General features: G+C 70.3%; 58 protein-coding genes (2 of these 58 only partly in view). 25 read left to right on the top strand and 33 right to left on the bottom strand.

Annotated elements, in window-relative coordinates; genetic code table 11:
* Nucleotides 1-277 carry the 5' end (the start) of a mycofactocin-coupled SDR family oxidoreductase gene (locus GEV27_RS14875; RefSeq protein WP_153909469.1) on the bottom strand. The gene continues 536 nt to the left of window position 1, outside the view, so the window shows 277 of its 813 coding nt (coding positions 1-277); its start codon is at nt 275-277; its stop codon lies off the left edge, out of view.
* A 171-nt stretch (nt 278-448) separates the two neighbouring features.
* Here GEV27_RS14875 and GEV27_RS14870 point away from each other — a divergent pair, with 171 nt between their 5' ends.
* Entirely contained in the window at nt 449-1,042 is a 594-nt protein-coding gene (locus tag GEV27_RS14870; protein WP_153909470.1) for a TetR/AcrR family transcriptional regulator, read from the top strand.
* A 27-nt stretch (nt 1,043-1,069) separates the two neighbouring features.
* On the opposite strand, the gene rlmB is transcribed toward GEV27_RS14870, so the two are convergent.
* Complete coding sequence (gene rlmB / locus GEV27_RS14865; RefSeq protein ID WP_153934949.1) at nt 1,070-2,014, bottom strand: 23S rRNA (guanosine(2251)-2'-O)-methyltransferase RlmB; 945 nt, start codon at nt 2,012-2,014, stop codon at nt 1,070-1,072.
* A 3-nt stretch (nt 2,015-2,017) separates the two neighbouring features.
* A complete protein-coding gene (gene cysS / locus GEV27_RS14860; protein ID WP_375335593.1) occupies nt 2,018-3,427 on the bottom strand; it encodes a cysteine--tRNA ligase in 1,410 nt (469 codons plus the stop codon).
* A 102-nt stretch (nt 3,428-3,529) separates the two neighbouring features.
* On the opposite strand from cysS, the gene GEV27_RS14855 reads away from it, so the two are divergent.
* Nucleotides 3,530-4,771 (top strand): peptidase C39 family protein, encoded by a 1,242-nt coding sequence (locus tag GEV27_RS14855; RefSeq protein WP_153934948.1) that lies wholly within the window; start codon nt 3,530-3,532, stop codon nt 4,769-4,771.
* Between the two features lie 7 nt (nt 4,772-4,778).
* Here the strand turns inward: GEV27_RS14855 and GEV27_RS14850 are convergent, their stop codons facing one another.
* Entirely contained in the window at nt 4,779-6,293 is a 1,515-nt protein-coding gene (locus GEV27_RS14850) for a molybdopterin-dependent oxidoreductase (RefSeq protein ID WP_194944237.1), read from the bottom strand.
* A gap of 57 nt (nt 6,294-6,350) precedes the next feature.
* Here GEV27_RS14850 and ispF point away from each other — a divergent pair, with 57 nt between their 5' ends.
* Nucleotides 6,351-6,827, top strand: coding sequence for a 2-C-methyl-D-erythritol 2,4-cyclodiphosphate synthase (gene ispF, locus GEV27_RS17870; protein ID WP_208431017.1), 477 nt, complete (start codon nt 6,351-6,353; stop codon nt 6,825-6,827).
* An 80-nt stretch (nt 6,828-6,907) separates the two neighbouring features.
* Here ispF and GEV27_RS14840 read toward each other — a convergent pair whose 3' ends face one another.
* On the bottom strand, nt 6,908-7,393 hold the full coding sequence (locus GEV27_RS14840) for a CarD family transcriptional regulator (protein WP_056612020.1): 486 nt from the start codon (nt 7,391-7,393) through the stop codon (nt 6,908-6,910).
* Between the two features lie 186 nt (nt 7,394-7,579).
* On the opposite strand from GEV27_RS14840, the gene GEV27_RS14835 reads away from it, so the two are divergent.
* The gene (locus GEV27_RS14835; protein ID WP_153651665.1) at nt 7,580-8,146 is read left to right on the top strand and encodes a hypothetical protein; all 567 of its coding nucleotides are present in this window, start codon (nt 7,580-7,582) and stop codon (nt 8,144-8,146) included.
* A gap of 58 nt (nt 8,147-8,204) precedes the next feature.
* Here GEV27_RS14835 and phoU read toward each other — a convergent pair whose 3' ends face one another.
* The gene (phoU, locus tag GEV27_RS14830) at nt 8,205-8,846 is read right to left on the bottom strand and encodes a phosphate signaling complex protein PhoU (RefSeq protein WP_153651664.1); all 642 of its coding nucleotides are present in this window, start codon (nt 8,844-8,846) and stop codon (nt 8,205-8,207) included.
* Nucleotides 8,847-8,978: 132 nt separating this feature from the next.
* On the opposite strand from phoU, the gene GEV27_RS14825 reads away from it, so the two are divergent.
* The 3 genes from GEV27_RS14825 (at nt 8,979) to GEV27_RS14815 (ending at nt 11,495) form a co-directional block, all read left to right on the top strand.
* Nucleotides 8,979-10,136, top strand: a complete 1,158-nt coding sequence (locus GEV27_RS14825; RefSeq protein WP_309222285.1) for an ATP-binding protein — start codon at nt 8,979-8,981, stop codon at nt 10,134-10,136.
* Nucleotides 10,133-10,813 carry a response regulator transcription factor gene (locus GEV27_RS14820; protein ID WP_309222284.1) on the top strand — a complete coding sequence of 227 codons (681 nt, stop codon included), beginning with the start codon at nt 10,133-10,135 and terminating at the stop codon, nt 10,811-10,813. Before GEV27_RS14825 ends, GEV27_RS14820 begins: the two co-directional genes overlap by 4 nt.
* Before the next feature lie 97 nt (nt 10,814-10,910).
* Nucleotides 10,911-11,495 (top strand): hypothetical protein, encoded by a 585-nt coding sequence (locus tag GEV27_RS14815; protein WP_153934946.1) that lies wholly within the window; start codon nt 10,911-10,913, stop codon nt 11,493-11,495.
* On the opposite strand, the gene GEV27_RS14810 is transcribed toward GEV27_RS14815, so the two are convergent.
* The 4 genes from GEV27_RS14810 to mshA are packed head-to-tail and all read right to left on the bottom strand — an operon-like array spanning nt 11,492 to nt 14,698.
* Nucleotides 11,492-12,235, bottom strand: coding sequence for a phosphoglyceromutase (locus tag GEV27_RS14810; RefSeq protein ID WP_153651660.1), 744 nt, complete (start codon nt 12,233-12,235; stop codon nt 11,492-11,494). The genes GEV27_RS14815 and GEV27_RS14810 overlap by 4 nt on opposite strands.
* Nucleotides 12,236-12,260: 25 nt before the next feature.
* Nucleotides 12,261-12,926 carry a DsbA family protein gene (locus tag GEV27_RS14805; protein ID WP_153909475.1) on the bottom strand — a complete coding sequence of 222 codons (666 nt, stop codon included), beginning with the start codon at nt 12,924-12,926 and terminating at the stop codon, nt 12,261-12,263.
* Between the two features lie 36 nt (nt 12,927-12,962).
* Complete coding sequence (locus GEV27_RS14800; RefSeq protein ID WP_153651658.1) at nt 12,963-13,448, bottom strand: YbjN domain-containing protein; 486 nt, start codon at nt 13,446-13,448, stop codon at nt 12,963-12,965.
* Entirely contained in the window at nt 13,445-14,698 is a 1,254-nt protein-coding gene (mshA, locus tag GEV27_RS14795; protein ID WP_153934945.1) for a D-inositol-3-phosphate glycosyltransferase, read from the bottom strand. Before mshA ends, GEV27_RS14800 begins: the two co-directional genes overlap by 4 nt.
* Before the next feature lie 90 nt (nt 14,699-14,788).
* Here mshA and GEV27_RS14790 point away from each other — a divergent pair, with 90 nt between their 5' ends.
* Nucleotides 14,789-15,526 (top strand): SDR family NAD(P)-dependent oxidoreductase, encoded by a 738-nt coding sequence (locus tag GEV27_RS14790; RefSeq protein ID WP_153651656.1) that lies wholly within the window; start codon nt 14,789-14,791, stop codon nt 15,524-15,526.
* Nucleotides 15,527-15,602: 76 nt separating this feature from the next.
* On the opposite strand, the gene GEV27_RS14785 is transcribed toward GEV27_RS14790, so the two are convergent.
* On the bottom strand, nt 15,603-17,219 hold the full coding sequence (locus tag GEV27_RS14785) for a DHA2 family efflux MFS transporter permease subunit (RefSeq protein WP_153651655.1): 1,617 nt from the start codon (nt 17,217-17,219) through the stop codon (nt 15,603-15,605).
* Nucleotides 17,216-17,683 (bottom strand): MarR family winged helix-turn-helix transcriptional regulator, encoded by a 468-nt coding sequence (locus tag GEV27_RS14780; RefSeq protein WP_208430691.1) that lies wholly within the window; start codon nt 17,681-17,683, stop codon nt 17,216-17,218. Before GEV27_RS14780 ends, GEV27_RS14785 begins: the two co-directional genes overlap by 4 nt.
* 172 nt (nt 17,684-17,855) lie before the next feature.
* On the opposite strand from GEV27_RS14780, the gene typA reads away from it, so the two are divergent.
* Complete coding sequence (gene typA / locus GEV27_RS14775) at nt 17,856-19,721, top strand: translational GTPase TypA (RefSeq protein WP_153651654.1); 1,866 nt, start codon at nt 17,856-17,858, stop codon at nt 19,719-19,721.
* A 3-nt stretch (nt 19,722-19,724) separates the two neighbouring features.
* Here typA and GEV27_RS14770 read toward each other — a convergent pair whose 3' ends face one another.
* Together GEV27_RS14770 and GEV27_RS14765 are read right to left on the bottom strand one after the other, a co-directional pair.
* Nucleotides 19,725-20,729 (bottom strand): hypothetical protein, encoded by a 1,005-nt coding sequence (locus GEV27_RS14770; RefSeq protein ID WP_153934944.1) that lies wholly within the window; start codon nt 20,727-20,729, stop codon nt 19,725-19,727.
* A gap of 158 nt (nt 20,730-20,887) precedes the next feature.
* The gene (locus tag GEV27_RS14765) at nt 20,888-21,511 is read right to left on the bottom strand and encodes an alpha-ketoglutarate-dependent dioxygenase AlkB (protein ID WP_153651652.1); all 624 of its coding nucleotides are present in this window, start codon (nt 21,509-21,511) and stop codon (nt 20,888-20,890) included.
* A 61-nt stretch (nt 21,512-21,572) separates the two neighbouring features.
* Here GEV27_RS14765 and GEV27_RS14760 point away from each other — a divergent pair, with 61 nt between their 5' ends.
* Both GEV27_RS14760 and GEV27_RS14755 read left to right on the top strand, forming a co-directional pair.
* Entirely contained in the window at nt 21,573-21,866 is a 294-nt protein-coding gene (locus GEV27_RS14760; protein WP_153934943.1) for a hypothetical protein, read from the top strand.
* Between the two features lie 76 nt (nt 21,867-21,942).
* Nucleotides 21,943-22,635: a hypothetical protein gene (locus tag GEV27_RS14755; protein WP_153934942.1), complete on the top strand. Its 693-nt coding sequence runs from the start codon at nt 21,943-21,945 to the stop codon at nt 22,633-22,635.
* Here GEV27_RS14755 and GEV27_RS14750 read toward each other — a convergent pair.
* The 5 genes from GEV27_RS14750 to GEV27_RS14730 form a co-directional block, all read right to left on the bottom strand.
* Nucleotides 22,562-24,217, bottom strand: coding sequence for a BCCT family transporter (locus tag GEV27_RS14750; RefSeq protein WP_153651649.1), 1,656 nt, complete (start codon nt 24,215-24,217; stop codon nt 22,562-22,564). The genes GEV27_RS14755 and GEV27_RS14750 overlap by 74 nt on opposite strands.
* Before the next feature lie 88 nt (nt 24,218-24,305).
* A complete protein-coding gene (locus tag GEV27_RS14745) occupies nt 24,306-24,569 on the bottom strand; it encodes a DUF2516 family protein (protein WP_153651648.1) in 264 nt (87 codons plus the stop codon).
* A 78-nt stretch (nt 24,570-24,647) separates the two neighbouring features.
* Nucleotides 24,648-25,415, bottom strand: a complete 768-nt coding sequence (locus GEV27_RS14740) for a hypothetical protein (protein WP_153934941.1) — start codon at nt 25,413-25,415, stop codon at nt 24,648-24,650.
* Nucleotides 25,412-25,822, bottom strand: coding sequence for a helix-turn-helix domain-containing protein (locus GEV27_RS14735; protein WP_153651647.1), 411 nt, complete (start codon nt 25,820-25,822; stop codon nt 25,412-25,414). The genes GEV27_RS14740 and GEV27_RS14735 overlap by 4 nt, the downstream gene beginning before the upstream one ends.
* Nucleotides 25,823-25,901: 79 nt before the next feature.
* Nucleotides 25,902-26,831, bottom strand: coding sequence for an asparaginase (locus GEV27_RS14730; protein WP_309222283.1), 930 nt, complete (start codon nt 26,829-26,831; stop codon nt 25,902-25,904).
* A 118-nt stretch (nt 26,832-26,949) separates the two neighbouring features.
* Here GEV27_RS14730 and GEV27_RS14725 point away from each other — a divergent pair, with 118 nt between their 5' ends.
* From GEV27_RS14725 to GEV27_RS14710, 4 genes are all read left to right on the top strand, one after another.
* Nucleotides 26,950-28,671: a fibronectin type III domain-containing protein gene (locus GEV27_RS14725; protein WP_153934939.1), complete on the top strand. Its 1,722-nt coding sequence runs from the start codon at nt 26,950-26,952 to the stop codon at nt 28,669-28,671.
* 56 nt (nt 28,672-28,727) lie between these two features.
* Nucleotides 28,728-29,981 (top strand): endonuclease/exonuclease/phosphatase family protein, encoded by a 1,254-nt coding sequence (locus GEV27_RS14720; RefSeq protein WP_153934938.1) that lies wholly within the window; start codon nt 28,728-28,730, stop codon nt 29,979-29,981.
* 134 nt (nt 29,982-30,115) lie between these two features.
* Nucleotides 30,116-31,621: a fibronectin type III domain-containing protein gene (locus GEV27_RS14715; RefSeq protein ID WP_153934937.1), complete on the top strand. Its 1,506-nt coding sequence runs from the start codon at nt 30,116-30,118 to the stop codon at nt 31,619-31,621.
* Nucleotides 31,622-31,649: 28 nt separating this feature from the next.
* On the top strand, nt 31,650-32,732 hold the full coding sequence (locus GEV27_RS14710; protein WP_153934936.1) for a mannose-1-phosphate guanylyltransferase: 1,083 nt from the start codon (nt 31,650-31,652) through the stop codon (nt 32,730-32,732).
* 2 nt (nt 32,733-32,734) lie between these two features.
* On the opposite strand, the gene manA is transcribed toward GEV27_RS14710, so the two are convergent.
* The 5 genes from manA to GEV27_RS14685 form a co-directional block, all read right to left on the bottom strand.
* The gene (gene manA, locus GEV27_RS14705) at nt 32,735-34,000 is read right to left on the bottom strand and encodes a mannose-6-phosphate isomerase, class I (protein ID WP_153934935.1); all 1,266 of its coding nucleotides are present in this window, start codon (nt 33,998-34,000) and stop codon (nt 32,735-32,737) included.
* 57 nt (nt 34,001-34,057) lie between these two features.
* Entirely contained in the window at nt 34,058-35,872 is a 1,815-nt protein-coding gene (locus tag GEV27_RS14700; RefSeq protein ID WP_153934934.1) for a DEAD/DEAH box helicase, read from the bottom strand.
* A 166-nt stretch (nt 35,873-36,038) separates the two neighbouring features.
* The gene (locus GEV27_RS14695) at nt 36,039-36,587 is read right to left on the bottom strand and encodes a low molecular weight phosphatase family protein (RefSeq protein WP_153651639.1); all 549 of its coding nucleotides are present in this window, start codon (nt 36,585-36,587) and stop codon (nt 36,039-36,041) included.
* Nucleotides 36,584-37,522, bottom strand: coding sequence for a glycine cleavage T C-terminal barrel domain-containing protein (locus GEV27_RS14690; protein ID WP_309222282.1), 939 nt, complete (start codon nt 37,520-37,522; stop codon nt 36,584-36,586). The genes GEV27_RS14695 and GEV27_RS14690 overlap by 4 nt, the downstream gene beginning before the upstream one ends.
* A complete protein-coding gene (locus GEV27_RS14685; RefSeq protein WP_153651637.1) occupies nt 37,515-38,009 on the bottom strand; it encodes an FABP family protein in 495 nt (164 codons plus the stop codon). The genes GEV27_RS14690 and GEV27_RS14685 overlap by 8 nt, the downstream gene beginning before the upstream one ends.
* A gap of 36 nt (nt 38,010-38,045) precedes the next feature.
* On the opposite strand from GEV27_RS14685, the gene dtd reads away from it, so the two are divergent.
* Nucleotides 38,046-38,468: a D-aminoacyl-tRNA deacylase gene (gene dtd, locus GEV27_RS14680; RefSeq protein WP_153934932.1), complete on the top strand. Its 423-nt coding sequence runs from the start codon at nt 38,046-38,048 to the stop codon at nt 38,466-38,468.
* Nucleotides 38,469-38,530: 62 nt separating this feature from the next.
* Here the strand turns inward: dtd and GEV27_RS14675 are convergent, their stop codons facing one another.
* The 6 genes from GEV27_RS14675 to GEV27_RS14650 form a co-directional block, all read right to left on the bottom strand.
* Entirely contained in the window at nt 38,531-38,827 is a 297-nt protein-coding gene (locus GEV27_RS14675; RefSeq protein ID WP_153651635.1) for a DUF1416 domain-containing protein, read from the bottom strand.
* Nucleotides 38,827-39,675, bottom strand: coding sequence for a sulfurtransferase (locus GEV27_RS14670; RefSeq protein WP_153909481.1), 849 nt, complete (start codon nt 39,673-39,675; stop codon nt 38,827-38,829). The genes GEV27_RS14675 and GEV27_RS14670 overlap by 1 nt, the downstream gene beginning before the upstream one ends.
* Nucleotides 39,676-39,738: 63 nt before the next feature.
* The gene (locus tag GEV27_RS14665) at nt 39,739-40,179 is read right to left on the bottom strand and encodes a DUF4395 domain-containing protein (RefSeq protein ID WP_153934931.1); all 441 of its coding nucleotides are present in this window, start codon (nt 40,177-40,179) and stop codon (nt 39,739-39,741) included.
* 236 nt (nt 40,180-40,415) lie between these two features.
* Nucleotides 40,416-40,835, bottom strand: a complete 420-nt coding sequence (locus tag GEV27_RS14660) for a thioredoxin family protein (RefSeq protein WP_309222281.1) — start codon at nt 40,833-40,835, stop codon at nt 40,416-40,418.
* A gap of 27 nt (nt 40,836-40,862) precedes the next feature.
* A complete protein-coding gene (locus GEV27_RS14655; protein ID WP_153934930.1) occupies nt 40,863-41,669 on the bottom strand; it encodes a hypothetical protein in 807 nt (268 codons plus the stop codon).
* Between the two features lie 24 nt (nt 41,670-41,693).
* Nucleotides 41,694-41,987: a MoaD/ThiS family protein gene (locus tag GEV27_RS14650; protein ID WP_243838867.1), complete on the bottom strand. Its 294-nt coding sequence runs from the start codon at nt 41,985-41,987 to the stop codon at nt 41,694-41,696.
* 116 nt (nt 41,988-42,103) lie between these two features.
* Between GEV27_RS14650 and GEV27_RS14645 the strand changes: the two genes are divergently transcribed.
* From GEV27_RS14645 to mshD, 3 genes are read left to right on the top strand one after another with little or no spacing between them, the layout of a single operon-like run.
* Nucleotides 42,104-42,817, top strand: a complete 714-nt coding sequence (locus GEV27_RS14645) for a response regulator transcription factor (RefSeq protein WP_153654931.1) — start codon at nt 42,104-42,106, stop codon at nt 42,815-42,817.
* 12 nt (nt 42,818-42,829) lie between these two features.
* On the top strand, nt 42,830-44,254 hold the full coding sequence (locus GEV27_RS14640) for a carboxyl transferase domain-containing protein (RefSeq protein ID WP_153651630.1): 1,425 nt from the start codon (nt 42,830-42,832) through the stop codon (nt 44,252-44,254).
* A complete protein-coding gene (gene mshD, locus GEV27_RS14635; RefSeq protein ID WP_153909484.1) occupies nt 44,251-45,066 on the top strand; it encodes a mycothiol synthase in 816 nt (271 codons plus the stop codon). The genes GEV27_RS14640 and mshD overlap by 4 nt, the downstream gene beginning before the upstream one ends.
* Nucleotides 45,067-45,250: 184 nt before the next feature.
* Here mshD and GEV27_RS14630 read toward each other — a convergent pair whose 3' ends face one another.
* Entirely contained in the window at nt 45,251-46,291 is a 1,041-nt protein-coding gene (locus GEV27_RS14630) for an alpha/beta hydrolase (protein WP_153934929.1), read from the bottom strand.
* Between the two features lie 108 nt (nt 46,292-46,399).
* Here GEV27_RS14630 and GEV27_RS14625 point away from each other — a divergent pair, with 108 nt between their 5' ends.
* Nucleotides 46,400-48,511 carry an RNA degradosome polyphosphate kinase gene (locus GEV27_RS14625; protein ID WP_228765324.1) on the top strand — a complete coding sequence of 704 codons (2,112 nt, stop codon included), beginning with the start codon at nt 46,400-46,402 and terminating at the stop codon, nt 48,509-48,511.
* Here the strand turns inward: GEV27_RS14625 and GEV27_RS14620 are convergent.
* On the bottom strand, nt 48,508-49,590 hold the full coding sequence (locus GEV27_RS14620) for a hypothetical protein (RefSeq protein WP_153934928.1): 1,083 nt from the start codon (nt 49,588-49,590) through the stop codon (nt 48,508-48,510). The two genes, GEV27_RS14625 and GEV27_RS14620, sit on opposite strands and share 4 nt — an antisense overlap.
* Nucleotides 49,591-49,644: 54 nt before the next feature.
* On the opposite strand from GEV27_RS14620, the gene GEV27_RS14615 reads away from it, so the two are divergent.
* The 5 genes from GEV27_RS14615 (at nt 49,645) to pstB (ending at nt 54,639) form a co-directional block, all read left to right on the top strand.
* Entirely contained in the window at nt 49,645-50,532 is an 888-nt protein-coding gene (locus tag GEV27_RS14615) for an NUDIX domain-containing protein (RefSeq protein ID WP_153934927.1), read from the top strand.
* A 122-nt stretch (nt 50,533-50,654) separates the two neighbouring features.
* Nucleotides 50,655-51,752, top strand: coding sequence for a phosphate ABC transporter substrate-binding protein PstS (pstS, locus tag GEV27_RS14610; RefSeq protein WP_309222280.1), 1,098 nt, complete (start codon nt 50,655-50,657; stop codon nt 51,750-51,752).
* A gap of 78 nt (nt 51,753-51,830) precedes the next feature.
* Nucleotides 51,831-52,778, top strand: a complete 948-nt coding sequence (pstC, locus tag GEV27_RS14605; protein WP_309222279.1) for a phosphate ABC transporter permease subunit PstC — start codon at nt 51,831-51,833, stop codon at nt 52,776-52,778.
* Entirely contained in the window at nt 52,778-53,842 is a 1,065-nt protein-coding gene (gene pstA / locus GEV27_RS14600) for a phosphate ABC transporter permease PstA (RefSeq protein ID WP_153934926.1), read from the top strand. The genes pstC and pstA overlap by 1 nt, the downstream gene beginning before the upstream one ends.
* 17 nt (nt 53,843-53,859) lie before the next feature.
* Nucleotides 53,860-54,639 (top strand): phosphate ABC transporter ATP-binding protein PstB, encoded by a 780-nt coding sequence (pstB, locus tag GEV27_RS14595; protein ID WP_153651622.1) that lies wholly within the window; start codon nt 53,860-53,862, stop codon nt 54,637-54,639.
* A gap of 133 nt (nt 54,640-54,772) precedes the next feature.
* Here pstB and GEV27_RS14590 read toward each other — a convergent pair whose 3' ends face one another.
* A protein-coding gene (locus tag GEV27_RS14590) for an inorganic phosphate transporter (protein ID WP_153651621.1) crosses the window boundary here: on the bottom strand, nt 54,773-55,554 show its 3' portion. Its footprint extends 241 nt past the window's final position; 782 of the gene's 1,023 nt are visible here — the last part of the coding sequence; the start codon falls outside the window, past its right edge — the gene reads right to left on this strand; it ends in the stop codon at nt 54,773-54,775.

Genomic DNA, 55,554 nt, shown 5'->3' with positions numbered 1-55,554 from the left:
GATCGGCCACGGCCCCGTCCAGGAAGGCGCGCATGCCGTCCAGATCGCGCACGTCACCGACGAACGGCACGATGCGCCGGCCCTCCGCCTCCACGAGACGAACCGTCTCGTCGAGATCTGCCCGCGTGGCGGACTCGTAGGGCACTCCCGGCAGGGGGCCGGCCAGGTCGAGGGCGATGATGTCGGCACCCTCCGAGGCGAGGCGGACCGCGTGGGAACGCCCCTGCCCCCGTGCCGCGCCTGTGATGAATGCGATCTTGCCGCTGAGCCGAGCCATGGTGACCTCCGAGATGGGTGGGTGCTGAGCACCCCATAGTGGCGCCCTGGGCCACAATGCACCCGTCGGCACGTGATCAGCACGCCGCCTCCGGGGACAACTGGACTCGGAGGTCCCGTTATCCTCGAGGTGGACCGATCCGTCCGCAGATCTCGCACCACGAGGACGCCGATGAGCAATCCCGACGGCCCGCCCTCCCCCGCGGCTGGCCCCGCCGCACGGGCCGGCCTCCGCGCTGATGCACGGCGCAACCAGCAGGCGGTCTTCGCCGCCGCGTGCGAGGTGTTCGCGGCCCAGGGCATGGAGGCCACCATCCCGGTGATCGCCGAGCGGGCGGGTGTCGGGAAGGCCACGGTCTACCGCAGCTACCCCACCAAGGGCGACCTGGTCGAGGCAGTGGCCCGAGAGCAGATCCGCTGGCTCGACGCCCTCGCGGCCGAGGCGGAGCAGCACGAGGACGCCTTCCAGGCCTTGGCCGACCTGCTCGGGGAAATCGCGGCACGTCTGGCCGAGGACCGACTGTTCGGCCAGGTGCTGGGCCGTGCCGACCAGTGGCGGGGCGACCACGAACGGGCCGGGGTCCTCGACCGTATCGTCGCCGCTGCCCAGCGCCAGGGCACCCTCCGACCGGACGCCACCACGACCGACCTGCAGGTCCTCGTCAGCGGCTTCTCGACGGTCCTGCTCGACCGTGACGACCGGGATCCGGCGACGTGGCGGCACTACGTCGCCCTGGTCCTGGACGCCCTCCGCCCGCCCCGCTGACCCTGACGGCCAGCGGGCGGGGAGGGATCAGCGGCGCTTCTGGCTGATCGCGTAGAGCGCGATGCCCGCTGCGACGCCCGCGTTGAGGCTCTCGAGGCCCGTCGACATGGGGATCGACACGATCTCGTCGCAGGTCTCGCCCACGAGGCGGGACAGGCCCTTGCCCTCGCTGCCGATCACGACGACCAGCGGGCCGTCGACCAGCTCGGACTCGGCCACGTCGACCGTGCCGTCAGCGGCCAGGCCGACGACCATGCAGCCGTCCTCCTGGAACTGCTTGAGGGTGCGGGTGATGTTGGTGACGCGGGCGACCGGCACCCGTGCCGCCGCGCCCGCGGACGTCTTCCACGCGGCAGCGGTGATCTGCGCGGCGCGGCGCTCGGGGATGACCACGCCGTGCGCGCCGAAGCCCGAGGCGGAGCGGATGATCGCGCCGAGGTTGCGCGGATCGGTGATGCCGTCGAGCACGAGGATCAGGGCCGGCTCGTCCCGCTCGGCAGCGAAGTCCAGCAGGTCCTGCGGGGCGGCGTACTCGTACGCGTTGAGCTTCGCGGCGATGCCCTGGTGGACCGCTCCCCCCGTGAGCTTGTCGAGCTCGATGCGGCCGATCTCGAGCAGGCTGACGTGCTGCTCGGCGGCGAGCTTGAAGATCTCGCGCACCTTCTCGTCGCGGTCGGTGCCCTCGGCGACGTACAGCGCGTGCACCGGCACGGTCGCCTTCAGCAGCTCCAGCACCGAGTTGCGCCCCGCGACCCACTCGGCGGCGTCACCCTGCTTGCGCTTGGGACGAGCGGCCTCGCGCTTGGCCGAGGCGTTCTTCATCTTGTAGAGCTTGTGGTTGGGACGGTCCTCCGCGCGCGGCGTCGGGCCCTTGCCCTCGAGCCCCTGACGGCGGCGTCCACCGGAACCGGCAGTGGGGTTGCCCTTGCCGGTCTTCTTGATGGCGCCCTTGCGCTTGCTGTTGCCCGGCATGTCTTAGCTACCCTTCACGGACCAGCGCGCACCTTGCGGCGTGTCCTCGATCTCGATGCCTGCCGCCGTGAGCTGGTCGCGCACCCGGTCGGCAGTGGCGAAGTCCTTGGCCGCGCGTGCCTGCTGGCGCTGCTCGAGAAGCCCCTCGACGAGGGAGTCGATCACCTGCGCATAGGCCGCATCGTCACCCCCACGATCCCACGTCGGGGACAGAGGATCCAAACCGAGCACGTCGAGCATGCTGCGTACGTCCGCCAGCGCGGCGGTCAGCTCGGCCGACGCGCCCGCTGCAAGCAGCTGGTTGCCCTCGGAGAGCCGCCCCTGCAGCACGGCCAGCGCAGCCGGCACCGAGAGGTCGTCGTCCATCGCGGCGGCGAAGGCGGCCGGCACCTCACCGAGCTCCCCTGGGCCCACGAGACCCGCCGCACGACGCACGAATCCCTCGATGCGGTCGAAGGCGGTCGCGGCCTCGGCCAGCGACTCCTCGGAGAACTCCACGATCGAGCGGTAGTGCGAGGCGGCGAGGTAGTAGCGAAGCGCGATCGGCCGCACGCGCTTGACGACCTCGCTGACCATGAGCGTGTTGCCGACCGACTTGGACATCTTGGCGCCGGCCAGGTTCAGCATCGCGTTGTGCATCCAGAAGCGCGCGAACGGCTGACCCGCGGCGCGGGACTGCGCGAGCTCGTTCTCGTGGTGCGGGAACCGCAGGTCCAGGCCCCCGCCGTGGATGTCGAACTCCTCGCCGAGATATTTGGCAGCCATCGCCGAGCACTCCAGGTGCCAGCCGGGCCGTCCACGTCCCCACGGGGTCGGCCACGAGGCGGAGTCGGGATCGCCCGCCTTGTGCCCCTTCCAGAGGGCGAAGTCGCGCCCGTCACGCTTGCCCTCGGCGGGGGCGTCCTCGGCGGGCAGCATGTCGTCGACCTTCTGGCGCGACAGCTCGCCGTACGCGGGCCACGACCGCACGTCGAAGTACACGTCGCCCGAGCCGTCCTCGGCGGCGTACGCGTGCCCGCGCTCGATCAGCGTCTGCATGAGCTCGATCATCTCCGGCACGACACCGGTCGCGCGCGGCTCGTACGTCGGCGGGATGCAGCCCAGCACCTCGTACGCCGCGTGGAGCGCCCGCTCGTTCTCATAGGCCACCGCGAACCACGGTCGCCCCTGCTCGACGCCCTTGGCCAGGATCTTGTCGTCGATGTCCGTCACGTTGGCGACGATCGCGACCTCGACGCCCGAGCGCTCGAGCCAGCGGCGCAGGACGTCGAAGACGACCTCCTTGCGAATGTGGCCGATGTGCGGCGGGCCCTGCACCGTCAGCCCGCAGTGATAGATCGACACCCGCCCGGGGACGACCGGGACGAGCTCGCGAATCTGCCGGGATGCGGTGTCGTACAGGTGAAATGCCACGGGGCAAGCCTATCGGCTCCCGCGACGCGCGACTGCCGCCCGCACATCGGCTCGGTGTCCTCATCAGCCCCACGAGTCACATTTGTCACCTAGCATGGGCAGATGCGTCGTCATCTTCCCCTCCTCGTCGCCGCGGTGCTCGGTCTCACCCTGCTGCCCGGCGTCCCCGCGAACGCCTCGTCGGACAAGGCCGGGTTCGCCCGGTGGACGTCCACGCGCGACTTCACCAAGGGCACCTCCTACGGGCTCGCCGCCGGCACGGGCAAGATGACTCTGGGCAAGGGGACCAAGACCCTGCGCTACGACGACCCCAAGGTCTCAGGCGGGGCGAAGTCGTACGACCGGGGCTACTGGAAGGGCCCGTGGCACAAGACCGGCTTCGCCGCCAAGAGCCTCCTCCCGTCATGGAGCGTCACGACGCCCGGCGGCACGTGGGCGCGCATCGACGTGCGGGTCCGCAAGGGCTCGACCGTCGGCAGCTGGGACACGGTCGCTCGCTGGGCCGACAACACCTCCAGCATCAAGCGGTCCTCCTACTCCTCGCAGTCCGACGACCTCGCGAAGGTGTCGACCGACACGGTGCTGGCCAATCCCGGCAAGTCGTTCGACCAGTGGCAGGTGCGCGTGCTGCTGCTCAAGCCGAAGGGCGCCAAGACCAGCCCCACGCTGCACGCGGTCAACGGCGTCGCCGCGACCTACACCGCACGCCACCTCAAGAGCGCGAGCAGCACGACCATGACCGCGACCAAGGACCTCGCGGTCCCCATGTCGTCACAGATGATCCACCAGGGCGAGTTCCCGCAGTACGGCGGCGGTGGCGAGGCGTGGTGCTCGCCGACGTCCACCTCGATGGTCATGCGCTTCTTCGGCAAGGGCCCGGTCAAGGCCGACTACTCCTGGTCCCGGTACGCCGACTCGTTCGTCGACCACGCAGCGCGCTACACGTTCGACCACGCATACGACGGCACCGGCAACTGGTCCTTCAACACCGCGTACGCCGCGCGCTACTCGCTCGACACGTTCGTCACGCGGCTGCACACCCTGCGGGACGCCGAGGCGTTCATCAAGGCCGGCATCCCGCTGGTGGCGTCGGTCGCGTTCGGGCGGGGCGAGCTGTCCGGCGCGCCGATCTCCTCGACCCCGGGGCACCTCCTGGTGATCCGGGGGTTCACCTCCACCGGCCAGGTCATCGTCAACGACCCGGCGGCCCGCACCAACTCGACCGTCCGTCGCACGTACTCGCGGGCCCAGTTCGAGAAGGCGTGGCTGCGCGGCAGCGGCGGCGTCGTGTACGTCATCCGGCCGACCAGCAAGGCCCTGCCCAAGGACACGCCCCGCTGGTGACGCCGGATCAGCCGACGACGACGTCGACCTGGTCGTAGCCGGTCGCGCCGTCGGGCAGGACGCCCGCGCGCCGTGCGGTCTGGGGCACGCCGTCCTTGCCCGTCGCCCGGACCTCGAGCGAGTGACGACCCTCGTCCGCGTCCCAGTCGAGCCTCCACTGCACCCACGTGTCGTCATTCGGAGCAGCGCCGAGGGTCGCCCTCCGCCACGGCCCGCCGTCGACCCGGACCTCGACCGCGGCGATGCCGACGTGCTGCGCCCACGCGACGCCCGCGACGGTCAGCGGGCCGGCGTCGATCGTGTCACCGGATCCCGGCACGTCGATGCGTGACTGGATCTTGACGGGTCCGCGCTCGCCCCACCCGCGCCTCGTCCAGAACGCCTTGAAGTCCGCGAAGCGGGTGACCTCCCAGTCGGTGACCCACTTGGTCGCCGAGACGTAGCCGTAGAGGCCCGGCACGACCTGGCGCACCGGGAAGCCGTGCGGCACGGGCAGGGCCTCGCCGTTCATCGTGAGCGCCAGCAGCGCCGCCCGCCCGTCGGTCAGCGCCTCGAGCGGGGTCCCGCACGTCCAGCCGTCCTCGGACGTCGACAGCAGGGCGTCCGCGCCGTCCTGGACGCCGGCCTCCTCGAGCAGGCCCTTGATCGGCACGCCGCCCCACGAGGTGTTGCCGATCAGGTCGCCGCCGACCTCGTTGGACACGCACGCGATCGTGATCCACGCATCGGTGAGGCCGCGGTCGAGCAGGTCCTGGTAGGTCAGGGTCATCTCCCGGTCGACCATCCCGTGGATCCGCAGGCTCCAGTCGGCGGGGTCGATCAGCGGCGGGCTGAGTGCCGTGTCGATGCGATAGAAGTCGCGATTCGCGGTCAGCCACGGGCCCTGGCCCCGGACGCCGAGATCGGTCCCCGCGGGAGCCGAGGCGGGCCGCGTCGGCAGCGCGAGCCCCGCACGCACCTCCTCGATCTCCCGACGACGACGGTGACGGGCGCCCAGGACCTGACCGGCTCCGCCCACCACGACCGTGGCGATCGCCACGAGACCCACGCGCACCAGGAACGTCCTGCGCGACGGGTCGCCGTCCCCCGGGGGCTCGGCCCGGCCGCGCTGCGGGAGCAGCAGCTCGAGCACCGCCATGACCGTCACGCCGCCCGCGACACACGCGAAGACGGCTGCCGGTGACGCCGCGGGACGTGTCAGGACGGAGGCGACTCCCGCGGCCACCAGACCGGCGACCAGGAGGCATGCGGCCGCGCGGCGGCTCGTCCACCACCGACCGACCAGCGCGCCGAGCAGGACGATGCCCAGGACCACGCTCGCGACCGCCAGGGGCTTGTCCCGGGTGCCCACGGCGTCGATGATCGCGTGCGCCACCGGTCCGGGCGTCACGTCGATGACGGACTGGCCGACCGACAGCACCGGCGACTCGCGCAGGTCGAGCACCGCGGCCAGCCCCTCGCCCACCGCCAGCCCCGCCAGGGCGGCCAGGGCGCCGGCGGCCGACGTCGTACGAGATCTCACCGGACCATCGTCGCCCGACCACATCGGCCCTGCCCGGCGAAATGGCATGATCAGCGGGTGACTTCTGCGCGCATCGGCATCGGCACCGACGTCCACCGCCTCGTGGCGGGACGCCCCCTGTGGCTCGCGGGCCTGGAGTGGCCGGACGAGGCGCACGGCCTCGAGGGCCACTCCGACGGTGACTGCGTCTCCCACGCGATCGTCGACGCGGTGCTGGGCGCCGCCGGGATCGGTGACATCGGCAGCCACTTCGGCACCGGGGACCCGCGATGGGCCGGGGCTGCGGGGGTGGACTTCCTGGTCGAGACGGCGCGACGGCTGCGCGACCACGGCTGGGCCGTCGGCAACGTGTCCGTGCAGGTCATCGGCAACCGGCCCAAGATCGGCACCCGCCGCGAGCAGGCCCAGCGCGTGCTCGGCGACGCGATCGGAGCGCCCGTCGGCCTCTCGGCGACGACGACCGATGGTCTGGGCCTGACCGGGCGCGGCGAGGGCATCGCGGCGATCGCGACCGCCCTCGTCCACCCCCTCTGAGCAGACTGCCGGCCCCGCGCCGCCCTGAACGACGAAGCCCCCGGCTCCAGAGGAACCGGGGGCTTCGTGGACAGATCAGCTCAGGAGGCGAGGACCTCGTCGAGACGGGTCTCGGCCTTGTCCTCGTTGGTCTTCTCGGCGAGCGCGAGCTCGGAGACGAGGATCTGACGGGCCTTGGCCAGCATGCGCTTCTCGCCGGCGGACAGGCCACGCTCGTGGTCGCGGCGCCACAGGTCGCGGACGACCTCGGCCACCTTCAGGACGTCACCGGAGTGCAGCTTCTCGAGGTTGGCCTTGTAGCGGCGCGACCAGTTGGTCGGCTCCTCGACGTGCTCAGCACGCAGGACCCCGAAAACCCTCTCGAGCCCCGCCTCGTCGACGACGTCGCGAACTCCGACAAGATCGAGGTTGCACGCGGGGACGCGGACGACCAGGTCGTTCTGCGACACGATGCGCAGCACGAGGTAATCACGCTCCTCGCCCTTGATCGTCCGGGTCTCGATGTCCTCGATGACTGCCGCACCGTGATTGGGATAGACAACGGTTTCGCCGACAGTAAAAGTCATAGAGAAAACACCCTTCGTAGACCTCAAGAATACCACGAAGCGCCGACAAAGACCCCTGCCGTTTCAGGGCATGGGTGCCATAGCAGACGCTGTGTCCACAGGTCAAAGGCAATTCCACCAGCCATCTCCGATACCATCGTGGGGGACTCTGCGCCCCTCGCACCGACCGACCGAAAGAGTGATCTGGTGAGCTCAGCACGACGTCGCCCCCTGGCTGTCGCCTCCGTTGCCGTGGTGACGGCCCTCGTCCTTGGCGGGTGTGGAACGAGCTTCAGCGCCCAGACCAACCAGCAGTACCAGCCGGGCGTCGGCGCCAACGCGCGCGGCGACATCGACGCGATGAACACCCTGCTGGTCGCCAACCCCGACGGATCGGCGACGCTCTCGACGGCACTGCAGAACAACCTGAAGAAGGACCAGACGCTGTCCTCCGTCACGGTCACGACGCTCGACGACCAGGAGCTCGAGGTCACGGCTCCCGACGAGCAGCTGCCGCTCAAGCCCGGCTACCTGACGCAGGTGGGAACCTCTGATCCGGCCGGCATCTTCATCGTCGACAAGGACGCCCCCGCGGGCCTCTACGTCAAGGTCACCCTGACCTTCTCGGACTCCTCGCCGATCACCGTCGAGGCCCCCGTCGTCGACCGCACCAGCGAGTACGCCGACGTGGTCCAGTCCCCCTCCGAGGCCGCGACCTCCGACGAGGACGCCGCCTCCAGGACCGAGGACACCACGACCGGCGACGGCCAGTAGGACCGCGAAAGCCCCCGCTGCGGCAGGCAGCAGGGGCTTCGGAGCGGGTCGGCCGGTCTCAGGTCAGCTGACCCGTGACCAGGTACACGACCCGGCGCGCCATCGACACCGCGTGGTCACCGATGCGCTCGTAGTAGCGGCCCAGCAGGGCGACGTCGACCGCCGGCTCCACACCGTGGTCCCAGGAGTCGCCCAGCAGTGACCGGAACAGGTCCTTGCGCAGCAGGTCCATCTCGTCGTCCTCCGCCTCCAGCTGCGCGGCCTTGGCCACGTCACGGTTCGCGACGATGCGCGACGCGGAGTCGATCATCGAGTCCGCGACCGACGCCATCGACACGATGGTCGGGTGCAGGTGCTCCGGCACGGCCGACTCGGGCATGCGGCGGCGCGCGATCTTCGCGACGTGCACCGAGAGGTCGCCCATCCGCTGCAGATCGGCCAGCATCCGCAGCGTCGCGATCAGCTGGCGCAGGTCGGTGGCGACCGGCTGCTGCGTCGCGAGCAGGAGGAGCGTCCGTTCCTCGATCGTCTCGGTGGCCTCGTCGACGTCCTTGTCGCCGGCGATCACCGACTCGGCGATCTGGCCGTCCGCCTCGAGCAGGGCGGTGGTGGCGTCGGCGACGGCACGCCGGACCGTACCGGTCAGGGCCACCAGGTCGTCGACGATGGCATCGAGCTGTTCGTAATACTGATCGCGCATGTATGCCACCGTACGGATCGGCGGTGAACGGACGGCGACCCCTGGTGAACGGGGCATGAACGCCAGCGGAAAGGCCTGTCTCTGCGACCACCGCAGGACGGTTCCTTGCCAGCGCGGCCCTATCCTCGAGGTGTGGACACCAGCGCGGGCATGGCGATCGCCGGAGCGATCGGTGCTGTCATCGGCGCGATGGTCACGTACGTCTGGCGCTTCAGCGAGAAGAGGCAGCAGCAGACCGTGCCCGAGCCGACCCCCGTGGTCCCGCCCGGAGCGGAGCTCGTCCTGTCCGTGCTCTCGTCCTCCGCGGTCCTGATCGACTCGGCCGACACCGTCGTCAAGGCGTCCGCGCCGGCGTTCGCGATGGGGCTCATCCACGACGACCGCCTCGAGCCGGACGAGCTGATGGCCCTGGTCCGGCAGGTGCGCCGCGACGGTCAGGTCCGCGACGCCGACATCTCGTTGCAGCCGCGCCGTGGCAGCACGGCACACATCCACGCCCGCGTGGCCCCCCTGACGTCCCGCCTGATCCTCGTCCTCGCCGACGACCGCACCCGCGAGCAGCAGGTCGAGTCCATCCGACGCGACTTCGTCGCCAACGTGAGCCATGAGCTCAAGACGCCGGTCGGCGCACTGAACCTGCTGGCCGAGGCCGTCGGCGAGGCCAAGGACGATCCGGAGGCGGTCGTGCGGTTCGCCCACCGGATGCACCTCGAGAGCGACCGCCTGACCCGTCTCGTCCAGCAGATCATCGATCTCTCCCGCCTGCAGAACGACATCCTGAGCGACGACGCCACGACCGTGAAGGTCGGCGAGCTCGTCTCCGAGGCCTGCGAGCACTCCGCGACGGACGCCGAGCACAAGGGCATCGAGATCGTCGCGTCGGTCGAGCCCGACCTGTTCGTCCATGGGGATCGCGCCCAGCTGCACGCGGCGGTCAGCAACCTGGTCGAGAACGCCGTGACGTACAGCCCCGAGGGCTCGCGGGTCGCCGTCAGCGCCCACCGCGACGGTCCCGACGTACGCCTGACCGTCACCGACAACGGCATCGGCATCCCCGGCGAGGAGCTCGATCGGATCTTCGAGCGCTTCTACCGCGTCGATCCCGCGCGGGCCCGCGCCACCGGCGGCACGGGCCTCGGGCTGTCGATCGTCAAGCACGTCGCCGCGAGCAACGGCGGAAGCGTGGAGGTGTGGAGCGAGCCGGGCCTCGGCTCGTCATTCACCCTCGTCCTGCCGGCCCACCACCACGACATCGAAGACACTGAGGACAGCGAAGAGGAGCAGGCGTGACGAAGGTACTGGTGGTCGAGGACGAGGCGAGCTACAGCGAGGCGCTGTCGTACGTCCTGCGCAAGGAGGGGTTCGACGTCGCGATCGCCGAGACCGGCCCGGACGCCCTGACGGAGTTCGACCGCGGCGGGGCCGACATCGTCCTGCTCGACCTGATGCTGCCGGGGTTGTCGGGCACCGAGGTCTGCCGCGCCCTTCGCCAGATCTCCTCGGTGCCGATCATCATGGTCAGCGCCAAGGACACCGAGGTGGACAAGGTCGTCGGGCTCGAGCTGGGCGCCGACGACTACGTGACCAAGCCGTACTCGCCGCGCGAGCTCGTCGCGCGCATCCGGGCGGTCCTGCGTCGCGGAGCCACCGACGAGGTCGACGACCACACGTCCCTCGAGGCCGGGCGCGTGCGCATGGACGTCGACCGCCACCTGGTGACGATCGACGGAGCCGTCGCGAAGCTGCCACTCAAGGAGTTCGAGCTGCTGGAGTACTTCTTGCGCAACCCCGGCCGCGTGCTCACCCGCGGGCAGCTCATCGACCGGGTCTGGGGCGCCGACTACGTGGGCGACACCAAGACGCTCGACGTCCACGTCAAGCGTCTGCGGTCCAAGATCGAGCCCGATCCGGCCAATCCCACGACCCTCACCACCGTCCGCGGGCTCGGCTACAAGTTCGACGCCTAGCCCCGACCTCCCTGCGGGAACCGGCTGCGGATGCTCCCCGCCGTCCGGGATACTCGGGTCACGCTCCCGGCACCTCGGGCGCGGTCAGGGGGCAGGCATGCGGTCGATGCCGCAGTGGTGGAACCGGCAGCACGGCGTCCTCAGGTGGACCGCGGGGATCGCGCTGTGCGCAGGTCTGTACGCGCTCGGATATCTGCTGGTCGCGTCCACCTTCGATCTGGACCCCGCTTCGGACCGGAGCATCATCTCCTGGCTCTTCATCCTCGTGTCCCTGCCGCTCGTCCCGGTCGGTGCCCTCATCCAGCGCCGCCGTCTCGGGGGCAGGGGCCAGCTCAGCCTCTACCGTCAGGCGTACCGGACGGGCGTCGTCCCCGAGGGAGCGGATGTCGAGAGGTGGCGCCCCGTCGCGCGCAAACAGCTGCGGTTCATCCGCGAGGGCCGCCGGGTGCACCTGATCTGGTGGTCCCTCATGCTCGCCGCCGTCGTCGCCGCCATCGGCACCATCCTCGTGCGCGGCACGGCGTCCTACCTGATCTTCATCCTCCCTGTCCTGGGTCTCCTCACGGTGCTGGTGGTCGTCAGCGCGTGGGGCCTCGACCGGCTCTGGCGCTGGCGCCAGGGTCAGTTCGAACGGCTCTCACGTGCACTGGACCAGGAGCGCGCAACCGAGCCAGCCGGCTAGCGCCCCTGGTTGGCGACGGCGGCGATCGCGGCCTCCGCGGCGGCCGGGTCGAGGTACGTCCCGCCCGCGATCGTCGGGCGCAGATCGGCGTCGAGGTCGTAGACGAGCGGGATGCCGGTGGGGATGTTGAGACCCACCACGGCCTCCTCGCTCAGCCCGTCGAGGTGCTTGACGAGCGCCCGCAGCGAGTTGCCGTGGGCCGTGACCAGGACCGTGCGGTGGTCGAGCAGGTCGGGCACGATCGAGTCGTACCAGTAGGGCAGCATCCGGTCGAGGACGTCGGCCAGGCACTCGGTGCGCGGCAGGAGCTCATCGGGCAGGGCCGCGTAGCGGGGGTCCTCGGCCTGGCTGAACTCGGCGTCGTCGGCGAGCGGCGGCGGCGGGACGTCGTACGACCGGCGCCAGGTCATGAACTGCTCCTCGCCGTACTGCTCCAGCGTGGCCTTCTTGTCCTTGCCCTGCAGCGCGCCGTAGTGGCGCTCGTTGAGCCGCCACGAGCGCTTGACCGGGATCCAGTGGCGGTCGATGCCGTCCAGGACGATCTGCGAGGTGCGGATCGCGCGGCGCAGCAGGGACGTGTGGGAGACATCGGGCAGCAGGCCTGCCTCGGCCAGCATCGAGGCGCCCTTGACGGCCTCCTCGACACCCTGCTCGTTGAGGTCGACGTCGACCCAGCCGGTGAAGAGGTTCTTGGCGTTCCACTCGCTGTGGCCGTGGCGCAGGAGGATCAAGGTGCTCATGCTCCGAGCCTATTGCGTCCGGGCGTCATTCGGGCTCCGGGTCCGCGTCCTTGAGCTCGGTGTGGATCTGATGCAACGCCTGCACGTAGTCGTTCTGCGACTGGATGCCGGCGAGCGTCCACTGCTGCTCGATCACCACGTAGGGCAGCTGGGCGATTCCCAGCGAGCGGCCCGTCTCGACCTGGGTGCGCACCTCGTCGGCGTACTCGGTGCTCGCGAGCAGGGCCTCGGCGGTCTCGAGGTCCAGCCCCACCAGGGCGGCACGGGTCGCGAGGGCGAAGGGGTCGCCGATGTCGGCCCCCTCCAGGAAGTGCGCCCGCCACAGCTGGTGGAGCAGATCGCGCTGGAACCCCGGTCCGGACTCGTCGGCCCACGTCAGCAGCCGCCATGCGTCGAACGAGCCGGCCTGGACGGCCTCCTCGAAGTTGAGATCGATGCCGGTGATGCGTGCTGCCGCGGTGACCTGCGCGTTGACCAGCTCGACCTTGTCGCGGCCGCCGAGGCGCTCGTCCAGCGCGTCGAGCAGCAGCCGGCCGTCGCTCGGCTCGTCGGGCTCGACCTGGAACGCCCGGTAGGTGACCTCGACGGGCTCCCCCGTCAGGATCGAGAACATCGCGGCGGCACGCTCGAACCGGGTCGACCCGATGTACGACCACGGGTCCGTCACATCGGCGAAAACGATGACCTTCACGCGCCCCACGCTACGCGAGCGGCGGTTGCCGCACGCCTACGGCTTCAGGTGCTTGAACGCGTCGAGGTTGCGGGTCGACTCGCCCCGGGACTCGCGCCACTGCCACTCCTTGCGGATGGACGAGGCGAATCCGAGCTCGAGGATCGTGTTGAACGACTCGTCGGCATAGGTCAGGACCGCGCCCAGCACCCGGTCCAGCTCGTCGGGAGTCACGGCGCCGAGCGGCAGGCGTCCGTCGAGGTAGATGTCGCCCGCGGAGTCGACCGCGAACGCGACGCCGAACATCTTGAGGTTGCGCTCGAGCAGCCACCGGTAGACGACCTGGTGGTTCTCGTCGGGGTTGCGGGCCACGAACGCGTGGATGCCGAGGGAGTGCTTGCCCACCTCGAGCCGACAGGTCGTCTGCAGCTTGCGCTCGCCCGGCAGGATCACCTCGAACGTGCCGGGGCGATGCTCGGTGTAGGCGAGGTCTGCTGCCTCCAGCGTGTCGACGATGACGTCGCGGACGGCGATCGGGCTCATGCGTGGGACTCCCTGCGGGTGGTGACGGCCTGCTCGTAGACGCCGAGCGTACGGTCTGCGGTCACGTCCCAGCCGAATCCCTCGGCGTGGCGGACGGCCTTGTGGCTCATCGCGTCGCGCAGCTCGCGGTCGGTGAGCAGACGGTGCAGCGCCGAGGCGTAGTCGGCCGGGTCGTGCCCGTCGACCAAGACGCCCGTGACACCGTCCGACACGGCCGTCGCGAGGCCGCCGACACGCGCCGCCACGACCGGCGTGCCGCAGGCCTGGGCCTCGATCGCGACCAGGCCGAACGACTCGTTGTGCGACGGCACGCAGACCACCGACGCGGCGACGTACCAGTCCGCGAGCACCCGCTGACCCACCGTGGGGACGAACCTGACGAGATCGGCCAGGCCGAGCTCGACGGCCAGGTCCGACAGCGCGGTCGGGCGCTCGAGACCCGATCCGGACGCGCCGCCCACGACCGCGACGACGAGTCGTTCGCGCAGGGACGGATCCCGCTCGAGCAGGACCGCGGCGGCACGCAGCACGACGTCGGGCGCCTTGAGCGGCTGGATCCGCCCGGCGAAGAGCAGCACCGCAGCGTCCTCGGCGATCCCCAGGCGCCGGCGCACCTCGGCCTGCTGCCCGGGACGGAACACGTTCACGTCGACCCCCGGGTGCACGACCGCGACCCGGTCCGGCTCCGCGCCGTAGAGCTCGATGAGCTCGCGGCGCTCCTCCTCGGTGTTGGCGATGAGGCGGTCGGCCAGACGGACGATCTCCTCCTCGCCACGGATGCGACCGATCGGCTCGGCGGCGTCCCCCTCGGCGAGCATCGCGTTCTTGACCTTGGCCATCGTGTGCATCGTGTGCACGAGCGGGACGTTCCACCGTTCCCGGGCGACGGTGCCGACCTGTCCCGAGAGCCAGTAGTGCGAGTGCACGAGGTCGAAGTGCCCCGGCTCGCGCTCGACCTCTGCGCGCAGCACGTCGCGGACGAAGGAGCACAGCTGCGAGGGCAGGTCGTTCTTCTCCAGGCCCTCGAACGGCCCCGCGGCGACGTGGTGCACCGTGATGCCCGGCTCGGGGACGTGCACCGCGGGCTGGTGGCGCGAGGTCGCGCGGGTGAAGATCTCGACCTCGATCCCCCGGGCGGCCAGCTGGCGGGACAGCTCGATGACGTACACGTTCATGCCGCCGGCGTCCCCGTCGCCGGGTTGCTCGAGCGGCGAGGTGTGCGCCGAGAGCATGGCAATCCGCTGGAGCATGTGCACCCGCCTTTCGGATCCATCGTCCCACCTGACTCCCACTCCGTCCTCCCCAGTGCTGGGCGTGCGCGGGTCTGCCACGATGGCCCCATGCCCACAGCCGTCGTGACCGGAGCCAGCAGTGGCATCGGCGCCGCCACCGCCCGATCCCTGTCCGCCGCCGGATTCCACGTCTTCTGCGTCGCCCGGCGCACCGAGCGCATCGAGCCGCTCGCCGCCGAGATCGGCGGCACCGCCGTGACGTGCGACGTCACCGACGAGTCGCAGGTCGCGGCGCTCGCCGAGACGGTCGGCCCCTCGCTCGACCTGCTGGTCAACAACGCGGGCGGGGCGATCGGCACGGACCACGTGGCGGTGTCCGATCCCGACGACTGGCGACGGATGTACGAGGTCAACGTCGTGGGCACGCTGCTGGTGACCCGCGCGCTCCTGCCGGCGCTGGTCGCGAGCGGCGCCGGCACACTGCTCAACCTCGGCTCGATCGCCGGCCACACGCCGTACGTCGGCGGGGGCGGGTACGTCGCGGCCAAGCACGGCGTCGCGGCCATGACCGAGACCCTGCGCCTCGAGCTGAACGGGCAGCCGGTGCGGGTCACCGAGATCGCGCCCGGCATGGTCCGCACCGACGAGTTCAGCCTCAACCGGTTCAGCGGCGACGCCGACAAGGCCGACTCCGTGTACGCCGGGGTGCGCGAGCCGCTGGTCGCCGAGGACATCGCCGACGCGATCACCTGGGTCGCGACGCGCCCGCAGCACGTCAACGTCGACCTGATGGTGCTGAAGCCGCTCGCGCAGGCCGCCTCGTGGAAGGTGCACCGGGAGGGCTGAGCCCCCGGACCGAGCCCTGCCAGGACGACGAGACCCCCACCGGATGGTCCCGGTGGGGTCTCGTCGAAGGGGTGGGTCAGTGCATCATGATCGGCGGCGTCGCGCCGTCCTCGTCGTCGAGCAGGTGCGACTCCTGCTTCTTGCGGGGGAGGAACGCGACCGGGACGAGCGTCACGACGAGCACCGCGAAGGCCACCCAGTACGACGTCGAGAACGCGTCGGCCAGGTCCTGGAAGCCCTGCTGCAGGACCGATCCGGGCACCTGCAGCATGTCGACGACACCTGCGCCCTGCTCGGTGTGCGATCCCGCCGCGAGCTGTGCGGGCGTCAGGCCACCCTCGACACCGGGCAGCTTCTCCGAGCCGGCGATGACGTCGCCGCTCTTCATCGCATTGGTCAGGACGACCGAGATCGTCGCGATGCCGGCGGCGCTGGCCACCTGCTGCGTCACGTTGAGCAATGTCGACCCGCGGGCCACATCCGAGGCCTTGAGGGTCTTGAGGGCAGCCGTGAACAGCGGCATCATCGTCGAGCCCATACCGAGGCCGGTCACGAACAGCCACCCCATGATCGTCCAGTCGGACGTGCCGGGGTCCGTGCTCTGCGCGACGCCGAACAAGCCCACCAGGATGCCGAGGAAGCCGAACGGGACGATGCGCCCGACCGGGATCCGGTCGCTGAGCGCGCCGGCGATCGGCATCGTCAGCATCGCGCCGACGCCCTGTGCGGCGATGAGCAGGCCGGCCTTCTTCACCGAGTAGCCGTCGACCTGCTGGAAGTAGGTCGGCACCAGAAGCAGCGCACCGAAGAACGCCGAGGCGAACAGGAACATCGTGATGATCGAGAGGGTCAGGTTGCGATCCCGGAACAGCCGCAGGTCGAGCAGCGGGTGCTTGGGCTTGAACGACCAGAACACGAATCCGACGATCAGCGCGAGGCCGATGATGGCCGGTGCGAGGACCTTCACCGCCAGGACGGTGCCCTCCTCGGGGATCGAGGAGACGCCGTACAGCAGTGCGGCCAGACCCGGCGAGAGCAGGATCATGCCGATGACGTCGAGCGACTCGCTCGGCTCAGGCGCGTCCTTGGGCAGCACGCGCGCGGCGTACGCCAGGCCGATGAGACCGATCGGCAGGTTGATCAGGAACACCCAGTGCCACGACGCAGCATCGATCAGGATGCCGCCGAGGATCGGGCCCATGATGGGGCCGAGCAGCATCGGGACGCCGAGGATCGCCATGAGGCGGCCCATGCGGTGCGGGCCTGCGGCCTTGGTCATGATCGTCATGCCGAGCGGCATCAGCATGCCGCCGCCGAGGCCCTGCAGGACGCGGAAGCCGATCAGCGCCTCGATGTTCCAGGCCGTCGCGCACAGCAGCGAGCCGATCGTGAACAACGCGATCGCGGTCATGTAGAGGCGCTTGGTGCCGAACCGGTCGGCGGCCCAGCCGGTCAGCGGGATGACCGCCGCCAGCGCGAGCATGTACGCCGTCGCGGTCCAGGCGACGGTCGAGTAGGCCAGCGGCTCGTCGCCGTCCGACAGCTCGGTCTGGAACGTCGGCAGGGCGACGTTGACGACCGTGACGTCCAGGATCGACATGATCGCGCCGAGCACGACGACTCCGGCGATCTTGAGCAGATCAGGGGTGATCTTGTCGTCGTCCTCGGACAACGGCTCGGTGGGGGCGGTCATAGGCAGTGCTCCTGGTTCTTGAGCGGGCGGAGGGTGCCGCCGGCAAGGATGGCGGACAGCGCTCGGTGCAGGTCTGCGCGCTGTTCTTCGGGGAGGGTGGCCGTGAAGGCGCGGATGGAGTCGCGCTTGGCGTCCACATGACTGACTGCGAGCTTCTCGCCGGCCGGAGTGAGGGAGACGAGCTTGACCCTCCGGTCGTCGGGACTCTCTCGGCGTTCGACGACGTCGAGCTTCAGCAGCTGCTCGACATTGCGGCCGGTGGCGGCGTCCGACAGGCCGAGCTCAGTCGCGATCGAGTGGATCGACATGGGCTCTGCCTTCTTCGCCAGCAGGAACAACGTACGTGCCTGCGAGAACGAGAGATCGAGGTCGACCATCGCGTCCATGCCGTCGGACTCGGCGAGATACATCAGGCGCATCACGAACTCCTCGAGCGCGCCGTAGAGCTGGTCCGGAGTGGTCACCCGAAGATGCTAACCATCACGCAACCTTTGATCAAATGAAATATTTGTTACGGCACAACGACATTCCCGCTGTCCGCTTTGCACCGCGATTCGTGCCCGGAGGGCTCGCACCCGTAGAATGGGAAGGCTCCGACTTTGGTGAGCATTCCCCACGCTTAGGACTTTTTTTCGCATGCCCATTCGCTCCGACCTGCGCAACGTCGCAATTGTCGCCCACGTCGACCACGGCAAGACCACGCTGGTTGACGCCATGCTCCAGCAGCAGGGCCACTTCGACGAGCACCACCTGCTCGCCGAGCGCGCCATGGACTCCGGAGATCTGGAGCGCGAGAAGGGCATCACGATCCTCGCGAAGAACACCGCGGTCCGCTACAACGGCCCCGGCGCCCCCGAGGGCGGCGTGACGATCAACATCATCGACACCCCCGGCCACGCCGACTTCGGCGGCGAGGTCGAGCGCGGTCTGTCCATGGTCGACGCCGTGATCCTGCTCGTCGACGCCTCCGAGGGACCGCTCCCCCAGACCCGCTTCGTGCTGCGCAAGGCGCTCGCGGCCAAGATGCCGGTCGTCCTGGTCGTCAACAAGGTCGACCGCCCCGACTCCCGCATCAGCGAGATCGTCGACGAGACGTACGAGCTGTTCCTCGATCTTCTCGAGGACGGTGCCAGCGAGGACGCCCTCGACTTCCCCGTCGTCTACGCCTCGGCCCGCGCCGGTCGCGCCTCGCTCAACAAGCCCGAGGACGGCGGCCTGCCCGACAGCGAGAACCTCATCCCGCTGTTCCAGACCATCATGGAGGCCGTCCCGGCCCCCGAGTACACCGAGGGCGCGCCGCTGCAGGCGCACGTCACGAACCTTGACGCCTCGCCGTTCCTCGGCCGTCTGGCCCTCGTCCGCGTGAAGGAGGGAACCCTCAAGAAGGGCTCCCAGGTCGCGTGGATGAAGGTCGACGGAACTGTCGACAAGGTCAAGATCACCGAGCTGCTGGTCACCAAGGAGCTCGAGCGCGTGCCCGGCGAGAGCGCCGGCCCCGGCGACATCGTCGCGATCGCCGGCATCCCGGACATCATGATCGGCGAGACGCTGGCCGATCCGGAGAACCCGGTCGCGCTGCCGCTCATCACGGTCGACCAGCCGGCCATCTCCATGACGATCGGCACCAACACGTCGCCGCTCGCGGGCCGCGAGAAGGGCACCAAGGTCACCGCGCGCCTGGTCAAGGATCGCCTCGATCGCGAGCTCATCGGCAACGTCTCGCTCAAGGTCGTCGAGACCGACCGTCCCGACGCCTGGGAGGTCCAGGGACGTGGCGAGCTCGCGCTGGCCATCCTGGTCGAGCAGATGCGTCGCGAGGGCTACGAGCTCACCGTCGGCAAGCCGCAGGTCGTCACCCAGGAGATCGACGGCAAGCTGCACGAGCCCATGGAGCGCCTGACGATCGACGCCCCCGAGGAGTACCTCGGCGCGATCACGCAGCTGCTGGCCGTCCGCCGCGGTCGCATGGAGCAGATGATCAACCACGGCACCGGCTGGGTCCGCATGGAGTTCATCGTCCCCGCGCGTGGCCTGATCGGCTTCCGCACCGAGTTCCTGACCGACACCCGCGGCACCGGCATCGCGCACCAGACGTTCGAGAGCTACGAGCCGTGGGCCGGCGAGATCTCGACCCGCCCGTCGGGCTCGCTCGTCTCGGACCGCGCGGGCGCTGCGACGTCCTATGCGATGACGAACATCCAGGAGCGCGGCACGCTGTTCATCGAGCCGGGCACCGAGGTGTACGAGGGCATGATCGTCGGCGAGAACTCGCGCGCCGACGACATGGACATCAACATCGTCCGTGAGAAGAAGCAGACCAACGTCCGCTCCAACGCCGATGAGTTCGAGAAGCTCGTGCCGCCGCGCAAGCTGTCGCTCGAGCAGTGCCTCGAGTTCTGCCGCGAGGACGAGTGCGTCGAGGTCACCCCGGCGAACGTCCGCATCCGCAAGATCATCCTGGACGCCACGGAGCGCAACCGCGCCAACCGCGGCAAGAAGTAGGCCCTAGGGCCGCACCCCCCTCCCCCGGCGCGGTGCGCTGGCGTCCACTTTCACCACTCTGGTGGACGCCATCGCACCGCCCTCCGAGGGGATGGGGCGGAACAGCGAGGCCCAGCGCCTCGCGAAGACCGGCTCCGGCCCGTCGTAGCCTCGCTCGACGAGCATCCGGTGCACCCGGCCCACCAGCGCCCGCGGGCGCTGGAGCATGGGATTGGTGACCTGCAGGTACGCAACCGATTCGTCGCGGAAACCGGCATAGCGGGCGAGATCCTTGCCGAACTGCTCGATCGACTCCGCGTGCTGGCGTCCCTCGTACTCCAGGACCAGCATCCAGAGCCGGAACAGCAGATCGACGCACCCGAGCCACTTCCCCCGGACGACCAGGTCGACGTTGGACTCGGGCACGGGCAGGCCCGAGAACACCACGAGCGCCCGCGTCTCCGACTCCTTCAACGAGCGTGATTCGGGCTCCAGGTGAGGCAGGACCCGACGCGCCTGACTCGCGCCCGGGCGCCACGGATCGCGAGCGGCCAGCTCCGCGATCTCGACGATCGTCGCGTACTGGCGGTACAGGAGCCAGTCGCCCACCTTGATGGCGTCGATCAGGCGAGCCGTCGAGCAGTACTGGATGAACGCCGCAGCCGGCGTGACACCGACGCTGTCCAAGGGCGGCAGGACCTCCGTCCGATGGACGAACATGTCGTCGAGCGCGATGTGCAGGTCGCCGGCCACCGTGAAGTGAAATGGACGCTCGGGCCCGACGTCGAGACCCAGGGCCTGGAGCCTCGTGACGTGGCTGAGGTGCGCGCGCTCAGGGACCGCGAGCGAGGCTGCCGTTATCCAGTCCTCCCGCGTCATGACGTGGTCGCGGTGCACCCAGACCCGCACGAAGACCCGGCGGAATCGGCTACCGCGCAGGACCTTCTCGCTGAGGCCGAGTGCACGCGCCTCGGCCGCGGTGAAGGGGCGAGAGGCGAGCTCATCCGGCACTGGCAGAGGACGGGGCATCCCACCACCGTGCGGCCGTCCAGCCACTGACGTACGGCCCGGGCAACCGCCTGTGCACGACCGCGCACCCCCAAGCCCCCTGTGGACCCGGGGCGGTGCGCTGGCGTCCAGCCACGGGGCTTTTGTGGACGCTGGCGCACCGCCCCGGGGGGCAGGGGTCAGAGGACTCCGCGGGGGCGGAACTGGACGCTGATGCGCGGGCCGACGGGGCGGGCGGTCTTGAGGATCGCGTGCTCCCAGGTGCGCTGGCACGACCCGCCCATGACCACGAGATCGCCATGGCCGAGGGCGAAGCCGATCTGCGGCCCGCCACCGCTCGGGCGAAGCGACAGCCGACGAGCGGCACCGAGCGAGACGATCGCGACCATCGTGTCGTTCGTCCGGCCACGGCCGATGCGGTCGCCGTGCCACGCGACGCTGTCGCGGCCGTCGCGGTAGTAGCACAGGCCAGCCGTCGCGAACCGCTCGCCGAGCTCGGGCTCATAGTGGTCGGACAGCATCTCGCGAGCGGTCAGCAGCAGCGGGTGGGGCAGCGCGTCACGGGTGCCGTAGTGGGCCAGCAGGCGCGGCACGTCGACCACCCGGTCGTACATCTCCCGGCTGTCGGCGCGCCACGGCACCTGGCCCTGCAGGGACAGGAACACGTCGTCGGAGCCGCTGATCCATCCCGGCTGGACGTCGACCCACGCACCACCGGACAGCAGGGTGCGCTCGGGCGCCAACCGCGCGATCTGCGGCTCGACACCCGCGTCGAGCAGCGATCCCTGGTAGTAGTCCGTCATCCCCCGAGCCTACGCTCCGTCGAACACATGTTCTAGCCCCCGTGCCCACTAGGCTCTGCTCATGGACTCCGCCTGGGACCGGCTGCTCGACCTCGTCGACCGCCTCGCCACCGATCCGACCCTCACGATCGGCGCGGAGAACGAGGCTGAGATGGTGCCGTTGATCAGCGCGGCGATGGAGGTCCACGACATCGACAGCGAGCTGGACGTCCCCGACGTCGCCAGGTGGCTGGTCGGCCTCGTGCACGCCCACCGCGCCGTCCGCGCGGCCCACCCCGAGGTCGATCCCGAGGACGACCTCTCGGACTTGCGCGTCATCGTCACCCGCTGGCTCCACCGCGCTCGACCACGCTGACGGTCATACTTTCGGTCGTCCTGTCATGGACGTCCGGACGATGCCGCCTCACGTCGTCGGCGGGGAGGATCGAGGCATGGGATGGACGCTTCGCACTCATGGCACCGCCTACGACGTCGTCACAGGCGAGGGCGTCCGTGAGGCGCTGCTCGTCGCAGACGGCGTCGAGGTCGACCGGCGATCCGCAGGGTTCTGGGGCCGGACGAGACTGACACACGAGGACAGCGCCCGCTTCGAGGTCCAGTGGGGCCCGCGCAACACCATCGTCGCGGCGCACCTGCTGGAGGAGGCAGAAAGCGGACCACACCGGACGCCCCTCGTGCCGCCGCCGGGCTCGAGGGCCGCGAAGCGCGAGGAGCTCGCGCGGGACCACCCTCGACTGTTCGTGGCTCACCGCGTCGGGCAGGCGCTGGGCCAGATCCTCCTCGGCACCCTGGGCATCGGAGCGCTGGTCGCTGCCGTCTTCGGGGCGCTGCTCCCCCGTGTCGACCTCTCGTGGATCCCGTCGCCCGACCTGCCCGACCTGCCGTGGCCCGACCTCCGGTGGCCGGAGCTGCCGGGCTGGCTGGACGCCGTGCTCGCGGAGCAGAAGTACTGGCTGCCGGTGGTGATCGCGCTCGTCGTCGCCCTCCGCGAGCTCGACCGGCGACGCGTCAAGGACGCCGAGCGTCAGGCAGCCGAGCGAGAGGCCCCGGTCACTGCGGCTCCTCCTCCTCCGCCCGCTCGACGACGAGGACGAACTCGCCGTCGTGCTCCTCGACGCCCGTGACCACCGCGGTCTCGACCATCTTGCGCCCGAGACGACCCCGCACGACCATCGGATCGGTCTGCAGGTCCTTGTAGAGGGCGATGCACAACGCGATCATCACGAGGACGAACGGCACCGCCGCCACGATCGTGATCTGTTGCAGTCCGTTGAGGGCGTCATCGCCTCCGACGACGAGCATGATCGCCGCGACGCCGCCCATGACGGCACCCCAGAACACCACGGTGCGGCGCGACGGCTCGATCGAGCCCTTCTCGCTCAAGGTGCCCATGACCACCGCTGCCGCATCGGCCCCCGAGACGAAGAAGATGCCCACCAGCACCATGACCAGGACGGTCGAGACCCCCGCGATGGGCAGGTGGTCGAGCACCGCGAACAGCGCGGAGTCGGTGTCGACCGCGCCGGCCTTGTCGATCAGGTCGCCGGTCCTGCGCTGGACGTCGATCGCTGTGCCGCCGAAGATCGCGAACCAGACGAGGCTCACGAGGGTCGGCACGAGCAGAACGCCCGTGACGAACTGCCGGATCGTGCGGCCGCGGCTGATGCGGGCGATGAACATGCCGACGAACGGCGTCCACGACACCCACCAGGCCCAGTAGAAGATCGTCCAGCCGGCCAACCACTCCTCCATCGCCGCGTCGCCGCTGGCCGCGGTGCGGGACGCCATCTCGGTCATCTGCGAGACGTAGTCACCGAGCGCGGTCGGCAGCAGGTTGAGGATCAGCAGCGTCGGGCCGGCCACGAAGACGAACAACGCCAGGACGAGCGCCAGGACCATGTTGGTGTTGGACAGCCACTGGATGCCCTTGGCCACGCCTGACACCGCCGAGGCGATGAACGCGATCGTGAGCACCACGATGATCACGACCAGGACGACCTTGCCGACGTTGTCGACCCAGCCGTTGTACTGCAGGCCGCTGCCGATCTGCAGCGCACCGAGGCCCAGCGACGCCGCCGAACCGAACAGGGTCGCGAAGATGGCGAGGACGTCGATGACCCGTCCGATCGGTCCCGCCGCGCGGCGCTTGCCGATGAGCGGGGCGAAGGCGGACGAGATGAGCTGCGAGCGTCCCTTGCGGAACGTGCCGTACGCGATCGCGATGCCCACGACCGCGTAGATCGCCCACGGATGCAGGCCCCAGTGGAACATCGTCGTGGCCATCGCCGTCTGCATCGCGGCGTCGGACTCGGCCTCGGACATCCCGGGCGGCGGGGACGCGTAGTGCGAGAGCGGCTCCGCGACGCCCCAGAACATCAGGCCGATGCCCATGCCCGCGCTGAACATCATGGCGACCCACGAGACCGTACGGAACTCCGGCACCTCTTCGTCGTCCCCGAGCGGGATGCGTCCGTACTTGCTGGCCGCCAGCCAGATCACGAAGATCACGAAGAACGTGGACGCCAGCACGAACAACCATCCAGTGTTGGTGATCACCCACTTCTGGGCGCTGCTCGATGCCGAGCCGAGGCCCGACGTGCTGATCAGTCCCCACAGGACGAAGGCCACTGCGATGACGGCGGTCACCCCGAAGACGATCGGATCGATGCGCTCACGCCACGGCGTGCGCGTGGAGGACTGACTCATGAAATCTCCCGGTCTCGTAGATTTCTGCGCGTCGAGGACGCGCACGGCAACCTCGTGAGCCTACGTGGCGGCCGGCTCCGCCCGCGACTCAGTGTGCGGAACCACGCACCTGCGCGAGGTAGACGAGGGACCCGACGGTCCCGATCAGGTTGAAGATCTGCAGCGGGTCCCACCAGATCAGGTGCGCCACGAGCGAGACGCTCAAGATGATGAGCCAGCTGCGTTTGGGCAGGGTCTCCAGGTAGGTGAACTGCGAGGACTGCCGCGCGACGCAGTCCACCAGCGCGAACCCTTTGGCCGCGAAGAGGAGCAGCGACAACACGATGAGCAGGCCACCCTGCAGCTCGAACATGCTCGAAGGTTACCGCGCAGCAGCAGAGGCGGGCTCCCCGATGGGAGCCCGCCTCGTGATGCTGGTGCTGCAACGGGCCTACTTGGCGGCCGACGAACCCGTGCTCGGGGTGCTGGAGCTGCTCGGGGTGCTGGAGCTGCTGCCCGTGGAGCTGCCGCTGGGGGCGGCCGGAGCCTTCTTGGCCGCAGCCGACGCACCCGAGGAGGCGGAGGTCGCAGCCTTCTTGGCGGCCGGGGCCTTCTTCGCCGTCGTCTTCTTGGCCGTCGACGCCTTCTTGGCAGTCGTGGTCTTGGCGGCCGTGGTCTTGGCGGCCGAGGTCTTCTTGGCCGTCGTCGTCTTGGCGGCCTGCGCCTTCTTCGCCGGCGCCTTCTTGGCGGCGGTCGCAGCCTTCTTGGCGGCCGGGGCCTTCTTCGCGGGCGCCTTCTTGGCCGGCTCGGGCGTCTTCTTGACCGTCGTGTCGACCGCCTCAGCAGCCTTGCGAGCGGTGGTCGGCGCCTTCGAGGTCACCTTGGTGACCTGCGTCTTGGCGACCGTCACGTACTCGTACGCGGTCCTCTGCGCCTCGTCCGCCAGACCCTTGGCGGTCTTGGTGGCGTCCTCGACGGAGCTGTCGACGGTCTTGCGGATGTCGTCGACGTTCAGGCCCTTGGCCCGTGCGACGAAGCCTTCGGCCTGCTTGGTGAGGTCGGTGTACGTCGCGGCGGCAGTTCCGACGGCGGTCTGCACCAGGCCCTCGGCCTGCTTCTGCAGGTCGGCGATGTCGATCTTCTTGAACGACTCGGGCAGTCCCCGGACGTCGTCGACGAGGGATTTGACCTGGACGGTGATGGTGTCGGTGATGCTCATTTTTCCTCCTGGTTGGCTTCTGTCACTGTGGCGGCCAGCTCGGTGTCGGTCGCTTCCTCGGTGCCGACGAAGGAGCGGTAGATGTCGAGCAGCGCGGTCTTCTGACGCTCGGTGAGTTGCGGGTCGAGGGCGATGGCGTCCTCGACCATGCGCGCTCCGCTCTCGTCGGCATCGAGGATGCCGGCGCGAACGTAGAGCGACTCGGCCGAGATCCTGAGCGCCTTCGCGATCTGCTGCAGGACTTCTGCCGACGGTCGGCGCAGGCCTCGCTCGATCTGGCTGAGGTACGGATTGGAGACGTCCGCGAGCTCGGCCAGCTGTCGCAGCGACATCTGTGCCTGGCCACGCTGCTCGCGCAAGTAGTCGCCGAGTCCTCCGACAGTCTTCTGCACGTTCAGCTTGGCCATGCCTCCATCGTGCTTGCAAAAGTTAGCAAATGCAAGCAGTCCGGCTTGCGACCTGGGTCACAGAGGCTGGAATGCCAGGTCAGAAGGTGGTTCGCAGCTCTCCTACCTGCTTGCCGCCGCCCAGCACCACCGGCCGTTCGCGCAGCAGCGGGGCGTCGATCCCGGCCAGCTCGAGCGCCCGGTTCATCACCGCGTACAGCGGGCGCTCGGCGCCGTCCTCGATCTTCAGCGCGTACGCCGATCCGTCGGGCAGGCCGACCACGTAGACGCTCTCGGCGCCGGACTTCGCGACGAGCTCCGGGACGGCCCGCATCAGCTGGAGCTCGGCCCTGCGGGTGCCGCTGACGTACTCGGGGTGCGCCCGCATGGCCTCGACGAGCCGCGCGCCGCCCGACCCCTCCGGCTCCTGCACGATCCGTCCGATCGCGCGGGCGAGCTGCTGCAGCGAGGTCGCGAGCAGGGGGGCACCGCACCCGTCGACGCCGACCACGGCCGGCGGGCCGTCCGTGAGCTCGGTGAACGTCCGGGTGATCGCGAGCTGCAACGGGTGCTCGACGTCGAGGTACGTCGAGGTCGGCCAGTCGTTGACCACGCACGTCAGCAGCATCGCGGCGTGCTTGCCCGAGCAGTCCATGAGGATCGGCGCACGACCGCCTCCCCCGCGCAGCAGCTCCGCGTGCTCGTGCGGGTCCAGCGGGTACGACGGCGGCGTCTGCAGCGCGGACTCCTCGAGGCCTGCCAGCGCGAGGATCTCCCGCACCGCGTCGAGGTGGAACGGCTCGCCGGAGTGACTGGCCGATGCGAGGGCCAGCAGGCGTCCGTCCAGCGGCAGCCCCGCGCGGAGCATCCCCAGGGCCTGGATGGGCTTGTTGGCCGAGCGGGGGAACACGACGGTCCCCGGATCGCCCATCGACCACACGACCTCGCCGGACGGGTCCACCCCCACGGCGACACCTCGGTGACGGCTCTCGACGAGCCCGGACCGGATCACTTCTGCCAGAACGTCCACGTCCAACAGCCTAGGCGGCACGCCGGGCAAGACCCCCGTCTGCGCGAATTCTTCGCCTACCCTCAGAGGACTGGTCGGCTCGGTCGAGCCGCTTCCCCACCAGCAAGGTTGTTCTCAGATGCACTCTCGGATCGGTCGCGCCTGCGCGCTCGGCGTCCTCGTCCTCCTGTTCACCTCGGCCCTCACGGGGCCCGCCCAGGCCGGTCCTCGGCCCGCGGCACCCACCGGGCTCAAGGCCACCACGACCCACACGTCGGCGGTCCTGACGTGGAAGCCGGCTCGGCACGCCACGAAGTACCGCGCATGTCTCACGGTCGCCCGCGACAAGCCGTGCACCCGGTTCTCCCCGACCTCGTCCAAGCGGTCCTGGACCGTGACCGGGCTCAAGGCCACCGCCGACACCGACTACTACTTCCGCGTCACGGCCGGTCGCGGGTCCAGGACCCGGACGTCACCGCTCAAGGGCTTCAACCTCAAGCCGCCCGTGGTGCCGGACGCCCCCACCGGGATCCGGCAGGCCGTCAGCTGGAGCAAGGCCACGATCTCGTGGCCCGCGGCCCGGAACGCGACGAGCTACTCGGTCTGCCTGTCGGGCAACCGTGGACTCACCCGGTGCGCCCGGACGTCCGCACCGTCGGCGACGCGCTCCGTGACGTTCACGGGCCTGCGGCCCACCGGAGGTGGCGACTACTTCTACCGGGTCCGCTCCCACCGGGGCTCGAGGTCGGCGGCCTCCGCCGTGCACCGCATCGACCTGCCCTCGTCCCAGGTGCGCAGCGTCTCGCCGGCGCGGGGACGCGCGACCGGGAGCGTGACGGCCTCGTGGCCCGCAGCGGTCAACGCCGAGTGGTACCAGTTCCAGATCGCCAAGAACTCGGCCATGACGTCCAAGCTGCGCACCGTGACGACGGGGCGCACCACCGCCTCGCAGTCCAACCTGACGATCGGCACGACGTACTACTTCCGCGTCCGGGCGATCAACAACCCCTCGAAGGGCAAGTGGTCCCCGGTCCGCGCGCTGCGCCTGCCCTCGCTGCCCGCACGCATCAACGTGCTGACGTACAACCTCTGCGGCCAGGACAAGTGCGTCACCCGCGCGAACCGCATGAAGAGCTGGTCGACCCGTCGCGCATACGCCGGGCGCATCGCGCGTGGATCGGGCGCCGACATCATTGCCACGCAGGAGTCGCACGACAAGGACACGCGGTTCGGGCGCGAGCTGCCGGGCTTCGGTCTCGCGGCGTACTACAGCGCGAAGTCGCTGTTCTACAACAAGTCGAAGTACGACCTGCGACGCTCGGGCAAGGTCACGCTGAGCGCGAAGCGGGGCAAGTACGCGGTGTGGGCCGAGCTGCGGGACTCCGCGAGCCGGACCTCCGTCCTCGTGGTCGACGTGCACCTCCAGCCGTTCAAGGGCCGGGCGCTCGACGACGTCCGCAGCACCCAGACCAAGGTGCTGCTGCGCAAGATCGCCTCGATCAACCGGGACAGGCTGCCGGTCGTCTACGCGGGCGACTTCAACTCCAACAAGAGCAACGCCCAGCGACGCTTCCCCGGCGGGTACGACGCCCCGAAGCGGGTCTTCAACGCTGCGGGGATCGTCAACTCGCTCTCCCGGGCCACCAACCCCGTGCACCGCACGTACAACAGCGCGAACCAGGCCGTGAACCCGCCTCTGCGCAGCAGCGACCACGTCGACCACATCTACATCGATCCCCGCATCTCGGTGCGGCAGTGGCGGGTCGTGGTGTCCATGGCACGCAACGGCAGGGGGTACGCGAAGCCGTTCGCGACCGACCACAACGGGGTCCGCGCGATGCTCGACGTGCCGGGGCGATGACGTCACACGTCGGTCAAGGACCTGACGTGGGCATCCTGAGCAACTAGGGTCTACCCATGCGCATCCCTGTCGTCGGCGTTCTTGTCGGCCTGCTCGTCCTCGCCGGGCTCCAGCCGGCCGCGGCCGCCTCGACCCCGGGCAAGGTCGGTCTCGTCTCCTTCGTCGGGGCCAACTACTCCCGCACCCACGACACGACGAGCCTGTCGCTCGACTGGTCCGACATCCGTAGCGCAAAGAAGTACCAGGTCTTCATGTCGCGTTCGTACTCGATGAGCAAGGCCAAGACCTACACGGTGCGCTCGAGCAAGATCACGGTCTCCGGCCTGTCGCGCGGACGCGACTACTTCTTCCAGGTGCGCGGCATCAACGGCAGCAAGAAGGGCAAGAAGTCGACCCGGGTCGGCCGCACCACGATCGTGCGCCCGGGCCCCACCAAGGGCATGCTCGCCGTCCGCGTCATGACGTACAACCTCTGCTCGGCGGTCTGCGACCAGAAGAGCACGACCCGCTACCCGTGGGTGCGGACCTCCGCGACCAGCCCCACCCCCCGTCAGCCTGCGGCGCTCGAGCGCATCGCCGCCGCGAGCCCCGACGTGCTGGCCACGCAGGAGGCCGGCGAGCTCACGACCCCGCCGCCCGGCTACGCCGAGGCGATCAACGTGAGCGCGAAGCGGCTGTACTACAAGGCGAGCCGCTTCGATCTGGCCGACAAGCCCGCCTACGAGTACGGCAGCAAGGACAAGAACGGCTGCCGGGCCACCACGGCACCGGACGCGCAGACCGGGCACGTCTTCCTCGGGTGGCACGCCAAGGGCTGCCGCTACGCGGTCTGGGCCGAGCTGGTCGAGAAGTCCACCGGACGGCACTTCCTGACCTTCGACGTGCACACCGTGGCCGGCACCAACTCCACCGCGGTCACCAACCGCCGCGCGGAGATGAACCTGCTCTTCGCGGCAGCCGCACAGGTCAACACCGCCAACCTGCCGGTCGTGTTCGCGGGCGACTTCAACTCGCACAAGAACCGCACCCCCGACGTGGTGGGCGCCGCGATGAAGGCACACAACTTCCGCGATGCGTACGATCTCGCCCGCACCGTGGAGCGCCAGCACCTCAACAGCTACAACAACTTCAAGACTGCGCCTGTCATCAGCTACAAGTGGGGCGACCACGTCGACCACGTCTACGTGAACCCGTGGCGCAGCCGGGTCGACGCCTGGCGCAACATCGTGCTCATCGGCGCCGACGGCCGCCTGGTCAAGCCCATCCCCTCCGACCACAGCCCCCTGGTCATCGACGTGCGGCTCGGCTGACCAGCACGCCCGCGGCGTCGTAGTATTCGACCACCCTGTCCGCACGCCACTGGAGTCGTCCCGTCGTCACACGTAGAAAGATCGCTCCACCGCGCCGCCGCGCCGAGCCGCCCGGGCGATCCTCCCCGAAGCGCGTGGCCGGACGGCGCACGCGGCGCGGACCTCGACGGCTGCTGATCGTGCTGCTGTGCCTCGCGGTGGTCGGCGCGCTCGGCGTCGGCCTGTCGAGGACGTACGCGGAGCAGGAGAGACTCGAGGCGCCGACGGGCCTGACCGCCAAGCCCCTCACGCCGACCAGCGTCGAGCTCGACTGGCGCGGATCCGACAACGCCGAGGAGTACGTCGTCCGGGTCGGTCCCGACCGCGCGCTGACCCGCGCCGTGACGGCCAAGGTCAAGGCACGGGACGACCGGCGGCGCACCACGCTCACCCTCTCGGACGTCCGGGCCGCGGTCCCGGGCGTCGACCAGTACTACCGCGTCGACGCGATCAAGGACGGCAAGGTTCGTTCCTCGCGCATCGCCCGGTTCCGGCTCAAGCCGGCCCCGGTCCGCCGCCTCAAGGTGACCACCGTGACCCCCGGAGGCATCAAGGCCACCTGGCGCAGGACGCCGAACGCGCGACAGTTCGACGTGTCGATCGCGCGCGACAAGCGCTTCACCAAGAAGGCCACGACGGTGCGCACGCTCGGCACCGGCCGGACGTTCATCACCAATGGACTGCGCCCCGACACCGACTACTGGATCAGGGTCCGCGCCGTCAACGGCGACCAGGTGGGCGCCTTCACCAAGCCCGTGACGTTCACGACCGGTGTGCGCGAGTCGTCGTTCCGCGTCGGCACCTGGAACGTGTGCTCGGAGAAGTGCTCGGCCTACCCGAGCCGGGCCCGCATCATGGCCTCGTTCATCAACGCCAACAAGATCGACATCTTCGGCCTGCAGGAGGCCGGTGGCGAGCGCGTCGGCGCGACGACCAACGCGATCTTCACGGGCGGCTCGCAGGGCTTCGTGCGGGCCGAGGGAGGTGCCCGGGCGCGCTACATCTTCTATCGACCGGCCCTGTTCGAGCAGATCAGCGGCGGCAGCTTCCCGATCGGCGACGGGCGCGACACCACCTGGGCGAAGTTCCGGACCCGCGACACCGGACGCACGTTCTACTTCGTCGACGTGCACCTCGAGAACGGCAAGAGCGCGGACGCCAATGCGAAGCGGTCGCGCGAGATGGACGTGATGCTCGGCCGGATGGCGCAGATCAACGACACCGGCACCCCCATGATCTATGCGGGCGACTTCAACTCCGGCACCCACCGCGCCGCCGATGCCCCGGGAGTGAAGATGCGGGCGGCGGGGTTCGCCAACTCGTTCCTGCAGACCAAGGACGTGACGAACGGCCGCATCAGCACGAGCCACACGTTCGCGACCACGCTCCTCGCGGCCGGCGCCCACGTCGACCACATCTGGGTCTCGAAGGACTTCGACGTCGAGTCGTGGGCCCAGCTGGTCCGGCTCGACGGCGGCAGCTACGCCAGACCCGTCACCTCCGACCACAACCTGCTCAGCGCCGTGGTCGCCCTCGACGCCGCGAAGGCGTCGCTCGGCGACCCCACCCCGACGACGACCGTCGGCGAGCTCACCCCGTGACCCCTGCCCCCGTGACACGAAGGACGCCATGACCCCGCCGGACAGCCTCGACTCGTTCCACGCCGTGATCCCCGCCGGAGGCGCCGGCACCCGGCTCTGGCCACTGTCGCGGGCCGGGCGGCCCAAGTTCCTGCTCGACCTCGACGGCTCGGGGCGCTCCCTGCTCCAGCAGACCTGGGACCGCCTGCGCGAGCTGGTGCCGGCCGAGCGCATCCACGTCGTCACCGGCGCCGCGCACGCCGACGCCATCTGCGAGCAGCTGCCCGAGCTGACCGGTCTGCTGGTCGAGCCCTCGCCCCGGGACTCCATGCCCGCGATCGGGCTTGCGGCCGCGGTGATCGGCGCATCGGACCCGGACGCCATCATCGGCTCGTTCGCCGCGGACCACGTGATCGAGGGCCAGGAGGCGTTCGCGGCCGCGATCACGCAGGCCGTCGCCGTCGCCGGCACGGGCCTGATCACCACGATCGGCATCGCACCGACCGGTCCGTCGACCGCATTCGGCTACATCGAGTCAGGCCGGCAGCTCGACGTCCCCGGGGCGCCGTCCGCGCAGGCCGTCGCCGCCTTCGTGGAGAAGCCCGACGCCGAGACCGCGGCGGCGTACGTCGCAGGCGGCGCGCACAGCTGGAACGGCGGCATGTTCGTGACCCGCACCGACGTGCTGCTCGGTCACCTCGCGCGGCTCCAGCCCGGACTGCACCAGGGACTCGCGGAGATCGCCCGTGCCTGGGGAGGCGACCGACAGCAGGACGTCCTCGAGGCCACGTGGCCGCGCCTGACCAAGATCGCGATCGATCACGCAGTCGCCGAGCCGGTGTCCCTCGAGGGTGGCATGGCCGTGGTGCCCGGAACGTTCGGCTGGGACGACGTGGGCGACTTCGCCGCGCTCCAGGACGTCGGCACCGGCTCGTCCCCCGACACCGTCTGGGTCGACGCGAGCGGTCTGGCGATCGCGGCGGACCACACGACGATCGCCGTCGTCGGTCTCGTCGACGTGGTCGTCGTGCGGACCGCCGACGCGCTGCTCGTGACGACCCGCGCGCACGCCCAGCGGGTCAAGGACGTGGTCGCCGAGCTCAAGGAGCGCGGCCGCACCGACCTCGTGTAGTCCTAGGTGGCCGGCCCGTCGACCTGCTCGGCCTGGCCGGACCCGTCCATGCGACGACCACGACGCACCCGGCGCTCGCCGCCCGGCAGCACCAGGTCGACGAGCTCGGCCGTCGGCGCGTCCGGGTCGGGGGTGTAGGCCTGGGCGACCTCTCCGGTGCCCAGCACCCGCACGTCACCGTCGTCCGGACCGGCGTACATCGAGTCGCCACGCGCGAGCTTGAGGTGGTCCCCCGCACCGTTGACGAGCTCGACCTCGCCGCCCGTGCACACCACGATGCGGTGCGGTGCGGGAGGCAGCAGGACGCCCTCGGGCTCGGCCTTGGACGACTGGGTGACCGCGAGCGCGAACTCGCGCACGTCGGGGTTGAAGATGTCGGTCGAGAAGCCGAAGGGCTCGGGCGTCACGCGCGCGAGCCGCGACATGCCGCGCTCGAGGCACTTGACGAGGCCCGCGGGGTTGAGCGGCTTGGTGGTCAGACCGGCGCGCAGCACGTTGTCGGAGGCGGCCATGATCTCCAGGCACATCCCCTTGAGGTGCGCGTGGATGATGCCGGCGCCCAGGAACGCTGCCTCACCGGGCTGCAGCGTCAGCCGGTTGAGGGTCAGCGAGATGATCACGCCGACGTCGTCGGGATAGTGCTCGGCGATCTCGACCGCCGTGACGTACGCCCGCTTGACGTCGATGCCCGCGTTCACGAGCTCGCGGCACGCCTCGACGACCGCCGTGATCTCGTCCGCACCGATGCCCTCGGTCAGCAGCCGCTCGACGAGCCGGATGATCCCGCGGAAGCCCGGGGACGCGCGAAGGTCCTCACCCAGGCTGCGCGCCAGCGGCGTGTCGATGCCGTGCAGCACCCGCAGGATCTCGGCGGTCGGCCGGAATCCCACGAGCGTGTCGAAGGTCGTCAGCGCGTACGCCATCTCGGGCTTGTGGTGCGGATCGCGGTACGTCCGCTCAGGTGCGTCGAGCGGGACCCCGGCGGAGTCCTCGTCGGCGTAGCCGGCCTGGGCCATCGCCTGGCTGGGGTGCACCTGCAGGGACAGCGGCCGGTCGGCCGCCAGGATCTTGAACAGGAACGGCAGCTCCCCGGAGACCTCCGCGAGCGGGACCCGCTCGGGCGTGTCGAGGGTCGACGGCCCCAGCGGATGCGTTCCCATCCAGATCTCGGCCAGCGGCGAGCCGTCCGGCGACTCCCCGAGGAACTGCGGGATGTCAGAGGTGGAGCCCCAGTGGTAGCGCCGCGAGGCGTTGTCCAGCAGATACATGGGCGACCTTTGTGAGGGAAGGGGTCGGTGGGGCCCAGCCAGTCTAGTGGTGAAGCCTCACTTGTGCCGCGGCTTCCGAGCGGGCTTGCCGCTCGATCCCTTCGACTCGTACGAACCCTTGTCCGGCGCCTTGGACGGGTAGGGCCGGTTCTCGTGCGACCTCTTCGGGGGCGGGTTGCCCTTGCGGTCCTCGCGGGTGCGGCGGATCGGCGGCCCGCTGTCGGGCTGCAGGTCGATCAGCTTGCCCGAGATGCGGGTGTTGGCCAGCGCCTCGAAGACGGCGTCCGGCAGGTCCGCCGGGAGCTCCACGAGCGTGTGGTCCTGGCCGATCGTGATCTTGCCGAAGTCCGAGCGCTTGAGGCTGCCCTCGTTGGCCAGCGCACCGACGATCGCGGACGGGCCGATCTTGTGGCGCTTGCCGACCGCGACGCGGTAGACCGCAGCGCCCTCGGCGGGGAGCCGGTCGCTGCGATCGAAGCCTGCGGGCTTCTTGCGGGGCTCGAAGTCGCGATCGCGCTCGCGTGCGGGCTTCTTGGGCGGATCGGGACGCAGGAAGAACTCCTTGTCCGTCTGGCTCATGACCGCAAGGGCTGCTGCGACGTCGGTCATCGACACGTCGTTCTCGCTCGCGTACTCCTCGACGAGCGAGCGGAACGCGTGGAACTGCGGCGAGCCCATGCTCGAGGTGATCGCCTGGGCGAAGCGGCCCGCGCGACGCTCGTTGACCTCTTCGGCGGACGGGACGGACATCTCCTCGACGGGGCGGCCCGAGACCTTCTCGATCGCCGAGAGCATGCGGCGCTCGCGGGGGGTGACGAACAGGATCGCCTCGCCCGTGCGGCCGGCGCGGCCCGTGCGACCGATGCGGTGGACGTACGCCTCGGTGTCGTGCGGGATGTCGTAGTTGACGACGTGCGTGATGCGCTCGACGTCCAGGCCACGGGCCGCGACGTCGGTCGCGACGATGATGTCGATCTGCCCGGACTTGAGCTGCGAGACCGTGCGCTCGCGCTGGGCCTGAACCAGGTCGCCGTTGAGGGCTGCCGCGGTGTAGCCGCGGGCGCGCAGCTTCTCGGCGAGCTCCTCGGTGGCCGACTTGGTGCGGACGAACACGATCATGCCGTCGCCGGTCTCGACCTCGAGCAGACGCGTCAGGGCATCGACCTTGTGGTGGTGGGAGACCTGGATCCAGCGCTGGCGGACCGTGGTCGTCGACGTCGTCGCCTTGGGCGTCGCGATGTCGACCGGGTCGTGGAGGTACTTCTTGGCCAGGCTGCGGATCATCTTGGGCATGGTCGCCGAGAACAGGGCGACCTGCTTGTACTCCGGGGTGTCCGCGAGGATGCGCTCGACGTCCTCGGCGAAGCCCATGTTGAGCATCTCGTCGGCCTCGTCGAGCACGAGGAACTCCAGCGCAGTCAGGTCGAGGCTGCCCCGCTCCAGGTGGTCGATGACGCGGCCGGGGGTGCCGACCACGATGTGCGCGCCGCGCTGCAGGCCCTGCAGCTGGAAGCCGTAGCCCTGTCCTCCGTAGACCGGCAGGACCCGGATGCCCGGGAGGTTGACCGCGTACGTCGTGATGGCCTCGCACACCTGGAGCGCGAGCTCACGGGTCGGCGCGAGGACGATGGCCTGCGTCTTGCTGTTCTTCGGGTCGATCTTCTGCAGGATCGGCAGCGCGAAGGCGGCCGTCTTGCCGGTGCCCGTCTGCGCGAGACCCACGACGTCCTTGCCCTCGAGCAGGGTGGGGATCGCGCGGGACTGGATCGGGGTCGGCGTCTCGTACCCGAGCGAGCCGAGGCGCTCGACGAGGGTGTCGATGAGGCCGAGATCGGCGAAGGTGGGCGTGTCGACGGTAAGGTCGGATGTCATGCATTCTCCTGGGTAGACGGCGCGGGACCGGATCGGTCGAGAGTCCCGTCAGACCGATCGACAGCCCCAAATGCATGCCCAGGTCGCGGGAGGAAACGTACGCGCTCGACCCCACGATATCGGTCCCGCGCCGCTGGGGCGAAACTCACGGGACGTGTGATCGGACTCAGTGGCTGTCGGCGGTGACCAGGGCGTTGAGCCGGGTGCTGATCGTCGCGACCGCCTCCGCGATCTGGTCCGCGATCGCGCGGTGCACCTCGGGGCCCCGGCGGTAGGGGTCGCCGATGTCGATCTCGGCCGGCGCGAGGCTGCGCTGCTGCGCAGCCTGTGCGACGAGCTCGCGCGGGCTGTCGGCCGTCACGATGCCGCTCAGCGCAGCGAACTCGACGAGGGTGAAGCTGCGGCGCAGGGCCTGCGGGCTTAGGCCGAGGACGTCGGAGCGGTGGGTCCGGGTCGCGGTCAGGATCAGGTCGGCGGAGTCCACGAGGTAGGAGCCGATCGGGTGGGAGCGAAATCCCTCCGCGGAGTGGCCGAGGCGCTCGAGCTCGGCCGCCGCGGACGCGTCCATCGGCTTGCGGTCCCAGCCCTGGACGCCGGCGCTCGCGACCTCGTAGCGCGAGTCGTCGAGCTGGGCCTGCAGCAGCATCTCCATCATCGGGGAGCGGCAGATGTTGGCCGTGCAGACGGCGAGGATGCCGAACCGGGGGGCGCTCATGACAGCACCGGCCTGACGTGCAGCCCGGCCTCCGGGTCAACCAGCACCTCTTGGGACGCGGCCACCCCGTCGGCCTCGAGCGTCGCGGCCACGTCGACGTTGCGCTTGATCATCGCCAAGGCGATCGGGCCGAGCTCGTGGTGCCGTGCGGCGGTGCCGACGAAGCCGACGCGGACACCGTCCAGCAGGACGTCCGAGCCGTGCGGGGGGAGGTGGTCGACCGAGCCGTCGAGGTGCAGGCGCACGAGCCGGCGGGGCGGCCGGCCGAGGGTGTGGACGCGCGCGACGGTCTCCTGGCCGCGGTAGCAACCCTTGTCGAGGTGCACCGCGACGCCGAGCAGACCCGCCTCGTTGGGGATCGTGCGGTCGTCGGTGTCCAGACCCACCCGGACGCGTCCGGCCTCGATGCGCAGGGCCTCCCAGGCCCACATGCCGACCGGGTCGCCGAGCTCGTCCGGCAGGTCGGGGAGCGAGGCGCGGGGCACGATCCGCCAGGCCAGGCCGGGCAGCCCGATGACGGACCACTCGTGGGAGACGAGGGCCACCTCGACGCGCAGCATGAAGCGCATGCGGTCGAGGAACTCCACGAGCGCCGCACCCGCGCCGGGCTCGGTGTGCGCCCAGAAGGTCTCGCCGTCGTCCACGCCCGAGAAGGCGTGCTCGATCCGGCCCTGCGGGGTCAGCAGCAGGACCTCGGTCGGGGTGCCTGGCGCGAGACCCTCGAGGAACTGTGTCGTCAGGGAGTGCAGCCAGGTCAGCCGGTCGGGGCCGCTGATCGTGACGACGTCGCGGTGCGAGAGGTCCACGAACGTGCCGCCCTGCACGAGGCGGCGCTGCTCGGCCGAGATCGCGCCGTAGTGGGCCGCGACGCCGCCGTCCGGTGCGTCACCGGGCACGGCACCGGGCAGGGCGAGGAGTGGGCTGCTGTCAGACACGCTTGAGCCGCCCCCACAGGTGCGACTGCATCTCCTGGCCCTCGGCAGCCATGTCCTGCGCGTACATCAGGTCGCCCTCGACCAGCCCGTACATGCGCTGTCCAGCGGTGTACTCCTTGGCCGTGGACGTGCGAGCGACCAGATCGGTCGCCAACGTGATCCGCGGCCCGTCCACCTCTCCGTACCAGACCTCGGCGTAGCCGGTGGGGTGAGCGAGGACGAGCTCGAGCTGATTGCCGCCGGCCGGACGCAGGAAGCCCGTCTCGATGGCTCCGGGACGCAACCGCTCCCCCGCCTCGTCGGTGATCCACGTGCGGCTGAAGTAGTGCAGGAACGGCCGGGTGTCGTGCGCGAACACGACGTCCTGCTCGTACGAGAACGGCTCGATCGTGGGGTAGTCGCCCTGGCCGTTGCCGTGCCAGTTGCCGAGCAACCACACCACAGGCATGAGGTCGGGGTGGAGGTCGGACGGGATCTCGAACGGCATGGATTCCAGTCTACTGGGCGCGGCTACGCTCGACGCATGAGAGCCGTCGTGCAGCGAGTCACACGTGCCCAGGTCGACGTCGCGGGCGAGACGGTGGGCGAGATCGGTCCGGGGCTCATGGTCCTGCTCGGGGTCACCCACGACGACACCGCCGAGGTGGCCGGGCGGCTCGCGGCCAAGATCTGGGGGCTGCGCATCATGCAGGACGAGCAGTCCGCCGCCGACCTCGACGCGGGCATCCTGGTCGTCAGCCAGTTCACCCTCTACGGCGATGCGCGCAAGGGGCGGCGCCCCAGCTGGACGGCCGCCGCACCCGGGCCGGTCGCCGAGCCGCTCTACGACGAGTTCTGCGCCGCCCTGCGGCGACTCGGCGCGACCGTGGCGGAGGGGGTCTTCGGCGCGGACATGCAGATCTCGCTGGTCAACGACGGCCCGACGACACTGATCCTCGAGATGTGAGCAACGACAGCGAGGTGCGCCCGACCGGAGCCGGGCACACCTCGCTGTCGTGCTGTCGTGGCTCAGACCGCGACCGCGACCTCCGCGACGACGCCCTTGGCGGCCGTCACCGTGTTGTCGACCGAGACCGCCTTGGGAGCCAGCGTGCGCAGGGTCCACTCGCCGGGGCCGGCGAAGAAGCGGAACTGGCCCGTGGCCGAGGTCGGGACCTCGGCGGTGAACTCACCCGTGCGGTCGAGCAGACGCACGTACGCGTTGCCGACCGGCTGGCCGTCACGCGTGACGACACCCTGGATCACGGCCTGGTTCGCCACGTCGACGCCCTCGAGGGAGGGGCCGCCCTTGACTGCGCCGCACATCAGGCGACACCCGGCTCGTCGCCGAGCGCGACGGGGACGCCACGAAGGGACCCGTACTCGCTCCACGAGCCGTCGTAGTTCTTGACGTTCTCGAGGCCCAGGATCTCCTTGAGCACGAACCAGGTGTGCGAGCTGCGCTCGCCGATGCGGCAGTACGCGATCGTGTCCTTGCCGTCCTCGAGACCCGCGTCCGCGTAGAGGGCCTTGAGCTCCTCGTCGCTGCGGAACGTCCCGTCGTCGTTGGCGGCCTTGCTCCACGGCACGTTGCCGGCCGTGGGGATGTGACCGCCGATCTGGGCGGCCTCCTGCGGCAGGTGCGCGGGGGCCAGCAGGCGGCCGGCGAACTCGTCGGGGCTGCGCACGTCGATCAGGTTCTTGGTGCCGATCGCCTCGATGACCTCGTCGCGGTAGGCGCGGATCGAGGTGTCCGCCTCCTTCGCGGTGTAGGTCGTGGCCGGGCGCTCGGCGACGTCGGTCGTCAGCTCACGCGAGTCCAGCTCCCACTTCTTGCGGCCGCCGTCGAGCAGGCGCAGGTTCTCGTGGCCGTAGTACTTGAGGTACCAGTAGGCGTAGGCCGCGAACCAGTTGTTGTTGCCGCCGTAGAAGACGAGCGTGTCGTCGTTGGCGATGCCCTTGGCGGACAAGAGCTCCTCGAGCTTCTCCTTGGTGACGAAGTCGTGACGCACGCCGTCCTGGAGGTCCTTCTTCCAGTCGAGCTTGACGGCACCGGGGATGTGCCCCTTGTCGTACGCCTCGGCGTCCTCGTCGACCTCGACCAGGACGATCTTCGGGTCGTTCAGGTGCTCCTCGACCCAGTCTGCTGTGACGAGCGCGGATTCGCGGCTCATGCTTACCTCCGTTGTGCCCGAGCGGGCGTTGGTTGGACGTTCGTGAAGTGGTTGAGTGGTGGTTCAGGCGCCGACCGGCGCGAGCCGGCGCAGCGCGAGGTACATCTCGCAGCCGAGGCACAGGCCCACGACTGCGTTGAGCAGGGCCGCGACGAGCGCGAGGCCCGTCGCGACGAGGGACAGGGTCGTCGCTCCCGCCAGCAGTGCGACGAGGGCGACGCCGGTGAAGGTCAGGCCCACGACCTGCGCGAAGCGCGGCGGACGGGCGTCCTCCCGCACGAGCGGCGGGCCGATGCGTGGCAGCACGAGCCGCCGGTACAGCACCGCGTAGGGCGAGGCACCGAGGCCCACGAACGCGGCCAGCGCGAACACCACGACCTGGACCGCGAGCAGCACGGTGCGCACGGGCTCCGCAGGGATCAGCAGCACCGCCGCGAGGACCGCCGCCGTGATGCCGGCGACGACCCGCAGACCACGTGGGTCCACCTGGAGGGGCTGGGACATGATGCTCCTGCGAACGGGACGGCACGACCTGGACGTGCAGGTGTGCCCTGGCTGATGGGCGTCGAGATCAGCGCGCGCGACACAGCGACGAGCGCGTACGGCAGTTGTCCACTGCACGTCGGCGCGTCAGGTGTGTCGTCCGGAACATGGCTCCACAGTAGAGGCACCGGTCGCCGAACACCCGCATCGATTCCACCATGTGGACATGTGTCCCGTATGCCGAGACGCCGGAGCTTCTATCGAGCGTCGACGGCACGGTCGAGCGCCGCCATCACCTGCTCGCGACGCGGGAGGCCGGAGGCGCGTGTCGTCACGGCACCGCGGGCGTCCAGCACCAGGACGGTGGGGGTGCGCATGATGCCCATCTCCCGCACCAGGTCGAGGTGCTCCTCGGCGTCGATCTCCACCGTGGTGACCCCGTCGACCTTCGAGGCGATGTCGGCCAGCAGGACGCGCGTCGCCCGACACGGGCTGCAGAACGCACTCGAGAACTGCACCAGCGTGGCGCGCTCGCCGAGCGGTGCGCCGATCTGGTCGGGCGTCATGACCTCGCGATCGTCAGCGACCTGCGAGAACCGGCCGTTCTTCCATCGCATCGCCAGCGCTGCGGCGGCCGCGACCACGACGGAGACGAGCAGGACGACGACTCCGATCACCGTGACAGCGTACGCCGCGGGGACGGCTCAGAGGTTGGGCAGCGTCAGGAGCTGGCCGCCGACGTAGACCAGCGGTGCCGCGAGGGCGACGGCCATGGCGCCGGGGAATCCCCAGCTCGCCGCGGCGTGGGCGCGGCCACGGGCGATCGCCCGGCCGACGATCTGTCCCAGCACGGCCGCGAGGGCCACGGCGGGACCGACGACGACGCCGAAGTAGACCGTCATGGAGGAGTCGACGACCGCCGCGACCGCCGCGCCCGCTCCTGCGCCGGCCAGCGTCGCGAGGCTCAGGCAGATCCACCGGTCGACCGGCAACGTCCAGGCGAGGAGACCGCCCGCGACGCCCGCAGCACCGACCGCGACCACCTCGGGCCCGTCGACCGAGTCCACCGCGCTGACCCATCCGGACGCGAGGGCGGCCACGACCGCCAACAGCACGGCGTAGCCGACGGACTGGACCAGGTGCGTACGCCCGTCGCGCCGCAGCATCTGGGCCACCAGCGCCACGAGCAGGGCGGCGGCGACGGCCGGGAGGACGCCCCCCACCATGCCGGTGCTGGTCGCGCCCACCACGTCGGGCGAGGTGCCGGCCGCGCCGGACAGCAGATCGGGCTCGAGCGTCAGGACCGTCGCGACGACGCCGGCCACCACGACCGGGACGAAGCGAGGCGACGGGATCGAGCGGTGCGTCGCGTCGAAGATGCCCGGGGCGGCCCCGATCATGACCTGCACCAGGAGCAGCGCTGCGCCCAGGACCCACGGGTCGGTGTACGCCGCCAGCGTGATGACTCCGACGAGGGCGACGGAGAACAGCGTGGATCCGAGTCTGGGCACCCCCGCATGATGCCAGTCGAGCGGTCAGCCGCCCGCGAACGGCGGCAGGAACTCCACGTGGACCCCGCGCGGGAGATCGACCTGGGCAGGATCCTTGGCCCCCACCGGCGTCTCGCCGACGAGGATCGAGCAGATCGAGATGACGTCGTCGAACCGGTCCCGGTCGCGGTGCCGGCGGCTGATCTCGTCGAGCAGCTCGGCCAGCGTCAGGGCGGCGACAGTCTCCTCGGCGACGCCTGCGGCCGAGCGCGCAGCGGCCCAGTAGCGAACTGTGACGTCATTCTCATTCGCGTCATCTTGTGGCAATTGATCGGACACATGTCGTATTCTCGTGCATGCAACGAGGCCACGGTGATTCACCATGGCCTCTTCGCATATCTGCACACTGTGCAAGCATGCTTGCCGCACGAATCGCAGCACCGGAGGCCGACGCCATGTCCCACCTGCTCCTGCTCACCAAGAGCACGCAATCGTCCGTCGAGGTGCTGCCCGCGCTCGCGCTGCTGCCCCACCACGTCAAGATCCTCCCCGCCGAGGCGAGCGCCCTGCTGGACGCACCACCGTGTGACGCGGTGCTGGTCGACGGGCGCCACGACCTCGCGCAGGTCCGCAGCCTGACCCGGGTCATCCGCACCACCGGTGTCGAGTGCCCGCTGATCCTCATCCTCACCGAGGGCGGCCTGGCCGTGGCCGCCTCCGACTGGGGCATGGACGACGTCATCCTCACGACGGCCGGCCCCGCCGAGCTCGAGGCCCGCCTGCGCCTCGGCGTCGGCCGCATCGCCGCCAGCTCGGTCGGCGACAACGAGAGCCACGTCATCTCCTCCAGCGGCCTGGTCGTCGACGACGCGACGTACACCGCGAAGCTCGAGAACCGCACGCTCGACCTGACGTTCAAGGAGTTCGAGCTGCTCAAGTTCCTCGCGCAGCACCCCGGACGGGTCTTCACCCGCCAGCAGCTGCTGCAGGAGGTGTGGGGCTACGACTACTTCGGCGGCACCCGCACGGTCGACGTCCACGTGCGCCGCCTGCGCGCGAAGCTCGGGACCGACAACGAGACGCTCATCGGCACCGTGCGCAACGTCGGGTACCGCTTCGTCGCGACCAAGTCCGAGCCTGCTCGCGACAGCGCCGACGTCACGGCCTGAGAGGGTGGGCGCATGGCCCATCTGACTGCCCAAGGACTCCTCGACCTCGTCCTCGACGAAGGATCGTTCGAGTCGTGGGACGAGCCCGTCGACCACAGCCGTCTCGACCCGACGTACCAGCAGGAGCTCCGCGCCGCGGCCGAGCGCGCCGGCACCGACGAGTCGGTGCTGACCGGACGGGGCCTCATGCGCGGGCGGCCGGTCGCGGTCGTCGTCAACGAGTTCCGCTTTCTGGCCGGCTCGATCGGCCGGGCCTCGGCGCTGCGCATCGTCGCGGCGGTGCGCCGGGCGACGGCCGAGGGCATCCCGGTCCTGGCCACGACGGCGTCCGGCGGGACGCGCATGCAGGAGGGCACCCCGGCGTTCGTCCACATGGTCGACATCACCCGCGCGATCATGGACCACCGCGCGGCCGGACTGCCGTACCTGATCTACCTGCGCCACCCCACGACCGGCGGAGTGTTCGCCTCGTGGGGCTCGCTGGCCCACATCACGATCGCGGAGCCGGGTGCGCTCATCGGCTTCCTCGGCCCCAAGGTCTACGAGATCATGGAGGGCAAGCCCTTCCCTCCCGGCGTGCAGGTCGCCGAGAACCTCGCCGACCGCGGGATCATCGACGCCGTGGTGCTGCCCGACGAGCTGCCGCTGCTGGTCGACCGGGCCCTGAGCCTGCTGGTCGATCCACCGACGCGGCGCACGCGTGAGCTCCGGACCGCCGAGGTCCGGCACGAGCGCTCCGCGTGGGAGTCGATCCAGATCACCCGCGGCCCCCGCCGCGCGGGCGTGCGCGAGGTGCTCCGCTACGGCAGCGACGCGACCGTGCGCCTCCAGGGCACCGAGAAGGGCGAGCGCGACAGCGCGATGATCGTGGCCCTCGCCCGCATCGACGGTCAGCCGTGCGTCGTGATCGGTCAGGACCGCACGACGCAGACCCGGTTCAAGCCGATGGGCCCGGCGGCCCTTCGCGAGGCCCGCCGCGGGATGCGGCTGGCCAACGAGCTGCGGCTGCCCCTCGTCTCGTTCATCGACACCCCGGGAGCAGAGCTGTCGCCCGAGGCCGAGCAGGGCGCGATCGCGGGTGAGATCGCGCGCTGCATCAGCTGGATGTCGACGATGACCGTGCCGACGGTCTCGGTCCTGCTCGGCCAGGGGTGCGGCGGCGGAGCGCTCGCGCTGCTGCCGGCGGACGTCGTGATCGCGGCGGAGAACGCATGGCTGTCGCCGCTGCCGCCCGAGGGGGCCAGCGCGATCGTGCACGGCGATCTCGAGCACGCGGCCGAGATGGCAGCGGCCCAGCGGGTCGGCGCCCTCGACCTGCTGCACAATGGCACGGTGCACCACATCGTCCCCGAGCCGGCCGGCGACACCCCCGAGGCGTTCGCCCGGGCGATGGCCGCCGAGATCGGCGCGCAGCTCGTGGCACTGAGGTCCCGATGAGCCTCCTGGACCTGGCCGAGCGGGCGACGCAGGCCGACGGCGTCGCGCCGTTCAACGAGGCGAGCCTCTTCGCGCTGCGCGAGGGCGCCCGGGCCCGGGTGCTGGTGCAGCAGTCCGACCGGTCCGGTGCGATCGTCGGCGCGGCGTACGCGGTCGGCGACGCCCCGGTCGAGATCGTCGTCGACCCCGATCGGCGTCGCGAGGGCATCGGACGCCGCATCCTCGACGAGCTCGTGGCCGACGGCGAGGAGAAGTTCTGGGCGCACGGCGATCTGCCTGGCGCGCAGGCGCTCGCCGCGTCCGCAGGACTCACGGTCGCTCGCGAGCTGCTCGTGCTGCGCCTGACGTTCGACGGCCCGCCGGCCCCCGAGCGCGAGATCGACGGCGTCACCCTGCGGACGTACCGACCCGACGACGCCGAGGCGATCCTGTCCGTCAACGCGCGGGCGTTCGCACACCACCCCGAGCAGGGGGCCATGGACCGGGCCGACCTGGACCGCCGGATGGCCTCGGACTGGTTTGATCCCGCGGGCCTCTTCGTGGCCGAGCGCGACGGCCGCGTCATCGGCTTCCACTGGACCAAGGTCGAGGACGGGATCGGCGAGGTCTACGTCGTCGGCATCGACCCCGACGCCCAGGGCGGCGGTCTCGGCACGGCGTTGACGGCCCGGGGACTGCGGCACCTGCACGAGCAGGGCCTGCCCGTCGTCGACCTCTACGTCGAGGGTGACAACGCCCCCGCGCTCAAGGTCTACCGCAACCTCGGCTTCCGCGACCACAAGAAGGACGTCCTCTACTCCACCCACCGCTGACGCGCGCCTCCCGTCCGCTGACGCGCGGCCCCCGTCCGCTGACGCGCGGCCCCCGTCCGCTGACGCGCGGCCCCGGTGCGCTGAGGCGCGCCTCCCGTCCGCTGAAGCGCGGCTCCCGTATGCGGACCGGCGACCCGGAGCCTCCCCTCGGCGTCCCGGAGGCGCGCGTCAGCGTTGGGGTGGGTCAGGAGAGGCCGCGCTGGAGGGCTGCGGCGGCGCGGCGGACGGCCTTGGGTGCGGTGCGGCCGATCGCGACCATGTTGACGAAGCCGTGGATCAGACCGTCCTCGCGGACGTGCTCGACCGGGACCCCGGCGTCGCGCAGCTTCTCGGCGTACGAATCACCCTCGTCGAGCAGCGGGTCGAAGCCCGCCGTCACGACGTACGCCGGTGCGACGCCGGAGACGTCTCCGTAGAGCGGCGAGAGGCGAGGATCGGACCTGTCCTCCCCACCCACGAGGTAGTTCTCCTCCGCGAGGTCCATGAACGCCTTGGTGAGGAAGAAGCCCTCGGCGTACGTGGTGCGGCTGGGGGCCCGGTTGAGGAAGTCCGTCACCGGATAGATCAGCAGCTGGAACGCCGGAGCGCTCGCGGAGCCAGCGGTCTGCTGCGCGACCACCGCGGCGAGATTGCCGCCCGCGCTGTCGCCGCCGACCGCGATGCGGTCGGGATCGATGCCCAGCCCCGGCGCGTGCTCCACGATCCAGCTCCACGCCGCCAGGACGTCGTCGACCGCGGCCGGGAACGGCGCCTCCGGGGCCAGGCGGTAGTCGACCGCGACGACCCGCACCTGCGCCTCCTCCGCCAGGAACCGGCACGTCGCGTCGTGGCTCTCGAGGTCGCCGTAGATCCAGCCGCCGCCATGGAAGAACACGAGCGCCGGCGCCCGCCCGGTCAGCCCGCGCGGGGTGTAGAAGCGCAGGCCCAGCGGGCCGCCGGGACCGTCGATCGTGCGATCCGTGATGGCGCCGATCGGCTGGTTGCCGCCCGCAAGCCTCGACGAGGACACGATGATCCGGCGCCCCCGGCTGATCGCGACGGACTCGGCCGCCGGTCCCTCGAGTCGCTGAAGGCGAAGCAGCAGCTGCATCTCGGGGTCGAGCGTACGGCCGTTGACGACGACGGGCGGGCCCGCCAGACGAGCGATCGCGGGACGCGGCAGCTGCATCAGAGCGCGGGCGGAGGCACCCCGCGCGGCGCCGATGAGCTGGGGAACGAGTGCCATGCGGTCACGCTAGTGCCTGAAGAGGTCCGCGCGGTCCTTGTTCAGGCCGCGTTCACGTTGATCTGCCACTCTGGACAGGTGGACACACACGACATCGCGGTCGCTGACCTGGAGGACCCGGCCTCGCCGGACGAGTTCGACGTCGACCCGCCGTTCGACCCGGCCGACAGCACGCTCCCCCCTGACCGCTTCCTGGACCGCGAGCTCTCGTGGATCGCGTTCAACGCCCGGGTCCTGGAGCTCGCGCAGGACGAGAGCCTGCCCCTGCTGGAGCGCGTACGCTTCACGGCCATCTTCGCGAGCAACCTCGACGAGTTCTTCATGGTGCGCATCGCCGGTCTGAAGCGGCGCATCGCCGCCGGCGTCGCAGTCCCCGCTGCGAGCGGCCTCAACCCCCGTGAGGTCCTCTCGCGCAGCCTCGCCGCGAGCCAGGAGCTGCTGATCCAGCAGGCCGACACCTATCACGACCATCTCGTCCCGGCTCTGGCCGCGGAGGGCATCCACCTGCTGCACTGGGACGCGCTGCGCCCCGACGAGCAGGAGCAGATCAGCGCGACGTACCGCAACCGGGTGTTCCCGGTCCTCACCCCGCTCGCAGTCGACCCGGCCCACCCGTTCCCGTACATCTCGGGGCTCTCGCTCAACCTCGCGCTCGTGATGCGCAACCCCGACACCGGCAAGGACCACTTCGCGCGCGTCAAGGTCCCGCCGATCATCAACCGCTGGATGGAGGCCGATCCCGGACGCTTCGTGCCCCTCGAGGAGGTCATCGCGGCCCACCTGGACCTGCTCTTCCCAGGCATGGAGGTCATCGCCCACCACGCCTTCCGGGTGACCCGCAACGAGGACCTGGAGGTCGAGGAGGACGACGCCGAGAACCTGCTCAAGGCGCTCGAGCAGGAGCTCCTGCGGCGCAAGTTCGGCCCGCCCGTACGCCTCGAGGTCGAGCGGTCCATCGACCCGGAGGTGCTCGACCTGCTGGTCTCCGAGCTCGGCATCCGGCCCGAGGAGGTCGTACGCCTGCAGGGCCCGCTCGACCTGCGCAGCCTCCACGAGATCGCCGACCTGGACCGCCCCGAGCTCCACTACGAGCCGTTCGTCCCCGGCACCCACCAGCACCTGGCCGAGGTCGAGACCTCCAAGCCCGCCGACCTGTTCAGCGCACTGCGCAAGCGCGACGTGCTGGTCCACCACCCCTACGACTCGTTCGCCACCAGCGTCCAGCGGTTCATCGAGCAGGCGGCGGCCGATCCCCGGGTGCTGGCGATCAAGCAGACGCTCTATCGCACGTCCGGCGACTCCCCCATCATCGACTCGCTGATCGATGCCGCCCGCGCGGGCAAGCAGGTGCTGGTCCTGGTCGAGATCAAGGCCCGCTTCGACGAGCAGGCCAACATCCGCTGGGCACGCAAGCTCGAGCGGGCCGGCTGTCACGTCGTGTACGGACTCGTCGGACTCAAGACCCACTGCAAGCTCGCGCTGGTCATCCGCGACGAGCCGGACGGTCTACGCCGCTACGCGCACATCGGCACCGGCAACTACAACCCCAAGACCGCGCGCCTGTACGAGGACTTCGGCCTGCTGACCTCGGACCCCGAGATCACCCACGACCTGACGGACCTGTTCAACAACCTGTCGGGATTCGCCCAGGACTTCTCCTACCAGCGCCTCATGGTCGCCCCGGCCGGCCTGCGCCTCGGCATCCTGGAGCGCATCGACGCCGAGATCGCGCACCACCGCGCTGGCCGCCCCGCCGGGATCCGGATCAAGATCAACTCGCTGGTCGACGAGGCGGTCACCGACAAGCTCTACGAGGCGTCCCGGGCAGGGGTGCCGGTCGACCTCGTCATCCGCGGGATCTGCACGTTGCGTCCCGGCGTCCCGGGGCTCAGCGACAACATCCGGGTGCACAGCATCCTCGGCCGGTTCCTCGAGCACAGCCGCGTCTACTGGTTCGCGGGCGGCGGCGAGCCCCAGGCGTGGATCGGCTCGGCCGATCTCATGCACCGCAACCTCGATCGCCGGGTCGAGGTGCTCGTCCGGGTCCCGACCGAGGCGCACACCGAGGCCCTCGGCGAGCTGCTCGCGCGATCCGTCGACCCGTCCACGACGTCATGGCACCTCGCGGGCGACGGCACCTGGACACGGCACGTCGGCACGTCGGACCTGCAGGCCGAGCTCATCGCGCGCGCCCGCGCGCGCCGCTCCCGCCAGGCCTAGCGCGAGGCCGGGCAGGCCGCGAAGAGCAGCGGTCCCTCGCCCGACATGTACGCGCCGCGGTCGGGATCGAGGTCGAACCGCAACGCCGCGGCGCTCCCGCGCACCGTGGCCGAGACGAGGTCGAGCGAGTCCTCCACGCGGCCGGACCGACCGATGAACGGTCCCGTCGCCAAGGACGTGCGGGTCTCCAGCTGCTGGGCGGCCACTCGCGGTGAGGCGTACGCCCAGGCGAACCGGATGTGCTGCCTGCGCGGGCCGTCCACGAGCCCCCGGCCCGCATAACGCGGCGCCGCCAGCCCGCCCGTGCGGGCCACCGCCGCGTCCGCCTGGGCCGCGACGTCCGGGTCGCCCTCGCCGACGGCCGTCGACCGGCACGCCTCCTGCTGCGCCTGCACCAGCGCACTGGCGGACCCCGACAGCTGTCCGGCGATGTCGGCGACCGGACGCCTCGCGAGCAGCGAGGGCTCGTCGCCCCGGATCGTGGCGAGCACCACCGGCGCGTACGCCGCACTGCTCGTCGCGACCACGAGCCGCCGGCTCGGGAGCAGGGCAATCGCACCGAGTGCCGAGGCGAGGGCGGGCCCGACCCTGACCCGGCCCTCGTCGCCGAGCGTCCACACCGCCCCGTCGCGGGTGTAGCCGAGCGCCCGGAGCCGCTTCTCGACGTCGGCGAACGAGACCCGCGACGACGTGCGGGCCACCATCGCCGCGCCGCCGGCGGCCTGCCCGTACGACTCCCACTCCAGGTCGGCCACGGACCAGCCGTACGACGCGTGCATCGGCTCGACGGACTCCGCCAGCACCGACCGCGTCGACAGGTCGCGCAGCGCGGCGTCGTCGCCCATCCGGGACCGAGCGGCCGCCGTCGAGGCGTCTCCCAGCCCGAGGTCGCGACGGATCGCCGACCAGTCGGTGAAACCGGCCACGACCGTCGCGGACGGCAGCACGTCGAGGGCCGAGGCAAGGGGCGGGCGGGGATCGGCGGCGCTCCGCTCGTCGACGAGCCACCCTGCGGTGACGGCGACGGCGATGACCAGCAGTGGCGCGAGCACGAGACGCACGGTGGGACGACGTTTCACCGCGTCAACACCTCCTTCACCTGCTGGCCACTTCTTCGGGGGACAATACGCACCATGGCAAGTGAACGGATCACGACGGCAGCCGGTGGCATCGTGTGGCGCAACCGGCCCGGATCTGCCCGCCCCGACCCGCGCGTCGAGCTGCTGGTCGTGCACCGGCCCTCGTACGACGACTGGACCTTCCCGAAGGGCAAGACCGACCCGGGCGAGGCGCTGCAGACGACAGCGGTCCGCGAGATCGGCGAGGAGGCCGGCGTCCGCGTCCGTCTCGGCCACCCCCTGCAGGAGATCTCCTACCCGATCAGCGACGGCACCAAGCGCGTCGCCTACTGGTGCGCACGAGTCGTCGGCCCGGACGACTCCGACCGGTTCACCCCCAACAAGGAGGTCGACCAGATCCGGTGGGTGAGCGTGCGGGACGCCCGGGGGCTGCTGACGTACCAGCACGACGTCGAGCTGCTCGAGACCTTCCGTGCGCTGCGCGAGGCCCAGGCGCACCGGACCCGCACGCTCGTCGTGCTGCGCCACGGCAAGGCCGTCCCCCGGTCGTCCGGGATCGAGGAGCTCGAGCGCCCCCTCACCGCCGCCGGTCTGACCCGCGCCAAGGCGCTCGTCCCGGTCCTCGGCGCGTACGGCGTCCGGCGCATCGTGAGCAGCCCCGCAGTGCGCTGCGCCCAGACCGTCGAGCCGTACGCCCACTCGATCGACACGTTCCTGGAGATCGACGACCGCCTGTCAGAGGACACCCGCGCCGCTCAGGTGCAGCGCTCGGTCGCGGCGATCCTGGACCGCAAGAAGCCCGTCGCCCTGTGCAGCCACCGGCCGACCCTGCCGTGGGTCTTCGAGGCGCTCGGCATCGACCCGGTCGAGCTCGCCCCCGGCCAGGGCGTCGTGGTGCACCACCGCAAGGGCCTCGTCCACGCCACCGAGCTGCTGGCCTGACGGGACTGCTGCCCACCGTTCCGTCATCGTTCACCGGCCGTTCACCAACGGCCCGCGATCGATACACCTGGGCTGCCTACCTTCACGGGGTAAGCACAATCTGATCCCAGAGAGGGACCCCCGTGAACCGCACCAAACTGCGCATCGCCGCCCCCGCGGCCATGCTCGCCATCGCCCTCGGCCTCAGCGCCTGCGGTGCCGCGAACGAATCGGACGGCGGTAGTGACACGTCCGGCGGTGACGGCGTCTCCGGGACGCTCAACGGCGCCGGAGCGACGTCGCAGGAGGCGGCCATCGCCGCCTGGAAGAAGCAGTTCCAGACCGCGAACAGCGGCGCCACGGTCAACTACGACCCGGTCGGCTCGGGCGGCGGACGTGAGCAGTTCATCGCCGGTGGTGTCGCCTTCGCCGGCAGCGACTCGTACCTCGAGGACGAGGAGGTCGCGGCCGCGGAGAAGAAGTGCGGGAGCGACGTCGTCGAGGTCCCGGTGTACGTCAGCCCCATCGCGGTCATCTACAAGCTCGACGGCGTGAAGGAGCTCAACCTGTCGGCCAAGACCATCGGCGCGATCTTCGAGGGCACGATCACGACGTGGGACGACGACGCGATCAAGGCCGACAACCCCGGCGTCGACCTGCCCGACACCAAGATCACGGCCGTGCACCGCTCGGACGACTCGGGCACCACGAAGAACTTCACCAACTACCTCGAGGCCGCCTCGGACGGCAGCTGGACCGGCGGGACCGTCGAGACGTGGCCGATCAAGGGCGGCGAGGCTGCCGAGGGCACCTCGGGCGTCGTCGCGGCCGTCTCGGGCGGCAACGGCACGATCGGCTACGCCGACGAGAGCCAGGCCGGCGAGCTCGGCAAGGCCAACGTGAAGGTCGGCGACGACTTCATCGCGCCGACGCCCGAGGCCGCGGCCAAGACGCTCGACACCGCAGCGCCGGTCGAGGGCCGCAGCAAGACCGACCTCGCGGTCGACATCGATCGCAAGACCGAGGAGCCGGGCGTCTACCCGATCGTCCTCGTGTCCTACCAGATCGCGTGCCAGACCTACCCGGACGCCAAGCAGGCCGAGCTCGTGAAGGCCTGGCTGTCGTACGTCGTCAGCTCCGAGGGACAGACCGCCGCCGCGGAGAGTGCCGGATCGGCACCGCTCTCCGGCGACTTCGCCACCAAGGTGCAGGCCGCGGTCGAGACGATCTCCGCCGCCTGATCCCGCTGCCGCCCGGCCCTCGTGGCCGGGCGGCAGCACCCGCATCACCATCCGAACAGCAGTTGAAAGGCACCGCCTGTGACCAGCACGCTGGCCCCTCGTCGCAAGCGCACCACCGTGGTCCGCGCCGGCGACCGCATCTTCTCGGGGCTGTCGACCAGTGCCGGCCTCCTCATCCTCCTCGTCCTGGCCGGCGTCGCCGCATTCCTCACGGTCGAGGGCATCCCGGGGATCCTCGCCGATCCCGACGAGGTCAAGAGCGGTCAGAGCTTCTGGCCGTACGTCTGGCCGCTCGTCTACGGCACCCTCATCGCCGCCACCGTCGCCCTGATCATCGCGACACCGGTCGCCGTGGGGGTCGCGCTGTTCATCTCGCACTACTCGCCGCGTCGGCTCGGGCAGGTCCTGGGCTATCTCGTCGACCTGCTCGCCGCGGTGCCGAGCGTCGTGTACGGCCTCTGGGGCATCCAGTTCCTCGCCCCGCACATGGTGCCGGTCTACGAGTGGCTCGCGGACCACCTCGGCTTCATCCCGTTCTTCGCCGGCCCGGCCTCGGCCACCGGCCGCACGATCATGACCGCCTGCATCGTGCTGGCCGTGATGATCCTGCCGATCATGACCGCGATCTGCCGCGAGATCTTCCTGCAGACGCCCCGCCTCCACGAGGAGGCCGCCCTGGCCCTCGGCGCGACGCGCTGGGAGATGGCCCGGCTCGCGATCTTCCCGTACGCCCGCTCCGGGATCGTCTCGGCCGCGATGCTCGGCCTCGGCCGGGCGCTGGGCGAGACGCTGGCCGTCGCGATGGTGCTGTCGGTGACCGCAGGCACCGTGACCGCCAACCTCATCAGCAGCACCAACCCGAGCACGATCGCGGCCAACATCGCGCTGAGCTTCGGCGAGGCCAGCGGCAAGACGGTCAACGTCCTGATCGCCAGCGGCCTGGTGCTGTTCGTGATCACCTTCCTCGTCAACTTCGCCGCCCGGTCCGTCGTGGACCGCCGCAAGGACTTCTCCGGAGCCAACTGATGACGACCACCCTCACTCGCGAATCCGTGGACATCCAAAAGGAGCTCTACGGCGCACGACTGCCCTCGTGGGGCAGCCGGGCGGTCATCACCGGCGCCCTCGTCGTCGGCGCGGCCCTCTATCTCACCGGGACCAACCTGGTCCTCGCCGCACTGGCGGTCCTGGTCGTCTGCCTGGGCCTCCCGCTGTGGTCGGCCGTGGTCGAGGGCCGCCGCAAGGCCACCGACCGCCTGGTCACGGTGCTCGTCACCTCGGCGTTCACGCTGGCGATGTTCCCGCTGGTCAGCATCCTCTACACGGTCATCAGCAAGGGCACCAAGGTGCTCTCCGCGGAGTTCTTCACCTACTCGATGCGCAACGTCGTCGGCGAGGGCGGCGGCATCTACCAGGCGCTCGTCGGCACGCTGCTCATCACCGGCGCCGCCGCGGTCATCTCGGTCCCGATCGGCCTGTTCGCGGCCATCTACCTCGTCGAGTACGCCGACGGCAACCGGCTCTCGCGCTGGATCCGGTTCCTCGTCGACGTCATGACGGGCATCCCGTCGATCGTCGCGGGACTGTTCGCGTACGCCCTGTTCGTGGTGTTCTTCGGCGAGGGCGTCCGCATGGGCATCGGCGGCTCGGTCGCGCTGTCGGTGCTGATGATCCCCGTCGTGGTCCGGTCGACCGAGGAGATGCTGAAGCTCGTCCCGAACGAGCTGCGCGAGGCCTCGTACGCGCTGGGGGTGCCCAAGTGGCGCACCATCGCGAAGGTCGTGCTGCCGACCGCGCTGGCCGGCATCGTCACGGGCATCACGCTTGCGATCGCCCGGGTCATCGGCGAGACCGCTCCCCTGCTCATCATCGCCGGCGCGACCGACTCGGTGAACTTCAACCTGTTCGAGGGCCGCATGGCGACCCTGCCGGTCTTCGCCTACCAGTCGGTGCGGAGCCCGGGCATCCCGCCGGAGTTCAGCATCGACCGCGCCTGGGGCGCCGCCCTGACGCTGCTGCTGATCGTCATGCTCCTCAACCTCATCGCCCGTCTCGTCTCCTACTTCTTCTCGCCCAAGGGCGAGCGCTAAACCGGAAGGTTCCCACCATGGCCAAGAGCATCGACGTCTCCGACCTGAACATCTACTACGGCGACTTCCTCGCCGTCGAGGACGTCACGATCCCCATCGCCGCCAAGTCCGTCACCGCGTTCATCGGCCCCTCGGGCTGCGGCAAGTCGACCTTCTTGCGGTCGCTCAACCGCATGCACGAGGTCATCCGCGGCGCCCGGGTCGAGGGCAAGGTCCTCATCGACGGTCAGGACCTGTACGCGTCCGACATGGACCCGGTCAACGTCCGCCGCATGATCGGCATGGTCTTCCAGCGCCCCAACCCCTTCCCGACGATGTCGATCTACGACAACGTCCTGGCCGGGCAGAAGCTCAACAGCAAGCGCATGAAGAAGACCGAGTCCGACGACATCGTCGAGCGGTCGCTGCGCAGCGCCGGGCTGTGGGCCGAGGTCAAGGACCGCCTCGACCGGCCCGGCTCGGGCCTCTCGGGCGGTCAGCAGCAGCGCCTGTGCATCGCGCGGGCGATCTCGGTCGAGCCCGAGATCCTGCTGATGGACGAGCCGTGCTCGGCCCTCGACCCGATCTCGACCAGCGTGATCGAGGACCTCATCCACGAGCTCAAGAGCGACTACACGATCGTGATCGTCACTCACAACATGCAGCAGGCCGCCCGGGTCTCGGACGAGACTGCGTTCTTCAACCTGTCGGGCGTCGGCAAGCCCGGCCGGCTCATCGAGGTCGGCCGCACCGACACGATCTTCTCCAACCCGGTCGACCCCGCCACCGAGGCCTACATCCAGGGAAGGTTTGGGTGAGGCCGAATCGCGCTCTGCGCGATTCGCGCCTCACCCATGCCAGCGAAGCGTGAGCGTCCCGGGCCGAAGGCCCCAGCGCGAGGCTGGCGAGCCGGGAGACCCGCCCAGCCCCAGCAGGACCCCGACCCCAGCCTCAGTTGCCCGGGATCACCAGGCGCAGCAGCAGGTACGTCACCGCGCCGACGGCCGCGGCCGCAGGGATCGTGACGATCCAGGCGGTGATGATGCCGCGAGCCACTCCCCAGCGCACCGCGCTGAACCGCTTCGTGGCGCCTGCGCCCATGACCGCCGAGGTCATGGTGTGGGTCGTCGAGACGGGGGCGTGCAGGCCGATCGCCATGCCGTACAGGACGACCGCAGCGGTCGACTCCGCCGCGAATCCGCGCGGGGGGTCGAGGGCGATGATGCGGCGTCCCATCGTGCGCATGATGCGCATGCCACCCGACAGCGTGCCGAGCGAGATCGCGCCGGCAGCCGCGAAGACGACCCAATAGGGGATCTCCCGCTCGCCGGCCGCGGGACCGTAGCCGCCGGCGACGAGCGCCAGCACGATGACACCCATGGTCTTCTGCGCGTCCTGCAGGCCGTGCCCGAGCGACAGCGCGGCCGCCGAGACGGTCTGCGACAGACGGAACCCACGGTTGACGGTGTGCGGATTGGCCCGCCGGAAGACCCACATGATCGTCAGCATCACGATGAACGCACCACCGAAGCCGAGCGCGGGGCTCATGACCATCGGGATGACGACCTTGTCGACGACCTTGTCCCAGTCGACCGTCACGCCCGCGGCGAGTCCCACACCGATCAGGCCGCCGATCAGAGCGTGCGACGAGGACGACGGGATGCCGAAGTACCACGTGATGAGGTTCCACGTGATGGCTCCGACCAGGGCGCTCATGACCACCGTCAAGGCGT

Source organism: Aeromicrobium sp. S22, assembly GCF_009661045.1.
Taxonomy (GTDB): domain Bacteria; phylum Actinomycetota; class Actinomycetes; order Propionibacteriales; family Nocardioidaceae; genus Aeromicrobium; species Aeromicrobium yanjiei.
This window is presented reverse-complemented; position numbering and strand designations above follow the sequence as displayed.

What these genes read in the sequence shown, in the direction of transcription:
- GEV27_RS14710 (WP_153934936.1), top strand. Translation starts at nt 31,650, where the DNA reads ATGACCCCGCCGGACAGCCTCGACTCGTTCCACGCCGTGATCCCCGCC.
- GEV27_RS14855 (WP_153934948.1), top strand. Translation starts at nt 3,530, where the DNA reads ATGCGTCGTCATCTTCCCCTCCTCGTCGCCGCGGTGCTCGGTCTCACC.
- GEV27_RS14765 (WP_153651652.1), bottom strand. Translation starts at nt 21,511, where the DNA reads ATGACGGACTACTACCAGGGATCGCTGCTCGACGCGGGTGTCGAGCCG.
- GEV27_RS14615 (WP_153934927.1), top strand. Translation starts at nt 49,645, where the DNA reads ATGGCAAGTGAACGGATCACGACGGCAGCCGGTGGCATCGTGTGGCGC.
- GEV27_RS14665 (WP_153934931.1), bottom strand. Translation starts at nt 40,179, where the DNA reads ATGTCCCAGCCCCTCCAGGTGGACCCACGTGGTCTGCGGGTCGTCGCC.
- GEV27_RS14750 (WP_153651649.1), bottom strand. Translation starts at nt 24,217, where the DNA reads ATGAGTCAGTCCTCCACGCGCACGCCGTGGCGTGAGCGCATCGATCCG.
- GEV27_RS14685 (WP_153651637.1), bottom strand. Translation starts at nt 38,009, where the DNA reads ATGCCGTTCGAGATCCCGTCCGACCTCCACCCCGACCTCATGCCTGTG.
- GEV27_RS14815 (WP_153934946.1), top strand. Translation starts at nt 10,911, where the DNA reads ATGCGGTCGATGCCGCAGTGGTGGAACCGGCAGCACGGCGTCCTCAGG.
- pstA (WP_153934926.1), top strand. Translation starts at nt 52,778, where the DNA reads ATGACGACCACCCTCACTCGCGAATCCGTGGACATCCAAAAGGAGCTC.
- GEV27_RS14675 (WP_153651635.1), bottom strand. Translation starts at nt 38,827, where the DNA reads ATGTGCGGCGCAGTCAAGGGCGGCCCCTCCCTCGAGGGCGTCGACGTG.
- GEV27_RS14840 (WP_056612020.1), bottom strand. Translation starts at nt 7,393, where the DNA reads ATGACTTTTACTGTCGGCGAAACCGTTGTCTATCCCAATCACGGTGCG.
- GEV27_RS14745 (WP_153651648.1), bottom strand. Translation starts at nt 24,569, where the DNA reads ATGTTCGAGCTGCAGGGTGGCCTGCTCATCGTGTTGTCGCTGCTCCTC.
- GEV27_RS14700 (WP_153934934.1), bottom strand. Translation starts at nt 35,872, where the DNA reads ATGACATCCGACCTTACCGTCGACACGCCCACCTTCGCCGATCTCGGC.
- GEV27_RS14770 (WP_153934944.1), bottom strand. Translation starts at nt 20,729, where the DNA reads ATGCCCCGTCCTCTGCCAGTGCCGGATGAGCTCGCCTCTCGCCCCTTC.
- dtd (WP_153934932.1), top strand. Translation starts at nt 38,046, where the DNA reads ATGAGAGCCGTCGTGCAGCGAGTCACACGTGCCCAGGTCGACGTCGCG.
- mshA (WP_153934945.1), bottom strand. Translation starts at nt 14,698, where the DNA reads ATGCTCCAGCGGATTGCCATGCTCTCGGCGCACACCTCGCCGCTCGAG.
- pstB (WP_153651622.1), top strand. Translation starts at nt 53,860, where the DNA reads ATGGCCAAGAGCATCGACGTCTCCGACCTGAACATCTACTACGGCGAC.
- GEV27_RS14720 (WP_153934938.1), top strand. Translation starts at nt 28,728, where the DNA reads ATGCGCATCCCTGTCGTCGGCGTTCTTGTCGGCCTGCTCGTCCTCGCC.
- GEV27_RS14695 (WP_153651639.1), bottom strand. Translation starts at nt 36,587, where the DNA reads ATGAGCGCCCCCCGGTTCGGCATCCTCGCCGTCTGCACGGCCAACATC.
- typA (WP_153651654.1), top strand. Translation starts at nt 17,856, where the DNA reads ATGCCCATTCGCTCCGACCTGCGCAACGTCGCAATTGTCGCCCACGTC.
- GEV27_RS14735 (WP_153651647.1), bottom strand. Translation starts at nt 25,822, where the DNA reads ATGGCCAAGCTGAACGTGCAGAAGACTGTCGGAGGACTCGGCGACTAC.
- GEV27_RS14630 (WP_153934929.1), bottom strand. Translation starts at nt 46,291, where the DNA reads ATGGCACTCGTTCCCCAGCTCATCGGCGCCGCGCGGGGTGCCTCCGCC.
- GEV27_RS14785 (WP_153651655.1), bottom strand. Translation starts at nt 17,219, where the DNA reads ATGACCGCCCCCACCGAGCCGTTGTCCGAGGACGACGACAAGATCACC.
- phoU (WP_153651664.1), bottom strand. Translation starts at nt 8,846, where the DNA reads ATGCGCGATCAGTATTACGAACAGCTCGATGCCATCGTCGACGACCTG.
- GEV27_RS14760 (WP_153934943.1), top strand. Translation starts at nt 21,573, where the DNA reads ATGGACTCCGCCTGGGACCGGCTGCTCGACCTCGTCGACCGCCTCGCC.
- rlmB (WP_153934949.1), bottom strand. Translation starts at nt 2,014, where the DNA reads ATGCCGGGCAACAGCAAGCGCAAGGGCGCCATCAAGAAGACCGGCAAG.
- mshD (WP_153909484.1), top strand. Translation starts at nt 44,251, where the DNA reads ATGAGCCTCCTGGACCTGGCCGAGCGGGCGACGCAGGCCGACGGCGTC.
- GEV27_RS14810 (WP_153651660.1), bottom strand. Translation starts at nt 12,235, where the DNA reads ATGAGCACCTTGATCCTCCTGCGCCACGGCCACAGCGAGTGGAACGCC.
- GEV27_RS14755 (WP_153934942.1), top strand. Translation starts at nt 21,943, where the DNA reads ATGGGATGGACGCTTCGCACTCATGGCACCGCCTACGACGTCGTCACA.
- GEV27_RS14670 (WP_153909481.1), bottom strand. Translation starts at nt 39,675, where the DNA reads ATGAGCCGCGAATCCGCGCTCGTCACAGCAGACTGGGTCGAGGAGCAC.
- GEV27_RS14725 (WP_153934939.1), top strand. Translation starts at nt 26,950, where the DNA reads ATGCACTCTCGGATCGGTCGCGCCTGCGCGCTCGGCGTCCTCGTCCTC.
- GEV27_RS14640 (WP_153651630.1), top strand. Translation starts at nt 42,830, where the DNA reads ATGGCCCATCTGACTGCCCAAGGACTCCTCGACCTCGTCCTCGACGAA.
- GEV27_RS14740 (WP_153934941.1), bottom strand. Translation starts at nt 25,415, where the DNA reads ATGAGCATCACCGACACCATCACCGTCCAGGTCAAATCCCTCGTCGAC.
- GEV27_RS14645 (WP_153654931.1), top strand. Translation starts at nt 42,104, where the DNA reads ATGTCCCACCTGCTCCTGCTCACCAAGAGCACGCAATCGTCCGTCGAG.
- GEV27_RS14870 (WP_153909470.1), top strand. Translation starts at nt 449, where the DNA reads ATGAGCAATCCCGACGGCCCGCCCTCCCCCGCGGCTGGCCCCGCCGCA.
- GEV27_RS14790 (WP_153651656.1), top strand. Translation starts at nt 14,789, where the DNA reads ATGCCCACAGCCGTCGTGACCGGAGCCAGCAGTGGCATCGGCGCCGCC.
- GEV27_RS14800 (WP_153651658.1), bottom strand. Translation starts at nt 13,448, where the DNA reads ATGAGCCCGATCGCCGTCCGCGACGTCATCGTCGACACGCTGGAGGCA.
- manA (WP_153934935.1), bottom strand. Translation starts at nt 34,000, where the DNA reads ATGTATCTGCTGGACAACGCCTCGCGGCGCTACCACTGGGGCTCCACC.